The following is a 55,538-nucleotide window of genomic DNA, read 5'->3' on the forward strand; positions in this document are numbered from 1 at the left end:
GACGTTCACGCTGTTCCGCCTCCGCCGCCGCTTCATATGCCGTGCTTCTTGAGGATGGCCTCGATGTCGCTGAAGTCGTCGGAGCCGCCGGTGGCCCTGGGGGCGGCCGCGGGCCGGGACGCCGGGCGGTCGGCCGGACGGGAGGCCTGCCCCAGGGAGGGCGCCGAGGCGGCGGGGGCCACCGCGTCCGTCCGTGCGGCGCGGGCCGCTGCCCTGCGCTCCTTGCGGGTGCCGCCGCGGCGGCGCTCCACCGCCCGGGTGGAGGCGAAGAGGGCCCAGGCCCCGCCGAGCACCACGAAGCCCGCCCAGGCGGTGGGACTGAAGGCGGTGTCGACGACCCATCCGACGGCGCCGGTCATCACCAGACCGAGCGGCACGAGGGCGTAGGCCGCGATGCGGGCCGCGGCCAGGAAGCGTTTGCGATAGGCCGTGACGGCCGCGATGCCCAAGCCGGCCACGGCGACGGCGGAACAGACGGTCTCGGCAATCATCCGGTCTCCAGGCGTGGGCTCACTAGGGCTGGCTCTCGACCGACTCGGCAGCACGGCCCGCGAGGCGGTGCGCTGCTTCGTCGTCCCTTCCATCCTGCACCTGCGCGGGCCTCGCGGGCCATGTTCCGGCCGGACATCAGGGACATCTCCGGGTCGGCTCCTCCGCAGGTGCCGCGCCGGCTCGTCCCCGATCGGCGCGCCGGTTCGCGTGCGATCGCCGCGCGCCCGGTGCGGCAGGTCCGGATGGGGACGGCCGGGCGGGGGCTGGGAGACTGGCCCCATGAGCGACTCGTCCCCGACCTCCTCCGTCTCCTCCGTCTCCCCCGGCTCCCCCTCCCCCGCGTCGACGACGCCGGCCGCGCCCTCCCCGGGGCCGGACCGTGCCGTCGTCCTCGACGTCTGGTGCGAGCTGCAGTGCCCCGACTGCCGTGGCGCGCTCCACGACCTGAGCGCGCTGCGCGAGCGCTACGGCGACCGGCTGGAGCTGCGGCTGCGGCACTTCCCGCTGGAGAAGCACAAGCACGCCTTCGCCGCCGCGCAGGCGGCCGAGGAGGCGCTGGAGCAGGGACATGGGTGGCCCTACGTCGAGGCCGTGCTGGGCCGGGTCGAGGAGCTGGACCGTAGGGGTGAACCCTTCCTGGTCGAGGTCGCCGGCGAACTGGGGCTGGACGCCGAGGAGTTCGACACCGCTCTGATCGACGGCCGGCACATCCTGATCGTGGACGCCGACCAGGCCGAGGGCAAGGCGATCGGCGTGACCGGGACCCCGACGTACGTCATCGGCGGTGAGCGGCTGGACGGCGGCAAGAGCCAGGAGGGGCTGCGCGCCCGGATCCAGGAGATCGCCGACCGGCTGCTGGCCGAGCAGGCCTGAGACCCGACGGGGAGAGGCCGGACGGACAGCGCGGCGGACAGCTGGACGGCAGCCGGACGGACAGCCGGACGGCCCGGCCGACCGCTTGTCCCACCGCCCCCGCCAAAGCTCGAAGAGCAGGCTCAGAGCAGGTTCTTGTACATCGAGTAGCTCACCGGCACGTACCCGAGCGACTCGTACAGCCGCTCGGCCGGAGTGTTGCCGGCGAAGACGTTGAGGCCGAGGACCCGCTTGCCGTTCCCGATCGCCTGCGCCTCGGCCAGCAGCATCAGGGAGCGCCCGTGGCCGCGGCCCCGGTGGGCCTCGTCGGCCTCGACGTCGAACACGAACGCCTTGTCGTCCTTGAACGACACCCAGAGCGAGCCGACCGGTTCGCCTCGGTGCTCCAGGACGCTGATCAGCGTGTCCGACGTCGCCAGGCCCTGGGGCAGCAGCCGCTCGTGGTCCCGCCGCGACCTGGCCCACGCCGCCTCCTCGGGCACCCCGCGGTCGCGCCAGGCCCGGGCGTAGCCGGCGAGGGCGAGCTCCAGCCAGGGCCCGAACTCCTCTTCCGTCATGGCCCTGCCCAGGCTGCCGTCGGGGAGGGCGGGGGCGGCCGCGCCGAGGGTCTTCTCCATGCCGCGGTTGCGGTGGACGTAGCCGAGCGCGCTCGCCAGGCGCAGCGCGGCGTCCGCGTCGGCCGGCACCCTGAGCTCGACGCGCGTGCAGCCCCAGCCGCGGGCCACCTCCTCGGCGGCCAGCGCCGCCACGGTGCCCCGGCCCCGCCCGCGGTCCCGTTCCTCGATGCGCAGGTCGGCGATCCGGGCGACGCCGTCGGAACCGAAGGCGGGGGACGTGGAGAGACGGACCTCTCCGACGGGGCGGCTGTTGACGCACACCTGGTAGTGGCGCGAGAGCGCCCCGTCGGCGGCGCGTTGCAGCGGCTCGGTCGGCCGCAGGGTCGTGGTCATCAGGGGTGTTCTACCCCTCTGCGGACGGGATCGGCAGCCCGTTTTTCACGGCGGCCACGGAGCCGGCGCGGCCCTCACGGGTCGAGATCGTGCCCACTGCGCTCGGTGAAGATCCGCATCGCCTTGGCGGTCACCGGCCCGGGCGCGCCCGGCAGTTCGCGGTCGTCGACGCGGTGGACGGCCTGGACGTCGCGCAGGGTGGAGGTGAGGAAGACCTCGTCGGCCCGCTCCAGCACGTCCAGCGGCAGGTCGCTCTCCCGGGCGCCGGTCCACTCGACGGTCAGTTCGCGCGTGATGCCCGCGAGGCAGCCCGAGGCGAGGGGCGGGGTGTGGATCTCGCCGTCCAGGACGACGAAGACGTTGGACCCGGTGCCCTCGCAGAGCCGCCCGACCGTGTTGGCGAACAGGGCCTCGCTGGCGCCCTGTCGGTGGGCGCGGGCCAGGGCGACGACGTTCTCGCCGTACGAGGTGGTCTTGAGCCCGCTGAGCGCACCGCGTTCGTTGCGGGTCCAGGGGACCGTGACGACGGCCGTGGAGTCCGCGCGCCGGGTGGTCTCGCCGAGGGCGACGACGAGGGTGGGGCCGTGTTCGCCGCGCTCGGAGCCGAGGGGGGCCCGGCCGCCGGTGTAGGTGATGCGGAGCCGGCCGAGCGGCATCGGGTTGGCTTCGAGGACGGCGGCGCAGGCTCGGCGGACCTCGTCGTGGTCGGGGTCGGGCAGGCCGAGGCCGCGGGCGGAGCGGGTCAGCCGGTCGAGGTGGCGGGTGAGCGCGAAGGTCGTGCCGTTCACCGCCTTCACCGTCTCGAAGATGCCGTCGCCCACGGTCAGCCCGTGGTCGAAGACGGAGACGCGGGCGGCGCCGCTGTCCTGCAGCCCGCCGTCGAGCCAGATCTTCACGTCAGCGTCCCTTCACTCACCTCGTACGCACCCGACGCTACCGCGAGCAGCCGGGACGCCTTCAGCTCGGTCTCCTCCCACTCGGCCTCGGGGTCGGAGCCCCAGGTGATGCCCGCGCCGGTGCCGAAGCGCAGCACGGGGCCGCCGCCGGTGGACCGCTCGATCCAGAAGGTGCGGATCCCGACGGCCAGCTCGCCCGTGCCCCGGTCGGCGTCGACCCAGCCGATGCCGCCGCAGTACGGGCCGCGGGGCGCCGTCTCCAGGGCGTCGATGACGCGCAGGGCGCTGGACTTGGGGGCGCCGGTGACCGAGCCGGGCGGGAAGGCGGCGTCGAACAGTTCGGGCCAGCCGGCGTCCTCGCGCAGCTCGCCGCGGACCGTGGAGACGAGGTGGACCAGGCCCGGGTGCTTCTCGACGGCGCACAGGTCGGGGACGGTCACACTGCCGGTGGCGCAGACCCGGCCGACGTCGTTGCGGACGAGGTCCACGATCATCACGTTCTCGGCGTAGTCCTTGGCGAGGAGGTCCGCCTCGGTGCGCCCGGTCCCCTTGATGGGCCCGGACTCGACGACCCGGCCGTCGCGGCGCAGGAACAGCTCGGGGGACGCGGTGGCCGTCTCCACGCCGTGCACAGGGAGGCGAATCGTTCCTGCATACGGCGCCGGATTGCCCCGGGCCAACAGCGCGGTCAGCGCGTCCACATCGGCGTCGGGCGACATGGGCGCGGTCAGGACCCGGCACAGGTTGGCCTGGTACACCTCGCCGGCCGCGATCTGCTCGCGGATGCGCCGCACACCCGCGGTGTACGCGGCGCGGTCGAGCGACGACGTCCAGTCACCGGCGGCGGGCCCCCGCCAGGCCCCCGGCACGGGGGCGGGCGCGGGCTCCTCGCGCACGTCGGCGAAGCGGGCGCAGAGCAGACGGCCCTCGAAGTCGGCGCACACGGCCCAGAAACCCTCGGAGTCGAGGGCCGCGGGATCGCTGGTCACATCGAGGAGGCCGGTGGCGACGCGGCCGCCGAAACGGGCGAGAGGAGGGAGGTCGAGCACGCTGTCGAGTCTAGGACGGGCCGTCCGGAGGCGACCCGCGCATGTCCCCGGATGTCCCGGCCGGGGCCCCTGACCAGGCCCGCGTGCGGGCACAGCGCAGCACGCTGCACAAACGCGTTTTTGTACTGGCCCGGGAATCCGCTAGAGTTCAACTCGTCGCCGGGCCGTGAGAGCGGAACGAAACGACAAGCGGACGTAGCTCAGTTGGTAGAGCGCAACCTTGCCAAGGTTGAGGTCGCGAGTTCGAGCCTCGTCGTCCGCTCGAAGGAACAAGGGGTCTTCCCGGTCCCCTGCACTCCTGGTGGAGTGGCCGAGAGGCGAGGCAACGGCCTGCAAAGCCGTCTACACGGGTTCAAATCCCGTCTCCACCTCCAAGGACGATTAGCTCAGCGGGAGAGCGCTTCCCTGACACGGAAGAGGTCACTGGTTCAATCCCAGTATCGTCCACTGGATCTGCTCGAAGATCCGAACCCGCGCGATTAGCTCAGCGGGAGAGCGCTTCCCTGACACGGAAGAGGTCACTGGTTCAATCCCAGTATCGCGCACGCAGTGCACATGATCCCCGGATCGTGTTCCCGAGGACGATTAGCTCAGCGGGAGAGCGCTTCCCTGACACGGAAGAGGTCACTGGTTCAATCCCAGTATCGTCCACACGCCGAGAGCCCCCGGCCGCCGTAGCGGTCGGGGGCTTCTGCGTGCGCCGGTTCAGCTGGAGAACAGCATGTGGCCGAAGCTCTTGTGGCGGTGGTGGCCGCCGTAGTGACCGCCTCCGTGGTGACCGCCGCCGTGCGGGGCGGGAGCGCCCCAGGCGGGGGCGACCGGGGCGGCCGGGTACGCCTGCGGCGCGACCGGGGGCGGCGGCGCGGGCTGGGACCACTGGGACTCGACGCGGGTGAGCGCCTCCAGCTCGCCGTAGTCGAGGAAGATCCCCCGGCAGTTGCTGCACTGTTCGATCTGGACGCCGTTGCGGTTGTACGTGTGCATCTGAGCGTGACACTTCGGGCACTGCATGGTTCGGCTCAACTCCTCGCCGGTCGTGGCTCTTTCGCCTGCCGCCAGGACAGACACTGTCCGGCTGCGGTCGGTTGCACCCTACTTCGCCGAGTCCGCCGCCAACTGCGGCGGGACGGATCCCATTCGGGCACACGCGTCGACCAGGCACTGCTCGACCTCGTCCAACGACCTGCCCTGCGCCGCCGACTTGGTGACGGCGCGTGCCGCCGTCTGCACGGTGAGTGCGCGCGCCGCGACGTCGAGGGCGGCCCACGGGTCGCCGGACGCGGGGACGGCGGGGCCGCCTCCCGCGCGGTAGGCGTCGAGGAAGCGGGTCCACTCGTCGGGCGGGAGCAGACCGCAGGCGTACCAGGCGGCCGGGCGCGCGAGGTCCCAGGCCGGCAGGCCGACGCCGAGATCGTCGACGTCGATCAGCCGCCAGGGGCCGTCCGGAGCGGGATGACGCACGAGCTGGCCGAGGTGGAGGTCGCCGTGGCAGACGGCGCCCGGCTCGGGCATGGGGGCCTCGGCGCGCGCCCAGGCGGGCAGTGCCCGCCAGGCGCCCACAACGGCCGCGACCGCGGGATGCGGCCCCGCGGCGGTCAGGCGGGCCACGGCGTGGGCGGCCTTGGCGGGGCCGCGCATCGGCGGCAGACCGGCCGGGGCGGGGATGCGGTGCAGACGGGCGAGCAGGGCGCCGGCCGCCTCCCAGGGAGCGGCGTCCGGGTCGGCCGGGTCGACCGGGTCGCCGTACGGCCAGAAGGTCACCAGGCGGCCGTGCAGCTCGGCCGGGGTCGCCGCGAGCGGGGCGAGGAGGACGTCGGGGAGGCCGGCGGCCAGGGCGAGGCGCGGGGCGAGCGCGGCCGGGTCGGTGCCGGGAGCATGCGCCTTCGCGACGGTGTCGGCGTGGCGGACGACGGTGGCGTCCGGGCGGTCGGCGAGGGTGGCCGCACGGCAGGAGCAGGCCGTGACCGTCCGGTGAGCGCGGGCGCCGGCCCGCAGGGCGAGCTCGGCGAGCAGGGGATGGACGGTCACGTGACTCCCGGAACTGCGGCGTACGGGTCTTCCCGTGAGCGTACGCAGAGGCGACGACGACCGGTCGACCCGTGGGCCCCGGTGGGGGCCGTGGGGCCGTGGGCCCGCGGGAAAACAATGCAGGCGCAGCTCCCCAGCTGCGCCTGCATCTTTTGCCGTCCGCCGCACCCCCGTCCCCACGGGGTTTCATGGGTGGATGTCCCCGCCCGAACCGCTCTTCCGGGCCTGGGGTCGCCGCTCAGCGCCCCAGCATCACTCCCACGGACGACGCCTGTGTGGCCACTGTCTCCCAGCCGTCGAAGACGACGAGGAGCAGGACCGCCAGGGGAAGGGCCATCAGCGTCGCCACCAGGGGGTGGCGGCGGCCCGTGCGACGAGGACGCGTGGTGCGTCCCGGTGTGCGGATCATCGTCCGCGGTGCCGTATGGGCCATGGTCCCTCTCCTGACCTGTATCTCAGTTGTCGTTGGCAGCGGCGGGCGTCTGACCTCGGGGGACGAGTGCTGCACCCGCCGCTTGACCTCAAATCTAGGCGGACGGCGTTCGCCGCACGTCATGCCCTCGTACCGATTGCCGGGCCTCCCGGAGGATGAGCCGTGACCTGCGGAGTACTCCCCTGGGTGGAGACGGGGACCTAGGTCTCAGGGTCTTCCCGGAAGGGGCGCCCGCTGCGGGCCGGTATGTCCGAGCTCTCCTCCCGGGGGATCGGGTGCTCGACCAGGGCGAGCACCCTGTTCGCCATGAATCGGGCCGTACGCACCGAGGTGCCGTTTCGCGTGACTTCGCTCACTTCCACCACCCCTCGGCGTACCGCCGTCTCCACGCGGCGGCCCGCCCTGCTCGCCGTCACCTCGTATGTCCGGGTCGTGTCGCCGGCGTCGACGACTATCTCCACGCGGTCACCCTTCACGGGTTCAATCCCCCTTCTGTGGCAGGTGGGTTGAGATCACGGAGCCGCCAAGGCGCGGCTTTTCCCAGGCCCCCTGACCACCCTTCAATTCTCCCACCGGCCACTGACAATCGGTCGGGACCGGAGGGCGCGGCCTCTGCGCGCGAACGGCCGTGGAAACGTAAGCTGTGCCACGTCAAACGGACCGGGCAGCGGGGATGAACATGGCGATGATGCGCCTGAGGCGCGAGGACCCGCGTGTCGTCGGCTCGTTCAGGCTTCACCGACGGCTCGGCGCGGGCGGCATGGGCGTCGTCTACCTGGGGTCCGACAAGAAGGGCCAGCGGGTCGCGCTGAAGGTGATCAGGCCTGATCTGGCCGAGGACCAGGAGTTCCGGTCGCGGTTCGCACGCGAGGTGTCGGCCGCGCGCCGGATCCGGGGCGGGTGCACGGCTCGGCTGGTCGCGGCGGATCTGGACGCCGAACGGCCCTGGTTCGCCACCCAGTACGTCCCCGGGCCCTCCCTGCACGACAAGGTCAACGACGAGGGGCCGCTCGGCGCCGCCGAGCTCGCCTCGATCGGGGCCGCGCTGTCGGAGGGGCTCGTCGCCGTCCACGAAGCCGGGGTCGTGCACCGGGACCTGAAGCCGTCCAACATCCTGCTCTCCCCCAAGGGCCCCCGGATCATCGACTTCGGCATCGCCTGGGCGACGGGGGCCTCGACCCTGACGCATGTCGGCACGGCGGTCGGCTCGCCCGGGTTCCTGGCGCCGGAGCAGGTGCGAGGGGCGTTGGTCACGCCGGCCACCGACGTGTTCTCGCTCGGCGCCACGCTCGCGTACGCCTCGACGGCCGACTCGCCCTTCGGGCACGGCAGTTCCGAGGTCATGCTCTACCGCGTGGTGCACGAGGAGCCACAGCTGCACGGCGTGCCGGACGCGCTGGCGCCGCTGGTGCGGGCCTGCCTGGCGAAGGACCCCGAGGAACGGCCCAGCACCCTCGATCTCTCCCTGCGCCTGAAGGAGATCGCCACCCGTGAGGCGCAGGGCCTCGCGGAGGCGCGGCCTCCGGCGCCGCGGGCCGCCGAGGCGGACCGTCCCACCGGGCGGCTCTCGGACACCGGCCGCTCGGAGCGCACGGTTCGCCACCAGAGCGGGCCCGGCACTCCGCCGCCGCGGGGCGGGACGCCGTCCTCGCGTGGTCCGGTCCCCTCACGCGGCGGGGCGCCGGCTCGCGGCGCGAACCCCTCCCGGGGCGGTGGCGCGCCGGCCGCGCGCTCCGGGGCCCGCCCCGCTCCCGGATCCCGCAACACCCGTCCCGGCAACGGCGGCAGACCCGTGCCCCGCGGCGGGACCGGCCGTCCGGGGCCGAGGAACACGGGAACCGGACGGCGGCCCGCCAACCCGCGGCTGCTGCGTCAGCGGATCTTCGTGTTCATCGTGGTGACGCTGTTCGTGGCGCTCGGCATCGCCGTCGTCCAGGGCTGCGAGGGCCCCGCGCGCGGACTCGGCGTCAACGACGGCGTCGTCCGGCACCAGCAGGAGCACGAGCGGCCGGCACCCGACGGACCGGTCGGCGGAACCGGGTCCGAAGAACCGAACGGACCGACCGCGCCTGACGGACCGACCGGACCTGACGGACGGACCGGACCTGCCGGGGCGCACCCGGTCGAGGGCTGACCCGGGCGGGCGTCCCGCCGGGACCCGAGCGGCGGTCCTACGGTTGCGGCCGGCCCGTCGCCACCGCGTAGAAGGCGACCGCCGCCGCCGCGCCCACGTTGAGGGAGTCGACGCCGTGGGACATGGGGATGCGGACCCATTCGTCGGCGGCGACGAGTGCCTGGGTGGAGAGGCCGTCGCCCTCCGCGCCGAGCATCAGGGCCACCCGGTCCATCCGGTGCGGCGCCGCCTCGTCGAGACTGCGGGCCTTCTCGTCCGGGGTGAGGGCGAGGAGGGCGAAGCCGGCCTCGCGGACCGAGTCCAGGTCCTTGGGCCAGCTGTCGAGCCGGGCGTACGGCACGGAGAAGACCGCGCCCATCGACACCTTCACGCTGCGGCGGTACAGGGGGTCGGCGCAGTCCGGGGAGAGCAGCACGGCGTCCATGCCGAGGGCGGCCGCCGAGCGGAAGATCGCGCCGATGTTGGTGTGGTCGTTGACCGACTCCATGACGACGACCCGGCGGGCGGTCTGCAGGAGTTCGGCGGCCGCGGGCAGCGGCTTGCGCTGCATGGAGGCCAGCGCGCCGCGGTGGACGTGGTAGCCGGTGACCCGTTCGGCGAGCTCCGGGCTGACGGCGTAGACCGGCGCCGGGAGCTCGTCGATGACGTCGCGCATGACGTCGACCCACTTGGCGGAGAGCAGCATCGAGCGCATCTCGTACCCGGCGTCCTTGGCCCGGCGGATGACCTTCTCGCCCTCGGCGATGAACAGGCCCTCGGCGGGCTCGCGCCTGCGGCGCAGCTCGACGTCGGTCAGGCCGGTGTAGTCGCGCAGGCGCGGGTCGTCGGGATCGTCAACGGTGATGAGATCGGCCACAGGGTGATACTGCCTTGTCCTGGGTGTGGTGCCAACGGCTCGGAACGGTTGTGTTACCCGCGGTTACTCTGAGGTCGGCGGGCCGACGTTGACGACGGCGCCGATGACGATCACCGCCGGGGGCCTGACCTCCTCGGTGCGGACCGTCTCGGCGACGGTCGCGAGGGTCGCGTCCACGCGCCGCTGGGCGGCCGTCGTGCCCTCCTGGACGAGGGCGACCGGGGTGTCGGGCGACTTTCCGTGCGCGACGAGGGTCTCGGCGATCTTCCCGATCTTGTCGACGCCCATCAGCACCACCAGCGTGCCGGTGAGCTTCGCCAGGGACGGCCAGTCGACCAGGGAACGCTCGTCGTCGGGGGCGACATGCCCGCTGACCACGGTGAACTCATGGGCGACCCCGCGGTGCGTGACCGGGATGCCGGCGGCGCCGGGGACCGAGATCGAGCTGGAGATCCCCGGGACGACCGTGCAGGCGATGCCCGCCTCGGCGAGGGCCTGGAGCTCCTCCATCCCGCGGCCGAAGACGTACGGGTCGCCGCCCTTGAGGCGGACGACCGACTTGCCCTGCTTGGCGTGCTCGATCAGCGCGTTGTTGATGGCCTCCTGGGCCATGTAGCGGCCGTAGGGGATCTTCGCCGCGTCGATCACCTCGACGTGCGGCGGGAGTTCGGCGAGGAGGTCGCGCGGGCCGAGCCGGTCGGCGATGACGACGTCCGCCTCGGCGAGCAGACGGCGGCCGCGGACCGTGATCAGGTCCGGGTCGCCGGGGCCGCCGCCCACGAGGGCGACGCCCGGGGTCCGGGTGCGGTGGTGGGGAGCCACGAGGGTGCCGTCGCGCAGGCCCTCCACGACGGCGTCCCGGACGGCCGCCGTGTGGCGCGGGTCGCGGCCCCGGGCCTTCGTGGTGAGGACGGCGATGGTGACGCCCTCGCTGTGGCCGGTCGCCGGGGTCCAGGCGGTGGCGGCGTCGGCGTCGTCGGAGCGCACGCACCAGACACGGCGGGCCTCCGCCTCGGCGGACGCCTGCCGGTTGGCGGCCGGGTCGCTGGTGGCGATCAGGGCGTACCAGGCCGCCTCGAGGTCGCCCTCGGCGTACACGCGCCGCGACCAGACGAGCTCGCCCGCGTCCGCCATCGCCTCGACGGACGGAGTCGCCTCCGGGGACACGAGGCGCACGTCGGCCCCCGCCGCGATCAGGGCGGGCAGGCGGCGCTGGGCGACCTGGCCGCCGCCGAGGACGACGACCCTGCGGCCGGCGAGGCGGAGGCCTACGGGGTAGGCGGGGTGTTCGGCCATGAGGGTGCGGCTCCTCGTACGGGCAGAGAGCAGTGGGCGGGCGCTGCGGCTCTGGAGCGGCCCTGACGTGCGCATTTTAGAGGTGGCTTCAGCATGCGGCGGGGCCGGGGGCAGCACAAGCCGCATGCCGCCCGGCCCCGGAGCAGGTCCTACTTCTCGGTCACACCCGCAGAGTCGAACGTCGCGACCTCGTGCATGGCACGGGCCGTGCTCTGCACCAGCGGCAGGGCCAGCAGCGCGCCCGTGCCCTCGCCGAGGCGCAGGTCCAGGTCGACGAGGGGGCGCAGGCCCAGCTTGTTGAGGGCCGCCACATGGCCGGGCTCGGCGCTGCGGTGACCCGCGATGCACGCCGCGAGCACCTCGGGGGCGATCGCGCGGGCGACCAGGGCGGCCGCGCCGGCGCTGACGCCGTCCAGGATCACGGGCGTGCGCAGGGAGGCGCCGCCCAGCAGCAGGCCGACCATCGCCGCGTGTTCAAAGCCGCCGATCGCGGCGAGGACGCCGATCGGATCGGCCGGATCCGGCTGGTGGAAGTCCAGGGCGCGGCGGACGACCTCGGTCTTTCGGGCGAGGGTCTCGTCGTTGATCCCGGTGCCGCGGCCGGTGACCTCGGCCGGGTCGGCGCCGGTGAAGACCGAGATGAGAGCGGCGGACGCCGTGGTGTTCGCGATGCCCATCTCACCGGTGAGGAGCGCCTTGTTGCCGGCCGCCACCAGATCCCGGGCCGTCTCGATGCCGACCTCGATGGCCTGCTTGGCCTCCTCGCGGGTCATCGCGGGACCGGTGGTCATGTCGGACGTGCCCGCGCGGATCTTGCGGGGCAGCAGACCGGGAGTGCCGGGCAGGTCGGCGGCCACGCCGACGTCCACCACACAGACCTCGGCGCCGACCTGGGTCGCGAAGGCGTTGCAGACCGCTCCCCCGCCGAGGAAGTTGGCGACCATCTGGGCCGTCACCTCCTGCGGCCACGGGGTGACGCCCTGGGCGTGCACGCCGTGGTCACCGGCGAAGATCGCGACGGCCGCGGGCTCCGGGATCGGCGGCGGGCACTGCCGGGACAGACCGGACAGCTGAGCGGAGATGATCTCCAGCATGCCGAGCGCGCCGGCCGGCTTGGTCATCCGCTTCTGCCGCTCCCAGGCCTCGCCGAGCGCCTTGGCGTCCAGCGGGCGGACGCTGGCGACGGTCTCGGCCAGCAGGTCGTGCGGGTCCTCGCCGGGCAGCGCGCGACGGCCGTACGTCTCCTCGTGGACCACCCAGGACAGCGGGCGGCGCTTGGCCCAGCCCGCCTGCATCAGCTCGGGCTCGTCCGGGAACTCGTCGACGTAGCCGACGCAGAGGTAGGCGACCACTTCGAGGTGCTCGGGCAGCCCGAGCGCGCGGACCATCTCACGCTCGTCGAAGAAGCTGACCCAGCCGACGCCGAGGCCCTCGGCGCGCGCGGCGAGCCAGAGGTTCTCGACCGCGAGCGCGGAGGAGTACGGCGCCATCTGCGGCTGGGTGTGACGGCCCAGGGTGTGCCGGCCGCCCCGGGTCGGGTCGGCGGTGACGACGATGTTCACCGGGGTGTCGAGGATGGCCTCGATCTTCAGTTCCTTGAACTGCTTGGCCCGGCCCTTGGGCAGGGACTTCGCGTACGCGTCGCGCTGGCGCGTCGCCAGCTCGTGCATCGCGCGCCGGGTGTCGGCCGAGCGGATGACGACGAAGTCCCAGGGCTGCGAGTGGCCCACGGAGGGTGCCGTGTGGGCGGCCTCCAGGACGCGCAGCAGCACCTCGTGCGGGATCGGGTCGCTCCGGAAGCCGTTGCGGATGTCCCGGCGCTCGCGCATCACCTTCAGGACGGCCGCACGCTCGGCGTCGTCGTAGGCGGGCGCGGCCGGGCCGGTGGACTCTCGCGCTTCTTCCACTGCGGCGGCCGGGCTCTCTTCCTGGTCGGCGGCCCTGGTCTGCAGGTCCTCCGGGCTCTGTGCGACGTCGGGGTCGACGTCGTTCTCGTGCTCCGCGTCGGGGGTGGCCGGGGCCGGAACGGGATCGGCGGCGCGGGGGGCGGGGACGGCTGCCGCGGAGAGGACGGCGGCCTCGACGGCCCGCGCCTCCACGGGCTGTGCCTCGGCCTCGACGGACTGCCCGTCCACGGACTGCTCGTCCACGGACTGCTCGTCCGCCGCCTGCTCGGGGGCCGCCTGCTCGGAGGCCGGATGCTCGGAGGCCGGGGGCTCCGACGCGGGGGCGACCGCAGCGGGCGGCGGGGTCGGGGCCGGGGCCGGGTGCTCTGCCGCGGACACCGTGCCCTCGACCGGCACGGCCGGGCCGAGCGGCTGGTCAGGTCCGGGCTGCACCGACACGGGAGCCAGGGGGGCCTCTCCGTGCGGAAGCCCCGCGTCGGGCTCGTCGGCGGTCGGCGCGAGGTGGGCCACCGCGGGCTGGACGGCCTGCGGGTGCTCGGCGGGCGGCGCTTCGGCCGCGAGGGGCACGGAGGTCTCGGGGACGACGAGGGGCGCGGGGGCAGCCTCGACGGGCGACCCCGCGGGCTCGGACGCCTGCGGCAACTCCGCCATACCCGCCGTGTCCGACGTGTCCGACGTCTCCGCCGTGCCCGACGTCTCCGCCGACGGCTGAACGAGGGGCGCCGCGGGCTCCGGCTGGACGAGGCCCGGCATGGCCACGGGGGCGGCCTCGGGCTCCGGCGCGGGGGACGCGTCCGGGAGGGAGACGTCCGGGGCGGAGCCGTCGGCGTCCGGGGTGTGGGATGCGGCGTCCATCGTCTGGACGGTATGGGCGACGGGCACGGGCGCCTCGTCCGCGGCCTCCGCCGACGGCGCCGGCTCCGGCTCCGGCTCCGGCTCCAGTTCCGGCTCTCCGGCGGCCTGCTGGGCGGCGTGATCGGCGAGGCGTTCCGCCTGCGGCCCGGACTCGGCGGCGACGACGGTCGCAGCGTCCTCCGGCGTCACGGCGGGGGCGGGGGCGTCGGTCTCCGTCGTGGGGGCGGAGACCACGGGCTCCGGGGCGGACTCGGGCGCGGAAACCTCGAAGACCTGCTCGGCGGGCGTCTCCTCCGCGGACGCCGCCGGCTCCGGCGCTTCAGGGTTCACGGCCTGCGGCGGCTCGGGCGCCTGCACGGCCTCGGGCCCGGGGACGGGCTCGGGGGTCGGCTCAGGGGTGGTGGCGAGTCCGGGAGCGGGCGTCGCGGAGGGCGCGGGCTCCGACGGAACGTCGGCCACGGAGTCGGGTCCGGGGACGACGGCGGCGGTCGTGACCGCCTCGGTCTCCGGCGCCTCGGCCGCTTCGAAGGTCTGCGGACCCTGCGCCGACGGGTCGGCGAGGGCCGCGACAGGCTGAGGCTCCTGGGACTCCTGTGGCTCCTGCTGCTGGGACTCCTGGGACTCCTCGGCGGGGTTCGGCGCCGCCGTTCCACCCGCGTCGGCGACGGTCTGATCCGCGACGACCTGACCGGCCACGACGTCCTCAGCCACGGCAGGTTCGGCCACGACGTCCCCTGCCACCGCCGGGACGGGCACGGCGGCGGAGGTCTCCGCCGGGACGGGCACGGTGGTCTCCGCCGCTGCCCCCTCGACCGCCTCCGTGGCGTCAACGACGTCCGCGGGGACGGGCTCGGCAGCCTCAGCGGGCTGGGCGGGCTCGGCGGCTTCGTGGGCGGCGGCGGACTGTCGGGCCGGGGCGGCCTCGGGACCTTCCACGGTCTCCGGCGCCTGCGCCGCTTCCACCGGCGGCTCGACGGCGGCCGGCGGAGCGTCCGCCGTCTGTTCGTCGGCCGGGTCCTCCTGGGCCTCCGCCATCATCGCGGCGCCGAGCAGCTCACCGGTGTCGACGATGCCGTATCCCCGGGTGACCCGGGGCTCCTGCGCGGCCTCGGACTCGGGCTCGTGGGCCTCCTGCGGGGCCGTCGCGGCGATCGCCTCGGTCGCGACGCGGGCCACCACGGCCTGGGCCGCGCCCACCGGCTCGGCCTGCTGCGTCTGCGCGACCGCAGCCGGAACAACCGTTTCCCCGGCCGTGCCCCCGGAAGCGACCTGTGCCGGGGCCGACGCCTGGACCGTCGCCTGGGCCGTGGCCTGGGCGACGCCCCAGGGAGACGCGCCCTGCGGCGGCATGTCCCTCAGGTGCTGTACGTCGAGGTACTCGGGGCCGGTCGTCGGCGGGCCGGGCTGACGCACCGGCACACCGGCCGGGCCGCGATCGGCGAGCGAGCGGACCGGACTGGCGGAGGCGTCGGGAATCGGGGGGCCGAGGTGCAGGGGGCGGCGCGGGGTCGCCTGCGGCGCGGACGGGCCGGGCAGGCGGACACCGCTGAGGTCGACCGAACCGCTGTCGCGGCCGGCCGTCTCGTGCGGCCCCGGCTCGTGGACCGCTTCGACCACCGGTTCCGGCGCGGGCGGGGCCACCTCGTTGCCCCACGCGCTCTGGGCGCCCGGCAGCAGCAACAGGTCTTCGTCCTCGGCGGTGGTCTCGGAGAGGTAGGTGTACGCACCGTGCGCGGGGGCGCCCGGCTGCTCCACCATGCCTGCGCTCTCCGGCAGTCCCTCGCCCGGGACCTGGCCGGTGTCGGTCATGCGTACCCCTCGCCCATCGGTTAGTGCTTCTACGGCCGGCTCACCCGGAGCGGCGCACCGACCGCCCCGCAGTGAAGAACGAGCGTCCGTGCCCAGCGGCACGAACGACCCGCCCGAAAAAGCGACAAAGCCATTCAGTGGCATTGTCCCGGCCGCCGCCGCCTCGCGACAGCTTGATCGGCGAGGCTCCGCTGTGGACTGCGCCACGTTGCGCGTCCTCCGGTTCTGCCGTACCACACACAGCCCAAAAGGGATGGGTTTTCCGGACATTGACCGACGAAGCGCCGGGCGACCGGAAGCGGTACGACGATCGGCCAGCCTACCGCGCGCGGTACGACAACAGGATCACGGGGAGGGCCGACCCGGTCACGGCCGGCGGTCGGCGAGAACCCCGGTGAGCAGGAACGCGACGCTCCGCTCCGTCTCCGTCCAGGCCCGCGTGTCGAGTTCGACGGACTGGACGAGGGCGCACTCGACGCCGTAGCCGTGCTCGGAGAGGTCACGGCCCACGAGTTCGGCGGCGTCGCGGGTCGCCGCGTGGGTGACGATGCGCTGCGGACGGCGGTCGACGACCGCGGAGACCACCGGCGCGCCCCCGCCGCCGACCCGGACGACGTCCGGTTCGGGCAGGTTCTCCAGGACGTGCGGCGCGCCGCCGTGGACGATCTGGAGCTGGACGCCGTGCCGGCGCGCGGCGGCGTCCGTGCGGGCGCAGGCCTCCAGGTCCCGGTCGACGGCGATGACGGCGGCGCCCGCCCGGGCGGCCTCGGTCGCGAACGCTCCGCTGCCGCAGCCGATGTCCCAGACCAGGTCGCCCACGCGCGGGCCCAGCCGGGCCAGTTGGGCGGCACGCAGCAGCGGCGCCTCCCCCTCGCCGAGCCCGCCGCCGTACGCCTCGCCGGGCAGCGCCCAGCCACGCGGACCGGCGCCGGGGTCACGGCCCGCGATCCAGCCGCCCTCCCCGGAGACGACCGGACCGGTGGGGCCGCCGATGACGATGACGACGTTGGGGTCGCGCCAGATGTGGTCGGCGGCCTTGTCGGAGGTGACGACGCTGACCTGTTCGCGGTCGGTGCCGAGCTCCTCGCACACCACGAAGGTGCGGTGGACGCCCTCCATCAGCAGGCCGAGCTCGGCGGGACCGGCGCCCGGGGAGGTGAGGACGGCGACCTTGGTGTGGGCGCGGCACACGTTCACCGCGCGACGCAGGGTGCGCCGGTGTGCGACGACCACCTGGGCGTCGTCCCAGGGCATGCCGGCCCGGGCGAAGGCGGCGGCCACGGCGGAGACGGCGGGGACGACCTCGACCTCCAGGCCGAACTCGGGAGCGCGCAGGGCCCGTACGACGCCGAAGAAGCCGGGGTCGCCGTCGGCGACCACGACCGCGGTGCCGCGGTGGCCGGCGATGCGGGAGGCGGCGAGGGCGACGCTGCCGAGCCGGATGCGCTCCGCGGCGGGGGGCACCTCGGGGAGCGTCAGGTGGTGGGCGGCGCCGGCCACCAGGGTGGCGGCGCCCAGAGCGGAGCGGGCCGCGGCGGACAGCGGCGAACCGTCCCAGCCGATCACGGTGACGCGGTCGGCCATCGTCGTCAGTCTCCCCCGGGTTCACGCAGGCAGCGGGCTCCGTGAGGGTACCTGGTCGGAGTGTCCGGGGACGGCGGCGGTCCGGGGTCAGTTCCAGTCGGTGTACGAGGTGAAACCGCCGCTCTCCGCGAAGTGCTCCCCGCCGGCGTCCAGGTCCTCCGGGAGGAGGCTCCACACGATGTAGTCGGTGCGCACCTCGCTCCACCCGCCGCCCTCGGCGCGGACGCGCGCTATGCAGGCGCCGCGCAGCACGCCCTCGCTGATGCATCCGATCTTCTGGGCGACCTGCTGGGAGGCGGTGTTGTCGGCGGCCGTGCGCAGTTCGATGCGTTCGAACTTCTGATCGGTCAACAGCCACCGGGCGGTGGCCAGCGCCGCCTCGGAGGCGTAGCCCTCGCCGCGCGCCCAGGGGGCGATGATGTACGACAGCTCGGTGGAGCGGACGTGCCAGTTGGTCTTGGCGAGCTGGACGACGCCGACCAGGCGCTGGGTCAGGAACTCGGTGACGGCGAGGTCGAGGCCGCGGCCCGCGGCGCGTTCGGCGGGGGCGTACTCGGTGATCCAGCGGCGGGCGGCCGCCTCGTCGTAGGGCTGCGGCACGGAGGTCCAGGCCGCGACCTGCTCGTCGTTCATCATGTCTGCCAGGGCGGGCACGTCGTCCTCGTCGAGGGGACGCAAGCCCAACCGCTCCGTGCTGATGGAGATGGTGGGGAAGGTGCTCGTCATGCGCCGCTCCGTAACCTTCGGGACCTCGTGAACCTGCCGACCCGTCAGGGCCCGCTGAACTGCCCAGCATGCAGCATGCGGCACGGAACCACACCACGGGGTCCACGCCGGGTGAGGGCGCGGACCCCGGGTGCGGGCGTCATGGGTGAAGGTCAGAAGGCCGCGACGACGGCGCCGTCGTACTGGTCCGCGATGAACTTCTTGACCTCGGGCGAGGTGAGCAGCTTGGCGAGCTTCGTCACGCGCGGGTCGTCCTCGTGGCCCTTCTTCACGGCGAGGAAGTTGGCGTACGGGTTGCCCTTGGCGGACTCCGCGACCAGGGCGTCCCTGGCCGGGCTGAGCTTGGCCTCCAGCGCGTAGTTGCCGTTGATGACGGCCGCGTCGACGTCGCCGAGGGAGCGGGGCAGCTGGGCCGCCTCGAGCTCCTTGAACTTCAGGTTCCGGGGGTTGGACGCGACGTCCTTGGGGGTCGCGCCGTCACCGGCGGCGGGCTTGAGCCGGAGCAGGCCGTTGGCCTCCAGCAGCTTCAGCGCGCGGGCCTCGTTGGTGGTGTCGTTCGGCAGGGCGATCGTGGCGCCCCGCTTGAGGTCCGCGAGCTTCTTGACGCTCTTGGCATACAGGCCGAGCGGCTCCAGGTGCACCGTGGCGTTCGGCACGGCGACGATGTCGGTGCCGTTCTTCTTGTTGAAGTCGTCCAGGTACGGCTGGTGCTGGAAGTAGTTGGCGTCGACCTCGCCCTGCTGGACGGCCGTGTTGGGCGTCACGTAGTCCGTGAACTCCTTCACCTCAAGCTTGAGGCCGGCCTTCGCGGCGAGGTGGTCCTTGACGTAGGTGAGGATCTCGCCCTGCGGGGTGGGGGTGGCGGCGACGGTGAGCGTGGCGTTCGGGTCGGCGCTGCCGGAGTCCTTGTCCGAGCCGCAGGCGCTGAGTCCGAGGGTGAGGGCTCCGGCGGCGAGGACGGCGGTGGTGATCTTGGCGGTGTTACGCACGAAAAGTGCCTTTCCTGAAGGGTGATGCGCCCCGCTTCGGGTGGTGCGGGGAGTCTCGGGAGCGGTCCAGGCGGGGTCAGGCGACCTTGCCGACGTCGGGGGCCGCCGGGTCCTTCGCCCTGAGCAGGCGCAGCTTCGGCCCGGGACCGGAGCGGCCGCCTCGGCGGTGCAGGGAGCGGGCCGCGTAGTCGCCGGCGAACTGGATGAGCGCGATGACGACGGCGAGGATCGCCACCGTGATCCACATCAGCTCGGTCTCGAAGCGCTGGTAGCCGTAGCGGATGGCGATGTCGCCGAGGCCGCCGGCGCCGACCGTGCCGGCCATGGCGGAGTAGCCGATGAGCGCGACGACCGTGGTGGTCGTGCCGGCGATGAGGGAGGGCAGGGACTCCGGGACGAGGACCTTGCGCACGATGGTCCAGGTGTTGCCGCCCATGGCCTGCACGGCCTCCACGAGCCCGCCGTCCACTTCTCGGACGGCCGTCTCGACCAGGCGCGCGAAGAACGGGATGGCGCCGATCGCGAGCGGCACGATCGCGGCCTCGCGGCCGATGGTCGTCCCGGTGACGGTGCGCGTGAAGTTCATCAGCGCGACCATCAGGATGATGAAGGGCATCGAGCGGGCGATGTTCACGACCTGCCCGATCACCTTGTTGGCGACGGTGTTCTGCAGCAGGCCGCCCCGGTCGGTCAGGACCAGCAGGACGCCGAGCGGCAGACCGCCGACGACGGCCACGAGGGTGGACCAGCCGACCATGTAGAGCGTGTCCCAACAGGCCTGGGACAGCAGGGGCTGCATCTCGGACCAATCGGTTCCGCTCACTTGGCGCCCTCCTTCGGCAGCGCGGGCTGCGGGGCCGCGCGGTCCACGACGTCGATCTGCAGGCCCTGTTCGCGCAGGAAGCCGATGGGCACGACGTTGTCCTCGTAGCGGCCGGGCAGTTCGATGCGCATGCGGCCGATCTGGAGGCCGCCGACGGTGTCGATGGCGGCGCCGAGGATCGAGATGTCGATGTTGTAGGTGCGCGACAGCTGGGAGACGACGGGCTGGGTGGCGGCCTCGCCGTGGAAGGTGACGTCGACGACGGTGCGGTCGTCGCCCGTGGCCTCGCCGCCGACCGGGAAGAGCGCGGCGGCCAGTTCGGAGCCGGGGGTGGCGAGCAGCTCGCTGACCGTGCCGGACTCGACGACGCGGCCGCCGGCCATGAGCGCGGCGGAGTCGCAGACCGACTTCACCACGTCCATCTCGTGGGTGATCAGCAGGACCGTCAGCCCCAGTTGCCGGTTGAGGTCGCGCAGGAGCTGGAGGATGGAGCGGGTGGTCTCCGGGTCGAGTGCGCTGGTGGCCTCGTCGGAGAGGAGCACCTTCGGGTCGCCGGCCAGGGCGCGGGCGATGCCGACGCGCTGCTTCTGACCGCCGGAGAGCTGGGCGGGGTAGGACTTGGCCTTGTCGGCGAGGCCGACCAGGTCGAGCAGCGCCAACGCCTTGCGGGAACGTTCCTTCCCTGAGCTGCCGAGGATCTCCAGGGGCAGCTCCACGTTGTCCTGCACGGTCCGCGTGGACAGCAGGTTGAAGTGCTGGAAGACCATGCCGATCCGGCTGCGCGCCTGTCGCAGCTCCCGGCCGGCGCGCGGTCCGCGTCCGGCGAGCGCGGTGAGGTCCTGCCCGTCGACGGTGACCGTGCCGGCGGTGGGGCGCTCCAGGAGGTTGATGCAGCGGATGAGCGAGGACTTGCCGGCGCCGGACTGGCCGATGACGCCGTACACCTCGCCTTCGCGCACGTGCAGGTCGACGCCGTCGAGGGCGGTGACCGCACGGCCGCGCGAGCGGTAGACCTTGCTCAGGCCCGTGGTGGTGATCACGTGGGGATATCCGTCACTGTCGAGTGCGCGGGCGTGGGTGGGCCCGGGCGCACGGGTGCAGGCTGTCAGGACGCGACACGGTTCTCGCCGTGGCGGGAGACCGGGGAGGAACCTGTGCGCGGGGCGCGGCTCAGATCGCGTACGGCGGGGATGCGGCGTACGGACCTGCCACGGCGGCTCGCTTCGGGGCGCGAGCTCGGGGGTGGTGCGGGGGCCCTCTAGAAGGCGCGCATTCGACACATACAACGAGCACCGGGCGTCATGGTCGCCTCGGTCGCATGGGTGCGGCTGCTCGTCGTGGTCATGAGCATCAGTAAAGCAGACGTACGGTCCTGACCAAGACCTCGCTGTCCGGATGCTGGACAGCCGTGGACAGTGCTGCGGCGCGTGTCAGCCGCGGGCGGAGATCCGCCCTCCCTCGTCGTCGACCTGCGCCGACGGGGGCGGGCAGGCCCTTCACCACCAGGCCGGCGTCCACTTCGCGGACCTGGCGGGTGGTGGCCGACGCCACGGCCGCCAGGCCGGGCGAGGGGGCACCCGGGCGTCGTGGGCGTCGAAGAGCCGGACCTGCGCGCGGATCGTCCGGGTCGTCACGGCTCCGGCCGCGCGCCGGGCCGCGGGGCCGACGGCGAGGGGCTGATTACGGCGTAATAAGGTCGCTGCATGCTTGATGCCCTGACGCTGGCGACCGGCGTCGCCGCGTTGCTCCTCGCCGCCTGGTGCGGCTGGGCCGCCTACCGTGACCAGCCGACGAAGGACTGGCACTTCATCGGGATGGCCGTGGTCTCGCTGCTGGCCGTGGTCCAGCTGGTGGTCGGGATCGTGCAGCTGGCGAGGGGCGAGAAGCCGGAGCAGGGCACGACGATCTTCGTGGCCTATCTGCTGGGCGCGTTCGCGTGCGTGCCGACGGCGGGCTTCATGTCGCTGGCCGAGCGCACCCGCTGGGGCTCGGTGACGGTCGCCGCGGCCGGTGTGGTCCTCGCCGTGCTGGAAGTGCGGCTCTTCGACATCTGGGGAGGCTGAGATGACGGCGACGCAGGAGAAGCCGGCCCGGCTGATCGGCGGCCCCGGGCTGCTGCTGGTGTGGTTCTACGGCGTGATGGTGGTCGGGGCGGTGTCCCGGTCGGCGTACCAGATCGCGACCGGGTTCGACCGGGCGCCGCTGTCGTACTCACTGTCGGCGGTCGCGGGCGTGGTGTACGGATTCATCACGTACTCGCTGGTCCGGGGCGGGGAGACGGCCCGCAGGGCGGCGCAGGTCTGCTGCGCCGCCGAACTCGCGGGCGTGCTGATCGTGGGCACCTGGACGCTGATCGAACCGTCGGCCTTCCCCGACTCGACCGTGTGGTCGCAGTACGGGATGGGCTACGTGTTCATCCCGGTCCTGCTGCCGCTGTCGGCCCTGTACTGGCTGCGGCGGTCCCGGACCGCCGCTACGCGGTAGCCGCGTACTCCCCCGCCTGCTTCTCCAGGACGATCATCGGCACGCCGTCCGCGCCCTGGGAGGTGCCGACGGTCTGGTAGCCGACGCGGCGGTAGAGGCGGAGGTTGCCCTCGCTGCGGTGGCCGGTGAAGAGGCGGAACTTCTTGGCCCCGCGCTCCTCGGCGAGGGCCGACTCGGCGGCGCGCAGCAGCCGGGCGCCGATGCCGTGGCCCTGCAGACGCGGGTGGACGCAGAGCTTGCCGATGGCCGCGGCGCCGTCCTCGGTGAGATTGCCGCGTACGCAGCCGACCACCTCGTCGCCCAGCCGGGCCACGAAGACGCAGTCGGTGGCGAGTTCCTCGCGCACCGATGCGAGGGTCTGGACGAGGGGGGCGATGCGGTAGTTGCCGTACAGAGCGGCTTCGCTCTGGAAGCACAGGTACTGCAGCCTGAAGATCTGCTCGGTGTCCTGCTCGCTCGCCACCGAGATGGTCACGCTCATGCCCATGTGCGCACGCCTCCCGCTCACCTGATCGCCTGTGGTCCCTCACTCCTATCCCCGCACTTCGCGGGCCGCAACCTCCGGCGGAAGCAAACGCCGCAGACATCCCAGACATCGGGAACGTTCCGGTCCGAGACTGCCCTGTGAGATACCCAACTTCCCCGCGATCTCCCGGTAGGTGAGGTCCTCCGGCGACAGCAGGGCCTGCAGCAGACGGGAGCAGCGGCCGGGCAGCCGGTGCACGGCCTCACGCAGGGCGCGGTGGCGGGCGGCGGTGAGGGCGAGCTGCTCGGGACCGCGTTCGGCGTCGTCGGCCGGGTCGGCCGCGTAGGGCTGCTCACGGCGGACCGTGCGGCGGGTGCGGCGGACCTCGGCGCGCACGGCACGGCGCAGCCAGCCCTGCGGGTCGCGCGGCGGGCCGTCGGTGGCGAGGTGCTCCAGGAGACGGAGCCAGACCGCCTGTTCCAGGTCTCCGGGTTCGGCGCCGGCGGCGTGGGCCTCGGCGGAGGCCTCCGCGCTGAGCAGCGGGCGCAGGGCGGTGAGCAAGTCGTGCGTCATATGCCCCACGATGCGAGCGCCCGGGCGGTCGGTTGCCCGGGCGGCCCACTGTCACTCCAACGAGGACTCAGCCGTTGACGAAGTCGGCGCGGGCGAGCACTGCGGTGTCCGGGTTGTCCGTGAAGACCCCGTCGATGCCGGTCGCGAAGTAGGTGCGGAACGCGCCGAAGGAGTCGCCGTAGGCGTCCGCACCCGTGCCCTTGCGGAAGTTCGCGGGCAGGAAGGGGTTCTCGTTGCGCATGGTGTACGGGTGCAGGACCAGGCCGACCGCGTGGGCGTCCTTCACCAGGGTGGTCGGCCGGGTGAGGTTGCCGGCCGCGTCCTTCGGGATGACCAGGTCGAGGGTGGGCCCGATGCCCTGGGCGTAGCCCGCGATCTCGCGCAGGCCGGCCCGGGTGATCAGGTCGGCGACCGTGCGCGGGTCGCCGGTCTCGACGAAGTCCCAGGGACGGGAGTCCGCGGCGGACAGGAGCACGACGAGGGGGTTGTCCACCAGCTTGTTGAGCCGCTGGATGCTGGTGGGCTCGAAGGACTGCAGGATGACCGGCGAGTTCTTCCTGTCCTTGCCGTGCTTGTGCAGCAGCTTGGCGACCCGCTCCTCCAGGCCCAGGCCGAGCTTGCGGAAGTAGGTGGGGTGCTTGGTCTCGGGGTAGATCCACACCTGCTTGCCGCGCTTGCGGGTCTGCTCGTCCTGCCACTTCAGGACTTCCTCGAAGGTGGGGATCTCCCAGCGCCCGTTGTAGAGCGTGTTGTGCGGGCGGTTGGCCGGGATGCGCTCGATCGCGCGCAGGGTCTTCAGCTCGGCGAGCGTGAAGTCCTCGGTGAACCAGCCGGTGACGGAGACGCCGTCGAGCACCTTCGTCGTCCTGCGGGCGGCGAACTCGGGGTGGTCGGCGACGTTCGTCGTGCCGCCGATCTCCGGCTCGTGACGGCAGACCAGATGGCCGTCCCTGGTGGGGACCAGGTCGCCGGCCTCGACGACGTCGGCGCCCAGGTCGAGGGCCAGCTGGTAGGAGCCGAAGGTGTGCTCGGGGCGGTAGCCGCTGGCGCCGCGGTGACCTATGACCGTCGGCACGGGCAGGCTCTTCAGGCCGCCGCCGTGTCCGCCGCCCTGGCCGGCGCCGGTCCGCGCCTCGGCGGCTCTCGCGGTGCCCGACAGGCCGAGGACGCCTCCGGCGGCGCCGAGCACGGCCGCGCCGAGGAGCGCCCGCCGTCCCGTTCCGCCCACGCCCGCCTGCTGGTTCGACTCCTGCGTGTCCTGCGTGCCCATGGGGGCCTCCTGCCGTCGGCTCGTCCGTGCGGGCCGATCGTAGGGGCGTGGACATGACCGTCGGGAGACCTCGGCCCCAACGCGCGGGTGACGGTGCATGGCGTGTGCCGTACATCGGGTGCGGGGTGTCCCCTACGCCAGATGCGGAACACGGCGTACCGTGATGTGACGGATCGTCGGATCCGTCCGCCCGGACGGATTCGCCGCGGCCGTCCCGGGGACCCGGTTCGGTGCCGGCCACGGGCGGTCCCGGCCTCGGCGGTCGGTCCCGGCCTCGGCGGTCGGTCACAGCTTCGGAGTCGGTCACGGCCGCACAGGGCGCCGAGCGCTCCCAGGGCGGCGCGGGCAAGGGCGGGGGCGAGGGCGGCCAAGACTCCCCCGGTCTCACGACGGCCTCCCCCTCGTTCCGACCGGATGACGGACGCATGACGGACGGACGACGGGCGGGCGACCGACTCGGCCGTACAGGTACACGTACGTCAACAGTGCGTAAGACCCGGTGACCCGATGTGCGTCAGACCTGCGGCCGCGAGTATCGTCCTAGTCTTCACCTGCACATACTCATACCGTTTTCCCTTGACATCGGAGGGCTCGTTGTCCCGCTTCGCGCTCATCAAGGCAATGCTCGGACCGGTCATGCGCTTGATGTTCCGCCCACAGGTCGAGGGCGCGGAGCACATCCCGGGCGACGGCCCCGTCATCCTGGCGGGCAATCACCTCACCTTCATCGACTCGATGATCCTGCCGCTCGTGTGCGACCGGCAGGTGTACTTCATCGGCAAGGACGAGTACGTCACCGGCAAGAGCCTGAAGGGCCGTCTCATGGCCTGGTTCTTCACCGGGGTCGGCATGATCCCGGTCGACCGCGACGGCGGCCGCGGAGGCGTGGCCGCGCTGATGACCGGTCGCCGGGTGCTGGAGGAGGGCAAGGTCTTCGGCATCTACCCCGAGGGGACGCGCTCCCCCGACGGCCGCCTCTACCGGGGGCGCACCGGTATCGCCCGGCTGACGCTGATGACCGGCGCGCCGGTCGTCCCCTTCGCGATGATCGGCACGGACAAGCTGCAGCCGGGCGGCGCGGGGATGCCCCGGCCGGGGCGGGTCACCGTGCGGTTCGGCGAGGCGATGGAGTTCTCCCGCTACGAGGGCATGGACCGGGACCGCTATGTGCTGCGGGCCGTGACGGACTCGGTGATGACCGAGGTCATGCGGTTGTCCGGGCAGGAGTACGTGGACATGTACGCCACGAAGGCGAAAGCCGCGTAGGCCTCCAGCGGTCGGGCGGGCGTTCTTGTCGCCGTCGGTCGTCAGTCACCCGCGGACTGCGGCTGCGGCCGGGTCCGGCGGGGACACCCGGCTGCGGCGCGGCCGGGTCCGGCGGGGGCTCGGTCCGGCGGGGGCCGGGGCTGCGCCCGTGCGTCGGGTGCGGGTGCGTCGTGGCTGGTCGCGCACTTCCCCGCGCCCCTTAGGGGCGCGGCTGTCCTACCGCTCGTTCACCTCGCGGCCCCCGGCTCCGAGGGGCCGGGTGTCTCTCCGGTCGTTCGCTCAGCGGCCCGCGTCCCCGTGGGGCGTGGCTCTCATTGATCGGCCGCTTCGCTCCCGGGGTGGGTTTCCAGGCGTTCGTTGCGCAGCATGAGCCAGGCTGCTGCGGCTGTCGCCAGCAGAACCGCCGCGCCCACCGCGGACGCCATGCTCAGGCCGTCCACGAACGCCCCCCGAGCCGACGTGAGCATCTCCGCGGCCGGGGCCGCCGGCATGTGGCCCGCCGCCTCGACCGCTCCTCCGAGCGACTCGTGCGCCCCTTGCGGGGTGCCCGCCGGGGCCGAGAAGCCTCGGTAGACGCCGGTCACGATCGAGCCGAGCACGGCGATGCCCAGGGCAGCGCCGAGTTCGTACGCCGTCTCGGACACCGCGGACGCCGCTCCGGCCTGGTCCTTCGGCACGGAGCCCAGGATGACGTCGGCGGTCACCGTGAAGGAGAAGCCGGCGCCTACGCCGACCACCAGCAGCACGGCCCCCAGCACCGGGTAGCCGGTGGACGGTCCGATCGTCGTCAGGGCCGCCAGGGCGAGGCCGATCGCCGCGAGGCCTCCGCAGACAACGGCCCGCACCGAGAAGCGGCGAGCGACCCGGCCGGCTGCCAGGCCGGCCGCCACCGCGCCGATCGCGGCGGGCAGTTCGGCCAGTCCTGCCTCGAACGGGGCCCGGCCCTGGACGAGTTGCAGGTACTGGGAGAGGAAGAACACCAGGCCGGACAGGCCCAGGATGGTCAGCAGGTCGGCCAGGACCGCACCGCTGAAGCCGCGGTTGCGGAACAGTCGCATGTCCAGCAGCGGGATCGGGAGGGTCAGCTGGCGCCGGACGAAGCCGAACAGTGCCGCCGCGCCCAGCAGGCCCGTGCCGAGCGAGACCCAGGTGACGCCGTGGGTGGCGGCCTCCTTGACGGCGTACACGACGCCGATCATGCCGACCAGCGACAGGATCACGCTCAGCAGGTCCCACGGGCCCGGGTTCGGGGTGCGGGACTCGGGGAGCGTCCTGACGCCGACGAGGACCAGGACGACCATCACCGGCACGTTGATGAGGAAGACCGAGCCCCACCAGAAGTGTTCGAGCAGGAAGCCGCCCACGATGGGACCGATCGCGGTGCCGGCGGAGGCGGTCGCGCCCCAGATGCCGATCGCCAGGCTGCGTTCGCGCGGGTCGTGGAAGAGGTTGCGGATCAACGCGAGGGTGGCGGGCATCAGGGTCGCACCGGCCACGCCGAGCAGCGCCCGGGCGGCGATCATCGTCTCCGGGCTCGTCGCGTAGGCGTTGAGGACCGATATCAGCCCGAACGCGGTGGCACCGGCGAGCAGGATCCGCTTGCGGCCGATGCGGTCGCCGAGGCTGCCCATCGAGACGAGCAGGCCGGCGATGACGAACGAGTAGACGTCCCCGATCCACAGCAGCTGGGTGCCGGACGGCGCGAGGTCCTCGCTGATGTAGGGGGTCGCGAGACCGAGGACGGTCGCGTCGACGGCCACCAGCAGCACGGCGAGCACGAGGACGGAGAGCGCGAGCCAGCGGTCCGGGCGCCGCACCGCCTCGGTCGTGGCCGTCCGCTGCAGGGTGCTGGTCATGGTTCCTCTCTTCGTCATGCCGAGTCTTGTGCTGCGGGGTCTTGGGCTGCGGAGTCCCGGGCTGCGGGATCGCGTGGGGCGGGATCGTGCGGGGGTGCGGGATGCCTCAGTGCGCCGCCGAGCAGCAGGTCGACGACCATGCGCGGAAAGTCCTTCGGCGCGCCCTTGCCGCTCTGCACCATCCAGACTCCTGAGGCCAGCAGGCCGAACAGGGCCTCGGTGAGCCAGGCCGGCGTGAGGTCGATGCGGAACTCCCCGCTGAGCTGACCCCGCCGGAAGAGGGCGGAGATCCGGTCGTCGATCCGGGTCCAGCCCTCGTGCTGCTCCTCGCCCTCGAACAGCTGGTTCTCGGTGTAGAGGAAGGCGAGCAGACCGGCGGCGGACTCGGTCGCGGCGATCAGTCGGCGTACGGCGTCGCTCGCCGGACCGTCGTCGAGGCGGGCGGCCTCCAGGGCGGACTCGCACTCGGCGATCCCGAGGGCCTCCAGCGCGCGGACGAGCGCGTCACGTCCGGCGAAGTGCCGGTGCAGCGTGGCGCGGCTGATGCCGGCCCCCTTGGCCACCTCGTCCATCGTCGCGGTGGATTTACGGGTCAGCAGGGCGGCTGCGCTGCGCAGCACGTGGTCACGGTCGACGGCCATGAGACAACCATACCCCATATGAGACATCTTCGTCTCACAATGGGCGTGCGTGCGTCATGGCGCCTCACGGCCGAGGCGAGTGCACCACCGTCCGGCCGCGGCTGCTGAGCCGTCAGTGCCAGGGCAGGCGGCCGCGCTGCTCCCAGTACGCGCGCGGCTCCTCGGCGAGGGCGGTGAGCCGGTCCAGCTGGCCGTCGTCCAGATCCACTACGGCCGCGTGCAGGTTGGAGGCGAGCTGGGCGGCGGTCGCGGCGCCGGAGAGGACGACCCCGGCCCAGGGCCGGCGCAGGACCAGGGCGAGGGCGATGGCGTCGCACCCGAGGGAGGACTCGGCGGCGACCGCCCTCAGGGCCTCCGGCGCCTGGGGCCCGGCGAGACGGCCGTTGGCCAGGCCCTCCTTCACGATCACCGTGAGGCCGGCGTCGTGGGCCTCGGCGAGAGCCGGGCCGGCCGAGGTCTCCAGCGCGTTGTACGTCGACTGGACGGTGCGGAAGAGGGGCTCGCCGTCGACCGTCACGGTCAGGGCGGCGCGGATGGCGGCGGCCTGGGAGGGTCCGCTGGTCGAGAAGCCGACGGTGACTCCGCGGGCGGCGGCCTCGGCCAGCTTCGCGTGGAGTTCCTTGTCGGTCAGGGCCGGGCTGTCCGGGGTCACCGAGTGGATCTGGTACAGGTCGAGCCGGTCGCCGAGCAGCTCGGCCGTCTCGGCGCGCTGACGTTCGTACGTCGCGAGGCCGTGGTCCTTGACCTCGTGCTTCTCCGCGTCCGTGGTCCAGTCGGCGGTGTAGGTGTAGCCCCACTTGCTGCCGACGACGACGTCGTCGACGTCGGGCCTGGCCTTCAGCCAGTCGGCCAGGAACTCCTCGGAACGGCCGTAGGAGCGGGCCGCGTCGAAGTAGCGAACGCCCTGGGCGTAGGCCGCGTCGAGGAGTTCGTGGGTACGGGCGCGCAACGCCTCGACGCTGCGGTCCGCTCCGAGGTCCTCGTCACGGCCGAGGGTGATGTAGCCGGGGCGGCCGACGGCGGCGAGGCCGAAGCCGATGTGGCAGGTGGGGGTCGTTGCGGCGGCCAGGCGGGCGAAGGGCATCGCGGGCTCCGTAGGGTCGGCTCCGGTTCGGCTCCCGACCAACGTAACCCGCGACGACCTTGACCTCGGCTTCCGGCAGACGGCGCAGGGTCCGACGGCCGACGTCCGGCTCCCGGCTCCCGGCTCCCGGCTCCCGGCTCCCAGCAGACCGCGCCCGGCCGGTGTCCGTTCAGACGGAGCCCGGCCGGGCGTGCGGCCCGGCGTGCGGCCGGCGGAGTTCCGCCTACCGCTTCATTTTGGCCGTCGCCCACTCGTGCTGGGCCGCCACGTTCCGCTTCACCTCGGCGAGCTGGACGGCGACCGCGCTGGGCGCGGTGCCCCCGCGGCCGTCACGGGAGGCGAGGGCGCCGGGCACGTTGAGGACCGAGCGCACCTCGGGGGTGAGGCGGGCGGAGATCTTCCCGAACTGCTCGTCCGTCAGCTCGTCCAGCTCCTTGCCGTCGGCCTCGGCGACCTTGACGCACTCACCGGCGACCTCGTGCGCGACACGGAACGGCTCGCCCTGCTTGACCAGCCACTCGGCGATGTCGGTGGCCAGGGAGAAGCCGGCCGGAGCCAGTTCCTCCATGCGCTCGCGGTGCACGGTGAGAGTGGCGATCATGCCGGTGAACGCGGGGAGCAGGACCTCCAGCTGGTCGCAGGAGTCGAAGACCGGCTCCTTGTCCTCCTGCAGATCGCGGTTGTACGCCAGGGGCAGGGCCTTGAGGGTGGCCATCAGACCGGTGAGGTTGCCGATGAGGCGGCCGCTCTTGCCCCGGGCCAGCTCCGCGATGTCCGGGTTCTTCTTCTGCGGCATGATCGACGAGCCCGTCGAGAAGGCGTCGTGCAGGGTGACGAAGGAGAATTCCTTCGTGTTCCAGATGATGATCTCCTCGGCGACCCGGGAGAGGTTCACCCCGATCATCGCGGTGATGAAGGCGAACTCGGCGACGAAGTCGCGGGACGCCGTGCCGTCGATGGAGTTGCCGACGCTGCCGTGCTCGAAGCCGAGGTCCTCGGCGACCGCCTCCGGGTCGAGGCCGAGGGAGGAACCGGCCAGCGCGCCGGAGCCGTACGGGGAGACGGCCGTGCGCTCGTCCCACTGACGCAGCCGCTCCGCGTCCCGGGACAGCGACTGCACATGGGCGAGGACATGGTGGGCGAAGAGGACCGGCTGGGCGTGCTGGAGGTGGGTGCGGCCGGGCATGGCCACGTCCGGGTGGGCCTCCGCCAGGCCGATGAAGGCGTCCTGGAGCTCGGCGATCAGACCGCCGATGATCCGGGCGTGGTCGCGCAGGTACATCCGGAAGAGGGTGGCGACCTGGTCGTTGCGGGAACGGCCCGCACGCAGCTTGCCGCCCAGGTCGGGTCCGAGGCGCTCCAGAAGGCCGCGCTCCAGGGCGGTGTGGACGTCCTCGTCGGCGATCGTGCCCACGAAGGAGCCGTCGGCGACGTCCGCCTCGAGCCGGTCGAGCCCGCCGAGCATCCGGGTCAGCTCGTCCTCGGTGAGCAGGCCCGCCTTGTGCAGCACCCGCGCGTGGGCGCGGGATCCGGCGATGTCGTAGGGCGCGAGCCGCCAGTCGAAGTGGACGGACGCGGACAGCTTGGCCAGGGCCTCGGCGGGACCGTCGGCGAAACGGCCGCCCCAGAGCCTTACGTCACCGCTGTTGCTGCTCACTTGCGCTGCTCCTCACCGCTGCACCTCAACGTTGTGCATGAGTATGCAGAGCTCCGCATGATTCGTCAATCCGACCTCACCCGGAGGCGCGGCCCCGGACGCGACGCCGAACCGGACGGCCGGAACAAGGCGGCCGGAACGCGGCGGCTGGAAACCGGTCGTCCGCCGGGCCCCGAAGACTTTTCGAAGACGCCTTGAACAATGGCAACCGCTTACCCGTACTCACCCCTGAACGCTGGCGCCGCGTTGATCACAACCACCCCGACCCAAGTGAGGCACCCGCATGTCCAGGGCTCTTCCCAAGTACAACAAGCGTCGTGTGGCGATCATCGGCGGCGCCGTCGCCGTGGCTCTGACCGGTGCGGTCGTGGTGAACACCGCCCTGGCCGGGGAGTCCAAGAGCGGAGCGACCACCAACGCCCAGACGCTCGCCGCCGGCCCCGGCACCATCGTGTGCCCCGACGTCACGTCGAAGCTGCCGGCGATCCCGGCCTCCGCCAAGGCCGAGGTCGACCGCAACCTGGCCCTGCTGCAGACGCAGATCCAGGAAGCCAACACGCGCTTGCAGAACACCGTGGGCCAGGGCGGTCCCAACTTCGTGCAGAACGCGATCCTCGGCCCGCTGAAGGACAAGCGCATCTCGACCGTCAACCGCATCGCCACGGCCATCGGCCGTACGGCGGCGAAGCCGACGGGCCTGGACGCGCTGGCGCCCTGCGCCCTCAACGGCGGCGGCGCGGCCGCCCCGGCGGCGGGCAACAACGGCAACGCCGGAAACAACGCCAACAACGGCAATGCCGGAAACAACAACGCCGGGAACAACGGCAACAACAACGCCGGGAACGCGGGCAACGCCGGCGCGGTCGGCACGATCACGTGCCCGGACGTGGCCTCGCAGCTTCCCGCGGTCCCCGCCTCCGCCAAGGCCGAGGTCGACCGCAACCTCGCCCTGCTGCAGACGCAGATCAACGAGGCCAACACCCGCCTGAAGAACACGGTGGGCCAGGGCGGTCCCAACTTCGTGCAGAACGCGATCCTCGGCCCGCTGCAGGGCAAGCGCGAGTCCACCATCGACCGCATCGCCATCTCGATCGGCCGCAAGGGGACCAAGCCGCAGGGACTGAACGTCCTCGCCGCCTGCACGCTGAACAAGTGACGTGACAGGCGCGGTGGCCGCCCCGAGGAGACGCCGGCCGGGGCGGCCACCTGCGGTCCGCGCACGCGGGCACTCCCGGCCGAACTCGGCCGGGCACGGGTTCCGACAGGCGGATTCCGTAATCTCCTTAGACAGGCGAAAGGCTTTCCCGGATAATCGTTAGACATGGGAAAGACCTATGAGCGCATAGACGGCAGACTCCGGACGTTCATCGAGGAGCAGCCCCTCTTCTTCACCGCGACCGCGCCGCTGGCGGGCGACGGCACGGTCAACCTCTCCCCCAAGGGACTCAAGGGTTCGTTCGCGGTGCTCGACGAGCACACCGTGGCCTACCTCGACTTCGCCGGGTCCAACGCGGAGACCGTCGCGCACCTGCGCGAGAACGGCCGGATCACGCTGATGTGGTGCGCCTTCCAGGGGCCGCCGAACATCGTGCGCGTCCACGGCCGGGGCGAGCCGGTCTTCCGGGACGACCCCCGCTTCCAGGATCTCCTCGCCCGCTTCCCCGACATCGATCCGGCCCTGCACGGGCTGCGCGCGATCATCGTCGTGCACGCCGAAGCCGTCCGGGACAGCTGCGGGTACGCGGTGCCCTTCATGACGTACGACGAGGACCGCGACCTGCACGGCAAGCGGTTCGCACGGGAGGACGCCGACTCGCTCAGCGCGTACTTCGCGAAGAAGGAGCACATCGCCACGAGCATGGACGGACTGCCGGGACTGCCCTTGCCCCTGCGCCCGATCCGAGGCGCATAGGCCGACTGCACATCGACCGCGAGGTCGACGTGGAGCCGCTCACCCGGGCCGACTTCGCACCGGGCGGCAGGGCCGAGCTCTCCGCAGGACTCGTGGACGCGGTCGCCACGCACGCCCCGCTGCGGTTCCACGCGCCGCACGGTCGGCCCACTCCGGCCTGCCGTCGCCGCCGCCCCCCTCTAGCGTCTGGACCATGCGTCCTCGTGTCGTCGCCGTCACCGTCGTCTGTGCGTCCCTCCTGCTGCTCGGTGCGGCTCCGGGCGCCGGCGACCACCCGCCGCTGCCCGCGCGGATGGCGGGCACCGGCGGCGGCACGCAGCTGATCACCGCCGTGGCCCCGGAGGCCGGCGCGACGGCCGGCACGCTCACCTGGTGGGACCTGCGAGACGGGCGATGGACGCCGGCCGGCTCCACGCCCGCCCGGTTCGGCGCGAACGGCCTCGTCGAGGGAGCCTCACGGCGGCAGGGCACGAACACCACGCCCACCGGCCTGTACGGTCTGCCGTTCGCCTTCGGCGTCCGGGCGGCGCCGCGCGGGACGTCGTACCCGTACCGCCCTGTACGCCAGGACTCGTGGTGGTGTCAGGACAATGCCTCCCGTGCCTACAACCGGTGGACCGAGCCGCGGCCGGCCGACTGCCGCGCCACGGAGTCCGAGCGTCTGGTGGCCTACCGCACGCAGTACGCGCACGCGCTGGTCATCGGTTTCAACTACGACAAGCCCGTGCGCGGCCGGGGAGCGGGAATCTTCCTGCACGTCAACGGGCGTGGCGCGACGGCCGGTTGTGTATCGGCGCCGGTGGAGGCCATACGCCGGATGCTGGCCTGGGTCCGGCCGCAGCAGCGCCCCCACATCGCGATCGGCACAGCTGCCGGGCCGACGGCGATCACCCGGTACTGAGCCCCCGCGCCGCTCTCGACGTCTCGGCGCGCCGCTGAACGCTGCGCGCCCGCGGCCCGTATCTGAGGGCCTAGGGTCCGTACCCACGGAGGAACAGTGACCACGACGATCGCCGGCGGCCGTGCCGCCCGCCGCCAGACGATGCGCCGCATCCGTCCGCGCCGCTCCCCGGCCGTTCCGCTGCTGCTCGCCGTCTGGGCGGGCGCGGCGGGCGTGCTGTGGTTGTGGTGGAGCAACACGCCGAACATCGCCGACGACAACAGCAAGATCCTCAACGCGGGACGGATCACCGGCCTGCTCGCCGGGTACCTGATGGCGCTCGTCGTGCTGCAGATGGCGCGGGTGCCCGCGCTGGAGCGGCGGGTGGGCTCGGACCGGGTCGCCCGCTGGCACGCGATGAGCGGCCGGTACACGCTCTGCCTGGTCTTCGCGCACGTCTTCCTCATCATGTGGGGGTACGCGCTGCAGGCCGGAAAGACGCTGGGGGACATCGTCCAGCAGACGATCGACTCCGTCGAGCAGCTGCCGGACATGGGCAAGGCGGCCATCGGCACCGGCCTGTTCCTGCTGATCGGGGTGGTGTCGATCGCGCCGGTGCGCAGGCGGATGCCGTACGACACCTGGTACCACATCCACCTGATGACGTACGCGGCCGTGTTCCTGACCTTCTGGCACCAGATCACCACCGGCAACGACTTCGCCGTCGAGCCGACCGCGAAGACCGCCTGGTACGCGCTGTACGGGTCGGTCACCGCGCTGGTCGTCTGGTACCGCATCATCACCCCGCTCCGGCTGAACCTGCGCCACCGGATGTACGTCGAGGCCGTCATCGAGGAGACGCCGGGTATCGTGTCCGTGCTGATCGGCGGGCGCAAGCTGCACCGGATGGGCGCGGAGGCCGGGCAGTTCTTCCGCTGGCGGTTCATGGCGCCCGGCATGCGCCTGAGCTCCCACCCGTACTCGCTGTCGGCGGCCCCGCGGCCGGAGCTGCTGCGGATCACGGTCAAGGCGATCGGCGACCACAGCGCCGCGCTGCGCGAGCTGCAGCCCGGCACGAAGGTGTGGGCCGAGGGACCGTACGGCGCGATGACGGCGTCCCGGCGCAGCCGCGGCAAGGTGCTGCTGGTGGCCGGCGGGGTCGGCATCACGCCGATGCGGGCGCTGTTCGAGACGCTGCCGGGCGGGGCCGGTGACATCACCCTGCTCTACCGGGCCAACAGCACTCAGGACCTGGCCCTGTGGGACGAGCTGGCGAAGATCGCCGACGAGCGCGGGGCGCGCCTGATGTACGCCGTCAACAGCCCCGACGGGGAGCGCCCCGACATCTCGGCGGAGTCGCTCCAGCGCAAGATCCCCGACATCGACAGCCACGACGTCTTCATGTGCGGGCCGAACGGCTTCGCCCAGGGTGTGTACGAGGCACTGCGCGGCGCCGGGGTTCCCGCCCGCCGCATCCACCACGAGTCGTTCGAGATGTGAGCGACCCGTACGCACGGGAACCTCGCCACCAACGGAAACCAGGAGCTCAGGAAGCGATGAGGAAGAGCCACCCTCTTCGGCGGGTCGTGCTGGCCACTGCCGCCACCGTGTCAGGGATCGTGCTGCTGCTGTCGCTCAAGCCGGCGTCCGACCCCGGTTCCGCGCAGGCCGCGGGCTCGGGCACGGGCGCGGCGGCGGCGCAGGAAGCGGCGCAGGGCGGAGCCGGCGCGCCGGTCACCGGCACGATGACCGGCGACGCCGTCCAGACGCAGTACGGGGCCGTGCAGGTCCGGATCACCGTGGTCGCGAACAAGATCACCAAGGCGGAGGCCGTCCAGGCTCCCAAGGGCGGCACCAGCGACCAGAAGACCGCGCTGGCCGTGCCCAAGCTCAACGCCGACGTCGTCGCCAAGCAGAGCCCGGACATCGACACGGTGTCGGGCGCCACGTACACCAGCGAGGGCTACAAGAAGTCGCTGCAGTCGGCGATCGACAAGGCGAACGCGAGCGCCGGGTCCGGGTCCTCCCAGGGTTCGGGCAGCGCGCAGGCAGCGGGCGCCTTCACCGGGGCAGCGGTCCAGACGCAGTACGGGACCGTGCAGGTCCGGATCACCGTCGCCGGCGGGAAGATCACCAAGGCGGAGGCCGTCCAGGCCCCCAAGGGCGGCACCAGCGACCAGAAGACCCAGCTGTCCGTCCCCAAGCTCAACCAGGAAGCCGTCGCCAAGGGCAGCGCCGACATCGACTCCGTCTCCGGCGCGACCTACACCAGCGAGGGCTACAAGAAGTCGCTCCAGTCGGCGCTCGACCAGGCGAAGGCGAAGGGCGGCTCGGCGTCGGGCTCCGGGAACGCGGGATCCGCCCCGGGGGCCGCACAGGCCAGGACCGTCACCGGCGCCGTCCAGCAGACGCAGTACGGGCCGGTCCAGGTCCGGATCACCGTCGCCGGCGGGAAGATCACCAAGGCGGACGCGGTCCAGGCCCCCAAGGGCGGCACCAGCGACCAGAAGACCCAGCTGTCCGTCCCCAAGCTCAACCAGGAAGCCGTCGCCAAGGGCAGCGCCGACATCGACTCCGTCTCCGGCGCGACCTACACCAGCGAGGGCTACAAGAAGTCGCTGCAGTCGGCGCTCGACCAGGCCGGTGGCTGACACGGTGGCCGAGCCGGTGCAGTCCCCCGCCGTGGTGCGGCATGCCGAAGAGGTCATGGGAACCGTCTTCTCCTTCGACGTCCGCGGCGGCGAGGCCGAGGCGGTGCGGGCGGCGCTGGAGGAGGCGATCGCCTCGCTGCACCGGGTGAACGAGGTCTTCACCACCTACCGCGAGGACAGCCAGGTGTCGCGGCTGGCGCGCGGTGAGCTGACCGTCGGGGAGTGCGATCCCGAGGTCGCCGAGGTGCTGGCGCTGGGCGAGGAGGCGGAGCGGGTCAGCCAGGGCTGGTTCAGCATGCGCTACCAGGGCCGGCTGGACCCGACCGGCGTCGTCAAGGGCTGGGCCGCCGAGCGCGCCGCCCGGCTGATCTCGGCGGCGGGCGTCAGCGGGGTCAGCGTCAACGGCGGCGGGGACGTGCAGCTGCTGGGCGTTCCCGGGCCCGAGCGGCCGTGGCGGGTGGGGGTGTCCGATCCCCTGCGGCCGGGCGGCCTCGCGGCCGTGGTCTCGGCGGCGGGCGCGGACGAGCTGGCGGTCGCCACGTCGGGCACGACGGAGCGGGGCGCGCACATCGTCGATCCCCGTACGGGCCGCTCCGCGGTGACGGACCTGGTGGCCGTGACCGTGGTCGCGCCCCGGCTGACCTGGGCGGACTGCTGGGCCACGGCGGCGTTCGCGATGGGGTCGCGGGAGGCGCTCGCGTGGCTGGAGGCGCTCCCGGACGTGGAGGCGCTCCTGATCACGGCGGGCGACGAGGTGCGCTGCACGGGCGGCCTGGCCCGACGCCTGGGCTGAACCATCCCGACCACGGCCGCCGGACATCCCCCTCGGCGGCCCACCCGGTCGCCGGACCGGGTCGAGATCACCCACCCCGGGGGCGCGGGGAACTGCGCGACCAGCCCCCACGCCCCGGCACCCGGCGGAGACGGCCGGCATGCACGACCCCGCCGGGGGCGCCGCAGGAGGGGGCCCGCACATCACGCCCCGGACATCACGCCCCGGACATCACACCCCGCACCGACCACCGTCACAGCGCCGCAACGGCACTAGTGACCGTTCTGGGCCAGCCGCAGCAAGTGGTCCGCCAGCGCCTGCCCGCCCGTCGGCTCCCGGCTGATCAGCAGCAGCGTGTCGTCGCCCGCGATGGTGCCGAGGATGTCGTGCAGCTCGGCCTGGTCGATCGCCGAGGCGAGGAACTGGGCGGCCCCCGGAGGGGTCCGCAGGACCACGAGGTTGGCGGACGCCTCCGCGGAGATCAGCAGCTCCTGCGAGAGCCGCCTCATCCGCTCCTCCTTCGCCGACTCCCCGAGCGGCGCCCGGGGGGTCCGGAAACCCCCCTCGCTGGGCACCGCGTAGATGAGGTCGCCGTCGTTGTTGCGGATCTTGACCGCGTTCAGCTCGTCCAGATCCCGCGAGAGCGTCGCCTGGGTGACGCTCAGCCCGTCGTCGGCCAGCAGTTTCGCCAGCTGGCTCTGCGAGCGCACGGGCTGCCGGTTGAGGATGTCCACGATCCGGCGGTGACGCGCGGTGCGGGTCTGCGGCACGGCGGCCCCGCCCGCACCGGCCTGCTCATGGTCCTGCGCCTGGCTCATCGTCGTCTCATTCCCCGGATCCGTCCCCGTCGGCTGCGTCGAGGATGCCGGGCAGGGCCCCGAGGAACGCCTCCACCTCGTCGTCGCCGAGGTTCAGCGGCGGCATCAGCCGGACGACGTCCGGGGCGGGCGCGTTCACCAGGAACCCGGCATCCTGAGCCGCCTGGCGCACCTGGGGCGCGAGGGGCTCGGTGAGCACGATACCCAGGAGGAGACCCGCACCCCGGACATAATCGATCAACGGATGGCCCGCAGCCGTGATTCCGTCCCGCAACTTCTCGCTCTGCCGCTTGACGTTCTGCAGCAACCCCTCGTTCTCGATGGTGTCGAGGACGGCGAGACCGGCGGCGCAGGCGACGGGGTTGCCGCCGAACGTCGTCCCGTGCTGACCGGGCTGCAGCAGCTCCGCCGCCCGGCCGAAGGCGACGGTCGCGCCCAGCGGCAGCCCGCCGCCGAGACCCTTCGCCAGCGTCACGACGTCCGGCAGGACGCCCTCGTGGGCCTGGTACTCGAACCAGTGGCCGGTCCGGCCGATGCCGGTCTGCACCTCGTCGAGGACCAGCAGCGCCCCGGTGGCGGCGGTGATCGCGCGGGCCGCCTTGAGGTAGCCGGCGGGCGGCACGACGACGCCGAGCTCGCCCTGGACGGGCTCCAGGACGACGAGCGCGGTCTCCTCGGTGACCGCGGCGGCCAGTGCCTGCGCGTCGCCGAACGGCACATGGGTGACGTCGCCGGGCAACGGCAGGAACGGCTCGCGCTTGCCCTGCTGGCCGGTGAGCGCCAGGGCGCCCATGGTGCGGCCGTGGAAGGCGCCCTCGGTGGCGACGACGTGCGTGCGCCCGGTCAGCCGGCCGATCTTGAAGGCGGCCTCGTTGGCCTCGGCGCCGGAGTTGCAGAAGAAGACCCTGCCGTCCCGGCCGAAGTGCTGCAGCAGCCGTTCGGCGAGGGCGACGGTGGGCTCGGCCATGAAGAAGTTGGAGATGTGGCCGAGGGAGGCGATCTGGCGGCTCACCGCGTCCACGACGGCCGGGTGGGCGTGGCCGAGCGCGTTGACCGCGATGCCGCCGACGAAGTCGAGGTACTCCGCGCCGTCGGCGTCCCAGACCCGGCTGCCCGCGCCGCGCACCAGGGGCAGCAGCGGGGTGCCGTAGTTGTTCATGAACGCGCCCTGCCACCGCGCGGTCAGCTCCTGGTTGGCGTCGCTCACGGCTCCCCCTGTCCGTCCGGCACGACCATCGTGCCGATCCCTTCGTCGGTGAAGATCTCCAGCAGGATCGAGTGCTGGACCCGCCCGTCGATCACGCGGGCGGTGTTCACGCCGTTGCGCACGGCGTGCAGGCAGCCCTCCATCTTCGGGACCATGCCGGAGCTCAGGTCCGGCAGCAGCTTCTCCAGCTGCGCGGCCGTGAGGCGGCTGATCACCTCGTCGCTGTTCGGCCAGTCCTCGTAGAGGCCCTCGACGTCCGTGAGGACCATGAGGGTCTCGGCGCCCAGAGCAGCAGCGAGTGCCGCAGCCGCCGTATCAGCATTGACGTTGTAGACATGTCCGTCGTCCTGTGAGCGGGCGATCGACGAGACGACCGGGATGCGGCCGTCGGCGAGCAGCGCCTCGATGGCGCCCGTGTCGATCGCGGTGATCTCGCCGACCCGCCCGATGTCGACCGACTCGCCGTCGATCTCGGGCAGGTGCTTGGTGGCGGTGATGGTGTGGGCGTCCTCGCCGGTCAGTCCGACGGCGAGCGGCCCGTGCTGGTTGAGCAGGCCGACCAGCTCGCGCTGGACCTGTCCGGCGAGCACCATCCGTACGACGTCCATGGCGTCCTCGGTGGTGACGCGCAGGCCGGCCTTGAACTCGCTGACGATGCCGTGCCTGTCGAGGGCGGCGCTGATCTGCGGGCCGCCCCCGTGCACGACGACCGGCTTGAGGCCGGCGTGGTGCAGGAAGACGACGTCCTGGGCGAAGGCGGCCTTCAGGTCCTCGTCGATCATGGCGTTGCCGCCGAACTTGATGACGACGGTCCTGCCGTTGTGGCGGACCAGCCAGGGCAGCGCCTCGATGAGGATCTGGGCCTTGGGAAGCGCGGTGTGCTTGCGGGTCACGTTGCTCATGAGGAGTAGGCGCTGTTCTCGTGGACGTAGTCGGCGGTGAGGTCGTTGGTCCAGATCGTGGCCGTCTCCGCGCCGGCGGCGAGGTCGGCGACGATGTGCACCTCGCGGTAGCGCATGTCGACCTTGTCGCGGTCCTCGCCGACGCCGCCGTTCTTGCAGACCCAGACGCCGTTGATGGCGACGTTCAGCCGGTCCGGCTCGAAGGCGGCCTTCGTCGTGCCGATCGCGGAGAGCACGCGTCCCCAGTTGGGGTCCTCGCCGTGGATCGCGCACTTGAGGAGGTTGTTGCGGGCGATGGAACGGCCCACCTCGACGGCGTCGTCCTCGCTGGCCGCGCCCACCACCTCGACCTTGATGTCCTTGCTGGCGCCCTCGGCGTCGCGGATGAGCTGCTGGCCGAGGTCGTCGCAGACGGCGCGCACGGCGGCGGCGAACTCCTCGTATCCGGGCGTGACTTCGGTGGCGCCGGAGGCGAGCAGCAGCACGGTGTCGTTGGTGGACATGCAGCCGTCGGAGTCGACCCGGTCGAAGGTGACCGCGGTGGCGGCGCGCAGCGCCCTGTCCAGGGTCTCGCTGTCGACGTCGGCGTCGGTGGTGAGGACGACGAGCATGGTGGCGAGGCCGGGGGCGAGCATGCCCGCGCCCTTGGCCATGCCGCCGACGGTCCAGCCGTCGCCCTGGGCCACGGCCGTCTTGTGGACGGTGTCGGTGGTCTTGATGGCGATGGCGGCCTTCTCGCCGCCGTGCTCGGACAGCTGTCCGGCGGCGGTCTCGACGCCCGGCAGCAGCTTGTCCATCGGCAGCAGGACGCCGATGAGGCCGGTCGAGGCGACGGCGACCTCGGCCGCGTTGTGCCCGAGCACGTCCGCGGCCTTCTCGGCGGTCGCGTGCGTGTCCTGGAAGCCCTTCGGTCCGGTACAGGCGTTGGCGCCGCCGGAGTTGAGGACCACCGCGGTCACCCGGCCGCCCTTGAGGACCTGCTCGGACCACAGGACGGGCGCGGCCTTGACGCGGTTGGAGGTGAAGACGCCCGCGGCCGCGCGGCGGGGCCCGGTGTTGACCACGAGGGCCAGGTCCGGGTTGCCGTTCTGCTTGATCCCGGCGGCGATGCCCGCCGCCGTGAATCCCTTGGCTGCCGTGACGCTCACGGTGCGACTCCGATCGTGGAAAGCCCGGTGCTCTCGTCGAGCCCGAGGGCGATGTTCATGCTCTGCAGGGCGCCGCCCGCGGTGCCCTTGGTCAGGTTGTCGATGGCGCTCACGGCGATGATGCGGCCCGCGGCCTCGTCGTACGCGACCTGTACCTGAACGGCGTTGGAACCGTAGACGGACGCAGTGGCGGGCCACTGCCCCTCGGGGAGGAGGTGGACGAACGGCTCGTCGGCGAAGGCCTTGGCGTAGGCGGCGCGGACGGCGTCGGCGCCGACGCCCGGCCGGGCCTTGGCGCTGCAGGTGGCGAGGATGCCGCGGGACATCGGCGCGAGGGTCGGCGTGAAGGAGACGGTGACCGGCTCGCCCGCCGCCACGCTGAGGTTCTGGACCATCTCGGGGGTGTGCCGGTGGACGCCGCCGACGCCGTACGGCGACATGGAGCCCATGACCTCGGAGCCCAGCAGGTGCGTCCTGGCCGCCTTGCCCGCGCCGGAGGTGCCGGAGGCGGCGACGATCACGGCCTCGTTCTCGGCGATCGCGGCGGCGTACGCGGGGAACAGGGCCAGCGAGACGGCCGTGGGGTAGCAGCCGGGGACCGCGATGCGCCTGGACCCCTCCAGCGCGGCGCGGCCGCCCGGCAGTTCGGGGAGACCGTACGGCCAGGTCCCGGCGTGCTCGGAGCCGTAGAAACGCTCCCAGTCGGCCGGGTCCTTCAGCCGGAAGTCGGCGCCCATGTCGACGACGAGGACGTCCGGACCGAGCTGCTCGGCCACGGCGGCGGACTGACCGTGCGGGAGGGCGAGGAAGACGACGTCGTGTCCGGCGAGCGCCTCGGGGACGGTCTCCTGGAGCACCCGGTCGGCCAGCGGCAGCAGGTGCGGCTGAAGGCCGCCCAGTTTCTGACCGGCGTGGGAATGGCCGGTCAGGGCGCCGATCTCGATCTCGGGGTGCGCCAGGAGCAGGCGCAGCAGCTCTCCGCCCGCATACCCGCTCGCTCCGGCCACCGCCGCACGTACCACCATGACTCCTCCTCCTGGATGGCATGACTATACGTATCGATGTACGTTTATGCAATCCATGCGCGCCCCTGGACCGCCCGGAGCACCCGGAGCACCCGGAGTACCCGGAGCACCCGGAGCACTCGGACCTCTCCCGTTTCACCGCGCCGCACGCCCGGCGGGCGTGGGCAGCGGCCGCCCCCGCCCGCCGGCGCGGCCGGCTACCTCTGCCTGATCCGCAGGAAGGTGATCGAGTTCGCCGGGAAGGTGTACGTGAACTTCCCGGCGACCGCGGTGAACGTGGAGGTCGCCGGCGCGACCGTGGTCGCCGTCTCCGAGTTGACCGCGTCCGGCGCGGCCGCCAGCGTGGTCACCCGGGCCCTGGACGCGACCTTCGCCCCGCCCAGGTCGATCGCCGTGCGGGCGTCGGCGGACTGGGCGTTGACGACCTTGACGATCAGGTCGCCGGTCCTGTCGTCCCTGGTGACGACCTGGCGGAACGGCTCGGCGGGCTTGTCGTCGGTGAAGCCGCCCCATTCCTGGCCGTCGAGGTAGAGGGTGACCTGGCGGCCCCGGACCTTGACGTGGACGTCGTAGGCGCGGCCCGTCTCGACGGACCCGGCCTTGGAGATCAGGGTGGACTTACCGCCGTCCACGGCCTGCTCGACGGCGGACTGGGTGTTGTTCCAGCCGCCCAGGTTCCACCAGTAGTAGTTGCCCGTGTCCTTGACGCCGAAGGCGACGAGGAAGCCCTCCTTGCCGGACTTCTTGGTGGCCTTCAGCCGCAGGTCGTAGTCGTGCCAGGCGGGGTCACCGGCCGCGACCATGGTGTTCTCGGCGGCGGTGTCGCTCTGCACGTACTGCCCGTCCTGGAGCGACCAGCTGCCGCCGCCGGTGTGCGTCCACTTCGCCGCGTCGCCGGAGAAGTCGTCGCTCAGCAGCGTGGCGCCGTCCGCGCCGGTCACCTGTACGTCGTCGTAGGCCGCGCTGGTCGCCCAGGTGGAGAGGCCGACGGCGCCGGCGATCGGGCCCTGGAGGGCCGGGGTGCCGGTGGCCGTCGACGGGACCACGCGGTCGCCCACGTTGGTCATGAACAGCTTCTGCACCTCGTAGTTGGCCGAGTTCCAGGAGGCGTGGTTGTTGAACCACACCAGGTCCGGCCGCCACTGCACGTAGTCCTCGTTGGCGAAGAGCGGGGCGTAGGAGGCGAGCTTGACGACGTCGGCGTTGCGTTCCAGACCGGTCATGTAGGCGGCTTCGGCCAGCCCGTTCTTGAAGGCGTTGCCCTGGGAGGCGTACTCGCCGAGGAACACCTTGGGGCCGACGCGGTCGTAGGAGTCGTAGCGGTCGTTGTTCTGCAGGAACCACTGCGGGCTGTTGTAGTAGTGCTCGTCGACCATGTCGACCTTGGCGTCCCGGTTGAGCTGACAGGCCGTGTCGAAGGTCGAACCGGAGTCGTCCGGGCCGGAGTTGGAGATGACGGTGACGTCCGGGTACTTCGCCTCGACGGCGGCTCGGAACTCCTTGAAGCGGGCGAGGAACTCGACGGGGAGGTTCTCCTCGTTGCCGACCTCGATGTGCGTGAGGTGGAAGGGCCGGGGGTGGCCCATCCGGGCGCGCTTCGCGCCCCAGGTCGAGGTCACGGGCCCGTTGGCGAACTCGATCAGGTCGAGGGTGTCCTGGACGTGCCGCTTGAGCAGTGCCTCGTCCACGACGGCCCGGTTCTGGCCGCAGCCGGTCACCAGGGCGGGCACGACGGGCAGCGGCATCGCGCCGACATCCTCGGCGAGGCGGAAGTACTCGTAGTAGCCCAGGCCGTAACTCTGGTTGTAGCCCCAGAAGTTGGAGTTGGTCGCCCGCTGCTCGACCGGGCCGACGGTGTCCTTCCACTGGTAGGAGCGGGCGCGCTGCCAGCCGGAGGCCTCGCTGTAGTCCTGCATCGAGCCGGTGTTGACCAGGCAGCCACCGGGGAAGCGGACGAAGCCGGGCTTCAGGGCGGCGATCTTCTCGGCGAGGTCCTTGCGCAGGCCGTTGGGCTCGTGCTTGTAGGTGTCACGGGGGAACAGGGACACCATGTCGAGGGCGGCCGCTCCGGAGGAGGCGACGGTCAGCCGGCCTTCGCTGCTGGTGCGGGCGGCCGTGAGGGTCGCCCTGTACCGGGCCCAGCCGCCCGCGCGCACGGCCACCCTGCGCGCCGTGGCGAGCGCGCCGCCGGCGTCCTGGAGGCTCACGGTGAGGGTGCTGCCGCGCTCGGCGCGGGCCCAGACCGAGAAGTCGTACCGCTTGCCCTGCTCGACCCGGACGCCGGTGTTGTAGCCGGAGTTGGTGACGGACGAACCGGCGTCCAGGAAGAGGTACGAGCGGTTGCGGTCGTTGAGGCGCCCGGCGTCGTCGAGCACCCGGGCGGCGCCGTCGACCGTCCAGGAGGTGAGCGGGGTGTACGACCGGTTGTCGACCGTCGCGTACTCGAAGGACCTGTTCTGCACGAGTTCGGCGTACAGACCGCCGTCGGCCGCCCGGTTGATGTCCTCGAAGAAGACGCCGTACATCGTGTCGTCGATCTTCGCGCCCTTGGCGGCGGGGTCGACGGTGAGCGTGTAGTCGGTGGGGCCGGCGGCTTGCGCGGGGGCCGGGACCAGCCCCGCGGCCAGCAGGAAGGCGCTCGCCCCGAGACCGAGTCTCAGTCGGGTGGTGCTGCGTGACATGGATGCTCCGAGGCTCTGTGTTCACAAATGTTCGACATGCCGGACGCTGATCAGCACTTCGAACGGCAAGATAGGGAGGGGACCGGAGAGCGTCAATGGGCCGCGCGGCAGCGGAAGTTTCGGAGGTGAACGGTGATGGGCGAGTTCTGGCCGGTCTCCGACGTGCTGGCCTATCTGGCCGGGAGCTGGCGGACGGAGCGGTCCGTGCGGGACCTCGCGAGCGGGGACACGGGCTCGTTCACGGGCACGACCGTCTTCCGGACAGGCGACGAGGCCGGACTGCTGCAGCTGGAGACGGGCACGTTCGTCTGGCGGGGCGTGGCCCGGCCCGCCGAGCGCACGCTGCGCTTCGCGCCGGGGCCGACGCCCGGCACGGCCGACGTCCGGTTCGCCGACGGCCGCCCCTTCCACGACCTGGACCTGACGACCGGACGGCACACCGCCGACCATCCCTGCGCGGCCGACCTCTACCGGGGCGAGTACACCGTCTCGGACGCGGACCACTGGCGGACGGTGTGGCGGGTGGGCGGCCCGGCCAAGGACCTGCTGCTGACGACGGACTACGCGCGTGCCGGCTGAACCGGCACCCCTTCGAACCGCAGGTTCCAACGCCCGCCCCGGCCGGTGACGGTGGTCGCCGACAGGGGGCGCACGTCGATGTTCCAGTACGTCGCCGGGGGCGCCTTGAGCGCATAGACCACCGCGGCACGGATCACGCTGGGCTCGGCGACCGCGACGATCTTGTCGCCGTCGCCGACGGGCCGGGTGTCCAGCCAGTCGCCCAGCCGCGTGATGAAGTCGAGCAGGGACTCGCCGCCGTGCGGGGTCGCCAGCGGGTCGGCCAGCCAGGCGTCCACCGCCTGCGGCTCGCGGGCCATCGCCTCACCGAGGGTGAGGCCCCGCCAGCGGCCCATGTCGCAGTCCCGCAGGGCGAGCTGCACCAGCGGCGCGTACCCGAGGGCGTCGCCGGTCGCACGGCTGCGCGGGGTGGGCGAGCAGTAGCGCAGTCCGGCGGCGGCCAGCGGCAGGAGGTCGGGGACCGCCCGCTGCACCTCGTCCCAGCCCGGCTGGTCCAGCGGGCGGTCGTCCTCGAAGCGTTCCGCGAGCAGCGAGGAGCTGCGAGCGGCGGCGACGAACGTGACCCGAAGTGGCATGCGGTGATGGTGAGCCGAGGAAGTGCGCAGGTCAAGAGGCGTTACCTGCTGGTTGTCACGAATGCGCCAAACCTTGGCGGAAGGCCTGGACACGACAGGGCAAGTCACTCGAAAACGAGCGCCATCCACCGGTCGGGCGCGGCGAGCGGCCGAAAACCGGCCTTCTCGTACACGCCGTGCGCGTCGTGCGTGGCGAGCAGGATGCGGCGCAGCCCGTACGGCGTGAGGTGATCCCGCACCGCCTCGGCCATCGCCGTGCCGATCCCCTTGCCGCGCACGGCCGGATCCACGTACACGTCGCACAGCCAGGCGAAGGTGGCCTGGTCGGTCACCACCCGGGCGTAGGCGACCTGCTCCCCGGACGCCGTGTCGTACACCCCGAAGTTGAGCGAGCCCGCGATCGCCCGCTCCTGCTTGTCCAGGGTGCGCCCGGTCGCCCAGTACGCGTCGGTCGACAGCCATCGGTGCACGCGCCCGACGTCGACGCGGTCGGGGTCGGCGGAGATCTCGTAGCCCTCGGGGAGGCCGGAAAGGTCGGTCATGGCGGGATCCTCACAGCGGCGGGACGTCATGTCGAACGGTTTGCGGCAGCGCCTCCTCGCACGCGGCCTCCAGCCGCCGCACCCCCTCCGCGATCTCCGCCGTTCCGGCGACGGCGGCGAAGCTCAGCCGGACGTGGGCGGCCGGGGGCTCGGCGCTGAAGTAGGGGCGGCCGGGGGCGAGGGCGACGCCGGCCCGCAGAGCGGCGGCGGCGAACGCCGTCTCGTCCGTGCCGTCGGGCAGCCGCAGCCACAGGTGGTAGCCGCCGGACGGGATGTGCGGCAGGGCCAGCCGGGGCAGACGCAGCCGCAGCGCGGCGGTCATCGCGTCCCGCCGGGCCCTCAGCTCCGCCGCCACGGACCGCAGATGGCGCGGCCAGGCCGGCGAGCCGACGAGTTCGAGGGCCGCCTCCTGCAGCGGACGGGGCACGAAGAAGCTGTCGACGACCTGGATGGCGCGCAGCCGTTCCAGCACCGGGCCGCGGGCGACCAGGGCGCTGACCCGGAAGCTCGGGGAGGTCGCCTTGGTCAGCGACCCGACGTGGACGACGACGCCGTCGGGGTCCTCGGCGGCGAGCGGACGCGGCAGGGGGCCCGCGTCCTCGTGCGCGAGCCGGCGCACGAAGTCGTCCTCCACGACGAACGCCCCCGCCTCCCGGGCGATACCCAGCACCTCGGCCCGCCGGTCGGCGGCGAGGACGGCCCCGGTCGGGTTCTGGAACAGGGGCTGGCAGACGAAGACCCGGGCGCCGCTCGCCCGGAACGCGTCGGCGAGCAGCTCCGGGCGGACGCCGTCCGCGTCGACCGGGACGGGGACGGGCCGCAGTCCCGCCGACCGGGCGATCGCGAGCATGCCGGGGTAGGTCGGCGACTCCACCAGCACCGGCGCGCCGGGCGGGGCCAGGGCGCGCAGGGCGGTGGTCAGCGAGGCCTGGCCGCCACCGCTGACCAGCACCTCGGCCGCGGTGGCCGGGCCGCCGACGGTGCGCGCGAACCATTCGCGCAGCTCCGGCAGCCCGTCCAGCGGCGGCCGTCCCCAGGCGCCGGGCCGGCGCCCCGCGCGGGCCAGGGCCGCGGCCATGGCCCGTTCCGGCTGGAGCGAGGGGTGGAGGTAGCCGCCGTTGAACTCGATCACTCCGGGCGGCGGGGCGGAGAGGGAGGCGGTGACGCCCGAGGCGTCCACCGAGCGCGGGACCAGTTCGCCCGCGCCGTCGGCGCTGAGCGAGACCTCCTGCCACGAGGTGTCGCCGACGGGAGCGGCGGCGCGCGGCGGCCGGGCCCGGAAGGCTCCGGCGCCGGGGCGGGTGACCACGAGCCCCTCGGCGGACAGCTGCGCCAGTGCCCGCGAGACGGTCACGGGGCTCACCCGGAACCTCTCGACCAGGGCCCGGCTCGACGGCAGCTTTCCACCTGGTGAGTAGCGGCCGAACTCTCGGCGCAACTGTTCCACCAGTTCAATCACACTGCTACGCTCGTGCATGAAGATACAGAGTAGCGCTACCGCACCGTCCGCGATAGCGGTCAGCACTCCGGACCTCGGCGCCCAGCGGAGCGGCCCCGGCATCCTCCAGGCCGCCCTCGGTGTCGTCGCCTTCTCGCTGACCTTCCCCGCCACCGCCTGGGGCCTGGAGGGCTTCGGTCCCTGGGCGCTGGTCGCGGTGCGCAGCGTCCTGGCCGCGCTGCTCGCCGGCGCGTGTCTGCTCGCCCTGCGGATCCCGCCGCCCGCCCGGCGGCACTGGGCGGGGCTGGCCGTCGTCGCCGGCGGGGTCGTCGTCGGCTTCCCCCTGCTGACCACGCTCGCGCTGCAGACGTCCACGACCGCGCACGCGGCCGTGGTGGTCGGCCTGCTGCCGCTGACGACCGCGCTGCTGTCCGTCCTGCGCACGGGCGCCCGCCCCTCCCGCGCCTTCTGGGCGGCGGCCCTCGCCGGCGCCGGCGCGGTGGCGGCCTTCACCGTGCAGCAGAGCGGCGGCGCCCTGACCACGGCCGACCTCTACCTGTTCGGGGCGCTGCTGGTGTGCGCGGCCGGCTACACCGAGGGCGGCCGGCTGGCCCGGGTCATGCCGGGCTGGCATGTCATCGGCTGGGCGCTGGTGCTCTGTCTGCCCCTGACCCTGCCCGCCGCCGCGCTCGCCGTCGCCCTGCAGCCCGTCCACCTCACCGGGCACAGCGTGGCCGGACTGCTGTGGATCACCGCGGGCTCGCAGTTCCTCGGGCTGGTCGTCTGGTACCGGGGCATGGCGGCCATCGGCATCCCCCGGGCCAGCCAGTTGCAGTTGGCCCAACCGCTGCTCACACTGGTGTGGTCGGTGCTGCTGCTGGGCGAACACCTCACGCCCGCCGCGCCGCTGACGGCCGCGGCCGTCGTCGTCTGCATCGCCGTCACGCAGCGGGCGCGCGGCTGACCGCGAGCCGGCTGCCGCCCGCGACGGACGCGAGGATCGGGGACTCGACGGCACGGACCGCCGCTCGGCACAGTGAGGAGGCCCAGATGCGCGCAACCACGGGCGACCAGCTTGTCCAGCACGGCAGGGTGGTCGGGCAACACGACAAGGTCGGCGAGATCGTCGAGGTACTGGGCCAGGGAGGCGACCCCCCGTACCGCGTCCGTTTCGAGGACGGGCACGTGGGCGTGTGCTCGCCCGGCCCCGACACCGAGATCCGCCACCGCACGGCCGGGGAACGGCGCCCCTAGTCCGGCGCGACCCGGCGTGAACCGACGCGAGCCGACGTGACCCGGCCCGGCCTGTCGGGCCTCGGCGCGGCTCAGCGCGGAGGCTCGGCGCGGCTCAGCGCGGAGGCTCGGCCGGCTGCTGGTAGTGCTCGGCGACGACCCGGGCCATCGCCCCGATCCGGTCCGTCTTCACGTCCCCCGCGGCGAAGTACACGTGCCCGCGCACCTGTGGGTGCGCGGCGGCCAGGTCGAGGTGGGCCGAGAGTTCGGCCGGGTCCTGCCAGGCCGCCGGCTGCGTCGGGTCGCCCGCCCGGTACAGGGCCTCGCCGATGTACAGCCGGGTGCGGCTGCCCTTGGCCACCTCCGCCCACCAAGGCACCAGCTTGGCGTAGTCGGCGGCCGACAGCCCGATGTTCCAGTACAACTGGGGCACCACGTAGTCGATCCAGCCCTCCTTCACCCACTTGCGCGTGTCGGCGTGGATGTCGTCGTACGACTGCAGGGCCCGGGTGTCGGAGCCGCGCGAGTCGGTGGAGGCGTTGCGCCACACACCGAACGGGCTGATCCCGAACTGGGTGCCGGGCCGGGTGGCCTTGATGCGGGCGGCCGTCTCCAGCACCAGCCGGTCGACGTTGTCGCGCCGCCAGGCGGCCCGGGTGGCGAAGGCGCCGCCGTGGGCGTCGTAGGCGTCCCCGTCGTCGAAGGTCTGGCCGGCCACCGGGTACGGATAGAAGTAGTCGTCGAAGTGCACGGCGTCCACGGGGTACTTCGCGACCGCGTCGAGGATCGCGTCCTGCACGAAAGCGCGGACCTCGGGCAGGCCGGGGTTGTAGTAGAGCCTCCCGCCGAACGGCACCACCCAGTCCGGATGCCTGCGCGCCGGGTGGGCGGCGACCAGCCGGGAGGGGTCGTCGTGGGTCGCGACCCGGTAGGGGTTGAACCAGGCGTGCAGCTGAAGGCCGCGGGCGTGGGCCTCGGCGACGGCCGTGCCCAGCGGATCCCATCCCGGCGCCCTGCCCTGCACGCCCGTGAGCACCTCGGACCACGGCTCGTACGGCGAGGGCCACAGCGCGTCGGCCGTGGGCCGCACCTGGAGGATCACCGTGTTGAGCCGCCTGCGCACCGCCACGTCCAGCAGCGCGATCAGTTCGGCGCGCTGGGCGGTGGCGGTCAGGCCCGCCCGGGAGGGCCAGTCGCGGTTGGAGACGGTCGCCAGCCACATCCCCCGCATCTCGGTCGTCGCCCGCCGCTCCCGCCCGGGAGCGGCCGCCGCGCCCGTCGTGGTGAACGCCGACAGCGCTGCCAGCGCGAACGCCCGCCGGGTCAGTCGCCCCATCGCACACATCCCCACATACTCTGCGGATCCGTTCGGTCACGGATCGTTTCCGGGCCCCAGCATGCCCCCACCCAGACGATCGATCATCGATACTTGCTAGTAACGTGCACGATCGGAGCAGGCCGACCGGGACCCGGCAGACCTGCCCCTGCCAACAGAGTCAGCCAGAGACAGCGCGGCGAAAGGTGCGATGTGACCGACATCGAACGGGTCGGAGTGGTGGGCTGCGGCCAGATGGGGGCGGGCATCGCCGAGGTCTGCGCCCGCGCCGGCCTCGACGTCAAGGTCGCCGAGACCAACGGCGAAGCCCTGGAGATCGGCCGGACCCGGCTGCTCAACTCCCTGACCAAGGCCGCCGAGCGCGGCAAGATCTCCGAGGAGGAGCGGGACGCCGCGCTAGCGCGCCTGAGCTTCACCACGGACCTGGGCGAGTTCGCCGACCGTGACCTCGTCGTCGAGGCCGTGGTCGAGAACGAGCAGGTCAAGACCGAGATCTTCCAGGTCCTCGACCAGGTGGTGACCCGCCCGGACGCGATCCTGGCCTCCAACACCTCCTCCATCCCGCTGGTGAAGCTGGCGGTCGCCACCTCGCGGCCCGACCAGGTCGTCGGCATCCACTTCTTCAACCCGGCCCCGGTGCAGCAGCTCGTCGAGCTGATCCCGGCGCTGACCACCTCGGAGGGCACGCTCGGCCGGGCGCAGCTGTTCGCGGAGAAGGTGCTGGGCAAGCACGCGATCCGCGCCCAGGACCGCTCCGGCTTCGTGGTCAACGCGCTGCTGATCCCCTACCTCCTGTCCGCGATCCGGATGTTCGAGACGGGCATCGCCAGCCGCGAGGACATCGACAACGGCATGGAGATGGGCTGCGCCCACCCGATGGGCCCGCTGAAGCTGTCCGACCTGATCGGTCTGGACACGGTCGCCTCGGTCGCGTTCTCCATGTACGAGGAGTACAAGGAGCCGCTCTACGCCGCTCCCCCGCTGCTCCAGCGCATGGTGGACGCGGGCCGGCTGGGCCGCAAGACCGGTTCGGGCTTCTACACGTACTGACCTTCCACACGTACTGACCCACGTCTGACCCACGTCACGCGGGGTCCCCTCGCCGGCCGGTCACGGGCCCGGCGCTCCGCGGAGCGCCGGGCCCGTTCTTTTCACACGCCGTGTGCGGACCGGGCCCGCATATGCCGCGCGCACACTCTCCCCCCGGGCCCACCCGGCGGGTTCACTCATCATGCGCACGTAAGGGATGTGAGACGAGCACGGAAAGGAGCGGACACGTGACCACCGATTCCGAGCATCCCGTCGTCCATGGAGAACTCGCGGAGTTACGGCGCCGCCTCGACGTGGCGTACGCCCGCGTCGAGGGCGGACTGGCCCTGCTGACGCACCGCACCGAGGAGACGGCCAAGGAGCTCGACGAACTGAGCACGCGCATCGTGGCGTTGGAGCACTCACGCTGGCCGTTGCCGGCCGTGGCCGCGCTCACCGCCGTCGGCGCACTGGTCGTGACGGTCTGGCAGGCCTTCGGACGCTAGTGCCCGCGGGACGTCGGCAGGTTCGTCCTCAGCCGAGCCTGATGTGATGCAGCAGCATCAACGCGGCCGCCATGTTGGCGGCCGGGACCTCCCCTCGGGCGACCAGTTCGGGGACGAGCGCGAGGGAGACCCATTCCCGGCGGTCCGACTCGAAGTCGTCCACCGGGTGACCCGTGTACTCGGCCTCGTCCGACCAGTAGATGTGGTGGACGGCGTCGGTGAGCCCGTTGGACGGCTCCACGCTCATCAGGTGGTGCAGGAGTCCCGGCCGCCAGCCGGTCTCCTCCTCCAGCTCCCGGGCGGCCGCCCGGGCGACGTCCTCGCCGTCCTCGACCACGCCCGCGGCGAGTTCCCAGCCCCAGCTGTCGGTGATGAAGCGGTGCCGCCACAGCAGCAGCACCTCGTTGGCCTCGTTGACGACGGTCGCCACGGCGACGGGCCTCAGCCGTATGAGGAAGTGGTCGAGGTGCCGGCCGTCGGGCAGCTCCACATCTGCCAGGTTGACGCGGAACCAGCGGTTTTCATACACAGTTTGCTCGTTCTGTTTCGTCCACTGCACGGTTCTGCCACCTTCCGTCGAGTAAGTGGCAATATCGCAGCAGGAACCATGCAGCGTCGGCGCGGATGCCGTGCCTGCGTTCTCCAGGTGCCGCCCTCCAGGTGTCGTGGTCGGATACCCCGTGACGCCCCCGCCTACAGCGGTACGCGCAGGGCCCCGTCGATGAGTTCGGCCGCCTCGGCCGTTCCCGCGCAGCCGCTGCGCACCAGGTGCTCGCGCACCGACCGGAGTCTGTCGCGCAGCCGCTGGGACTCCATCCCCCGGGTCTGCTCGGCCATCCGCACCGCGGTGACCACCGCTTTGTCGGCGTTGCCCTGACGCAGCTCGATCGTGCTGAGCATGGCGAGCCGGTGCACCCGGCCACGGTCGTGCGCCGGAGTGTCCACGGCGGCCGCCGCGTGCTCGGCGGCCGCGGTGAGATCGCCCAGACTGAGCAGGGCCTCCGCCACCTGGACGTTGACCAGGCCGGGCTGCACATAGCCGGTCTCGTCGGGCTCGTGCCCGCGCCGGATGCGATCGGCGGCCGTCTCGGCCCGCCGGATGCACGACAGGGCGCCCGTGCCGTCTCCGAGGTGCGCGTACGCCTTGGCCTGCATCGCGTACAGATCGGAGGCGAGAGCGGGCGTGATGTGCTTGCCCGCGGCCCGCAGCGCCGCCTCCGCGAAGGCGACGGCCTGCCGGTACTCCCGCATGAACAGCGACTGGTTCACCAGCAGGGCGATGACGTACGCCCCCAGCCCACGGTCACCGCTGGCCTTGGCCAGTCTGAGCGCCTGGTGGAAGTAGCGCTGGGCGAGGCCGTGCGCGTCGGAGTCGTAGGCGCAGATGCCCGCCACCGCCACCAACCCGCCGGTGGCACGGTGCAGTTGACGGCCCGCCTCGTCCGTGTAGCTGCCGCGCAGCAGAGGCGCGGTCTCGGCGTTGAGGAAGCCGACGACCCGGCTGCGGGTCGCGATGCCGCCCGCCTTGCGGTACATCTGCTCGTAGTGGGCGCGGGCGGCGCGCAGCATCTCGATGTCGGCGGAGGTGACGCGGTGCCGGCCGCCACGGGAGACGTCCACGTCCTCCGGCGGGTTCTCCCACTCCCACACCGGCATCACCGCCGGCGTGCCGGTGACGGCGGGCGCGCCCAGGATGTGCGGGCGCTGCTGCTCGTCGGAGCGCCACAGGGCGGTGGCCCGCTCGACGAAGCCGGAGAGCGAGGCGCCGTGCGGGGCGGACGGCTCGCCCGGGACGCCGAGACCGATGTCGTCGAGGGTGACCGGCCGGTGCAGCCGCACCGCGAGCACCTCGCAGATGAGGTCGGGTACCTGGCCGCGCGGCCGTTGGCCCTTCAGCCAGCGGGCCACCGCCGTGTGCTCGTACCGCAGGGCGAGCCCGCGGGCCCGTCCGGCCTGGTTGACGTGGGCGGCGAGGCCCGCGTGCGAGATGCCCGCCTCGTCGAGGATCGCGTCGAGCAGAGTGTTGGGATGCATGGGTGCCCCCCGGTGCCGTGCCTCGGTGCCCGTCAGACTAGTGGGTCCGCCTTCACACGGGGTGTGAACGCAAAGCCCGCGTTCGCGGGGTGTGCGCGCTGTCGTGACGTCCTCACGGCCCGGTTGACTGGAACGCCTCGCAAGAGGTTCGCCGGGCCGTCGGCTCCCCCTCGAAAAGCGACGGCCCGGCGCAGCGCTCCGCGGGTCCGGCGGAGAGCGCCGTCTTGGGTACGTGGACGGGTGCGGGTCCGTCGTGGCCGGTCGCGCAGTTCCCCGCGCCCCTAGGAGGTTGCACCCAGACCTCCCCGAAAACGACCCAGCCTGCCGGGTCCAGGAGCGCAGCCCCGCACCCCGGGGGCGCGGGGAACTGCGCGACCAGCCGCCACGGACCCGCGGCCGACACGCAACCCGAACTGGGCGCAGGGGCGCAGCCCCAGTCTTCAGGGGCGCGGGGAACTGCGCGACCGGCCACCACCGGCCCGCGGCCGGCGTACGTCCCCCGACTCGGGATGCAAGGGCGCAGCCCCCCGCACCCCTCAGGGGCGCGGGGAACTGCGCGACCTCGGCGATCAGCCCCGCAGGGCCGCTCCCGTCCGCTCCCCCGCCAGGGCGACCGCCGCGTCACGGGCGGCCGACGCCTCGTCGACGGTCAGCGTCCGGTCCTCCGCGCGGAAGCGCAGCGCGTACGCCAGCGACTTCTTGCCCTCGCCGAGCTGCTCCGCGTTCTCGTAGACGTCGAACAGCCGGATGTCCTCCAGCAGTTCACCCGCGCCCTCCCGCAGCGCGGCCTCGACGTCGGCGTGCGGCACGGGCCGGTCGACGACGAGGGCCACGTCCTGGGTGGCCACCGGGAACGTGGAGATCCTCGGCGCCTGGGGCGTGTCGTCGCCGACCTGCTCCAGGACGTCCAGGTCCAGCTCCATGGCGCAGGTGCGCGCGGGCAGGCCCAGGGCCTTCAGCACCCGGGGGTGCAGCTCGCCCGCGTGACCGACGACCCGCTCGGCGCCGTCGACGGCCACGACGAACTCGGCGCAGCGCCCGGGGTGCCACGGCCCGTAACGGCCGTTGCGGACGGCCAGCTCGGCGCCGGCCTCCCGGGCGACCGTGCGGCCCGCCTCGACCGCGTCGGCCCAGTCCGCCGGACGGCCCTTGCCCCACCAGCCGGCCTGCTCGCGGGCGCCCGCGAGGACGACGGCGACATGGCGCGGCTGCTCGGGCAGCACGGCGTCCAGCGACGCCAGCTCCTCGTCGGTGGGACGGCGGTCGGCGGGCA

The 55,538-nt window shown here is 72.8% G+C and carries 52 protein-coding genes and 5 tRNA genes (1 of these 57 running past the window's edge); 21 read left to right on the plus strand and 36 right to left on the minus strand.

Annotation, left to right across the window (positions count from 1 at the left end):
• Window positions 1-32: 32 nt before the first annotated feature.
• Complete coding sequence (locus Sri02f_RS15040) at window positions 33-491, minus strand: hypothetical protein (protein WP_109001690.1); 459 nt, start codon at window positions 489-491, stop codon at window positions 33-35.
• 280 nt (window positions 492-771) lie between these two features.
• Here Sri02f_RS15040 and Sri02f_RS15045 point away from each other — a divergent pair, with 280 nt between their 5' ends.
• Window positions 772-1,365: a DsbA family protein gene (locus Sri02f_RS15045; protein ID WP_245970639.1), complete on the plus strand. Its 594-nt coding sequence runs from the start codon at window positions 772-774 to the stop codon at window positions 1,363-1,365.
• Between the two features lie 122 nt (window positions 1,366-1,487).
• Here the strand turns inward: Sri02f_RS15045 and Sri02f_RS15050 are convergent, their stop codons facing one another.
• From Sri02f_RS15050 to Sri02f_RS15060, 3 genes are all read right to left on the minus strand, one after another.
• Complete coding sequence (locus Sri02f_RS15050; protein WP_174855653.1) at window positions 1,488-2,315, minus strand: GNAT family N-acetyltransferase; 828 nt, start codon at window positions 2,313-2,315, stop codon at window positions 1,488-1,490.
• A 74-nt stretch (window positions 2,316-2,389) separates the two neighbouring features.
• A complete protein-coding gene (locus tag Sri02f_RS15055; RefSeq protein WP_109001696.1) occupies window positions 2,390-3,211 on the minus strand; it encodes an aminotransferase class IV in 822 nt (273 codons plus the stop codon).
• Window positions 3,208-4,260, minus strand: a complete 1,053-nt coding sequence (locus Sri02f_RS15060; protein ID WP_109001698.1) for a chorismate-binding protein — start codon at window positions 4,258-4,260, stop codon at window positions 3,208-3,210. The genes Sri02f_RS15055 and Sri02f_RS15060 overlap by 4 nt, the downstream gene beginning before the upstream one ends.
• 189 nt (window positions 4,261-4,449) lie before the next feature.
• Here Sri02f_RS15060 and Sri02f_RS15065 point away from each other — a divergent pair.
• The 5 genes from Sri02f_RS15065 (at window position 4,450) to Sri02f_RS15085 (ending at window position 4,911) form a co-directional block, all read left to right on the plus strand.
• Window positions 4,450-4,522: transfer RNA gene (locus tag Sri02f_RS15065), tRNA-Gly, on the plus strand.
• 38 nt (window positions 4,523-4,560) lie between these two features.
• Window positions 4,561-4,634, plus strand: a tRNA-Cys gene (locus Sri02f_RS15070).
• A 1-nt stretch (window position 4,635) separates the two neighbouring features.
• Window positions 4,636-4,707: transfer RNA gene (locus Sri02f_RS15075), tRNA-Val, on the plus strand.
• A 26-nt stretch (window positions 4,708-4,733) separates the two neighbouring features.
• Window positions 4,734-4,805 (plus strand) — tRNA-Val (locus Sri02f_RS15080).
• Window positions 4,806-4,839: 34 nt separating this feature from the next.
• Window positions 4,840-4,911 (plus strand) — tRNA-Val (locus Sri02f_RS15085).
• 54 nt (window positions 4,912-4,965) lie between these two features.
• Here Sri02f_RS15085 and Sri02f_RS15090 read toward each other — a convergent pair.
• The 4 genes from Sri02f_RS15090 to Sri02f_RS15105 form a co-directional block, all read right to left on the minus strand.
• Window positions 4,966-5,271: a TFIIB-type zinc ribbon-containing protein gene (locus Sri02f_RS15090; RefSeq protein WP_109001700.1), complete on the minus strand. Its 306-nt coding sequence runs from the start codon at window positions 5,269-5,271 to the stop codon at window positions 4,966-4,968.
• An 81-nt stretch (window positions 5,272-5,352) separates the two neighbouring features.
• The gene (locus Sri02f_RS15095) at window positions 5,353-6,288 is read right to left on the minus strand and encodes an aminoglycoside phosphotransferase family protein (RefSeq protein WP_109001701.1); all 936 of its coding nucleotides are present in this window, start codon (window positions 6,286-6,288) and stop codon (window positions 5,353-5,355) included.
• Window positions 6,289-6,526: 238 nt separating this feature from the next.
• Window positions 6,527-6,721 carry a hypothetical protein gene (locus Sri02f_RS15100; protein WP_109001702.1) on the minus strand — a complete coding sequence of 65 codons (195 nt, stop codon included), beginning with the start codon at window positions 6,719-6,721 and terminating at the stop codon, window positions 6,527-6,529.
• Window positions 6,722-6,921: 200 nt separating this feature from the next.
• Window positions 6,922-7,197, minus strand: coding sequence for a DUF8836 family protein (locus Sri02f_RS15105; RefSeq protein ID WP_069771855.1), 276 nt, complete (start codon window positions 7,195-7,197; stop codon window positions 6,922-6,924).
• Between the two features lie 197 nt (window positions 7,198-7,394).
• On the opposite strand from Sri02f_RS15105, the gene Sri02f_RS15110 reads away from it, so the two are divergent.
• A complete protein-coding gene (locus tag Sri02f_RS15110) occupies window positions 7,395-8,855 on the plus strand; it encodes a protein kinase domain-containing protein (protein ID WP_245970640.1) in 1,461 nt (486 codons plus the stop codon).
• Between the two features lie 37 nt (window positions 8,856-8,892).
• On the opposite strand, the gene Sri02f_RS15115 is transcribed toward Sri02f_RS15110, so the two are convergent.
• The 8 genes from Sri02f_RS15115 to Sri02f_RS15150 form a co-directional block, all read right to left on the minus strand.
• Entirely contained in the window at window positions 8,893-9,711 is an 819-nt protein-coding gene (locus tag Sri02f_RS15115) for a TrmH family RNA methyltransferase (RefSeq protein WP_109001704.1), read from the minus strand.
• Between the two features lie 63 nt (window positions 9,712-9,774).
• The gene (gene cobA / locus Sri02f_RS15120; RefSeq protein ID WP_109001705.1) at window positions 9,775-11,007 is read right to left on the minus strand and encodes a uroporphyrinogen-III C-methyltransferase; all 1,233 of its coding nucleotides are present in this window, start codon (window positions 11,005-11,007) and stop codon (window positions 9,775-9,777) included.
• A gap of 149 nt (window positions 11,008-11,156) precedes the next feature.
• The gene (cobT, locus tag Sri02f_RS15125; protein WP_109001707.1) at window positions 11,157-15,578 is read right to left on the minus strand and encodes a nicotinate-nucleotide--dimethylbenzimidazole phosphoribosyltransferase; all 4,422 of its coding nucleotides are present in this window, start codon (window positions 15,576-15,578) and stop codon (window positions 11,157-11,159) included.
• Window positions 15,579-15,944: 366 nt separating this feature from the next.
• Window positions 15,945-17,162: a precorrin-6y C5,15-methyltransferase (decarboxylating) subunit CbiE gene (gene cbiE, locus Sri02f_RS15130; RefSeq protein WP_109001709.1), complete on the minus strand. Its 1,218-nt coding sequence runs from the start codon at window positions 17,160-17,162 to the stop codon at window positions 15,945-15,947.
• Between the two features lie 87 nt (window positions 17,163-17,249).
• Window positions 17,250-17,888 carry a GNAT family N-acetyltransferase gene (locus Sri02f_RS15135; protein ID WP_109001711.1) on the minus strand — a complete coding sequence of 213 codons (639 nt, stop codon included), beginning with the start codon at window positions 17,886-17,888 and terminating at the stop codon, window positions 17,250-17,252.
• Window positions 17,889-18,040: 152 nt separating this feature from the next.
• Window positions 18,041-18,877, minus strand: a complete 837-nt coding sequence (locus Sri02f_RS15140) for a MetQ/NlpA family ABC transporter substrate-binding protein (protein WP_109001713.1) — start codon at window positions 18,875-18,877, stop codon at window positions 18,041-18,043.
• A gap of 76 nt (window positions 18,878-18,953) precedes the next feature.
• Window positions 18,954-19,676 carry a methionine ABC transporter permease gene (locus tag Sri02f_RS15145; RefSeq protein ID WP_109001714.1) on the minus strand — a complete coding sequence of 241 codons (723 nt, stop codon included), beginning with the start codon at window positions 19,674-19,676 and terminating at the stop codon, window positions 18,954-18,956.
• A gap of 20 nt (window positions 19,677-19,696) precedes the next feature.
• Complete coding sequence (locus tag Sri02f_RS15150; protein ID WP_109001715.1) at window positions 19,697-20,740, minus strand: methionine ABC transporter ATP-binding protein; 1,044 nt, start codon at window positions 20,738-20,740, stop codon at window positions 19,697-19,699.
• Between the two features lie 663 nt (window positions 20,741-21,403).
• On the opposite strand from Sri02f_RS15150, the gene Sri02f_RS15155 reads away from it, so the two are divergent.
• Both Sri02f_RS15155 and Sri02f_RS15160 read left to right on the plus strand, forming a co-directional pair.
• Window positions 21,404-21,763 carry a hypothetical protein gene (locus Sri02f_RS15155; RefSeq protein WP_109001717.1) on the plus strand — a complete coding sequence of 120 codons (360 nt, stop codon included), beginning with the start codon at window positions 21,404-21,406 and terminating at the stop codon, window positions 21,761-21,763.
• Window position 21,764: 1 nt separating this feature from the next.
• A complete protein-coding gene (locus tag Sri02f_RS15160; protein WP_109001719.1) occupies window positions 21,765-22,184 on the plus strand; it encodes a hypothetical protein in 420 nt (139 codons plus the stop codon).
• On the opposite strand, the gene Sri02f_RS15165 is transcribed toward Sri02f_RS15160, so the two are convergent.
• From Sri02f_RS15165 to Sri02f_RS15175, 3 genes are all read right to left on the minus strand, one after another.
• Window positions 22,174-22,671 (minus strand): GNAT family N-acetyltransferase, encoded by a 498-nt coding sequence (locus tag Sri02f_RS15165; protein WP_069772823.1) that lies wholly within the window; start codon window positions 22,669-22,671, stop codon window positions 22,174-22,176. The two genes, Sri02f_RS15160 and Sri02f_RS15165, sit on opposite strands and share 11 nt — an antisense overlap.
• A 45-nt stretch (window positions 22,672-22,716) precedes the next feature.
• Window positions 22,717-23,223 carry an RNA polymerase sigma factor gene (locus Sri02f_RS15170; RefSeq protein WP_109001721.1) on the minus strand — a complete coding sequence of 169 codons (507 nt, stop codon included), beginning with the start codon at window positions 23,221-23,223 and terminating at the stop codon, window positions 22,717-22,719.
• 67 nt (window positions 23,224-23,290) lie between these two features.
• A complete protein-coding gene (locus Sri02f_RS15175) occupies window positions 23,291-24,493 on the minus strand; it encodes a glycerophosphodiester phosphodiesterase (RefSeq protein WP_109001723.1) in 1,203 nt (400 codons plus the stop codon).
• Between the two features lie 594 nt (window positions 24,494-25,087).
• Here Sri02f_RS15175 and Sri02f_RS15180 point away from each other — a divergent pair.
• Complete coding sequence (locus tag Sri02f_RS15180; protein ID WP_109001725.1) at window positions 25,088-25,759, plus strand: lysophospholipid acyltransferase family protein; 672 nt, start codon at window positions 25,088-25,090, stop codon at window positions 25,757-25,759.
• 311 nt (window positions 25,760-26,070) lie between these two features.
• On the opposite strand, the gene Sri02f_RS15185 is transcribed toward Sri02f_RS15180, so the two are convergent.
• From Sri02f_RS15185 to argH, 4 genes are all read right to left on the minus strand, one after another.
• Window positions 26,071-27,615, minus strand: coding sequence for an MFS transporter (locus Sri02f_RS15185; protein ID WP_109001727.1), 1,545 nt, complete (start codon window positions 27,613-27,615; stop codon window positions 26,071-26,073).
• Between the two features lie 14 nt (window positions 27,616-27,629).
• Window positions 27,630-28,256: a TetR/AcrR family transcriptional regulator gene (locus Sri02f_RS15190; protein WP_245970641.1), complete on the minus strand. Its 627-nt coding sequence runs from the start codon at window positions 28,254-28,256 to the stop codon at window positions 27,630-27,632.
• Window positions 28,257-28,368: 112 nt separating this feature from the next.
• Entirely contained in the window at window positions 28,369-29,340 is a 972-nt protein-coding gene (locus Sri02f_RS15195) for an aldo/keto reductase (RefSeq protein WP_109001731.1), read from the minus strand.
• Between the two features lie 223 nt (window positions 29,341-29,563).
• Window positions 29,564-30,997, minus strand: a complete 1,434-nt coding sequence (argH, locus tag Sri02f_RS15200; RefSeq protein WP_109001733.1) for an argininosuccinate lyase — start codon at window positions 30,995-30,997, stop codon at window positions 29,564-29,566.
• A gap of 283 nt (window positions 30,998-31,280) precedes the next feature.
• Here argH and Sri02f_RS15205 point away from each other — a divergent pair, with 283 nt between their 5' ends.
• The 6 genes from Sri02f_RS15205 (at window position 31,281) to Sri02f_RS15230 (ending at window position 37,233) form a co-directional block, all read left to right on the plus strand.
• A complete protein-coding gene (locus tag Sri02f_RS15205; RefSeq protein ID WP_109001735.1) occupies window positions 31,281-32,153 on the plus strand; it encodes a hypothetical protein in 873 nt (290 codons plus the stop codon).
• Window positions 32,154-32,318: 165 nt separating this feature from the next.
• Window positions 32,319-32,909, plus strand: coding sequence for a pyridoxamine 5'-phosphate oxidase family protein (locus Sri02f_RS15210; RefSeq protein ID WP_109001736.1), 591 nt, complete (start codon window positions 32,319-32,321; stop codon window positions 32,907-32,909).
• 193 nt (window positions 32,910-33,102) lie between these two features.
• Entirely contained in the window at window positions 33,103-33,810 is a 708-nt protein-coding gene (locus Sri02f_RS15215) for a L,D-transpeptidase family protein (RefSeq protein ID WP_109001738.1), read from the plus strand.
• A 96-nt stretch (window positions 33,811-33,906) separates the two neighbouring features.
• Window positions 33,907-35,289: a ferredoxin reductase family protein gene (locus Sri02f_RS15220; protein WP_167467551.1), complete on the plus strand. Its 1,383-nt coding sequence runs from the start codon at window positions 33,907-33,909 to the stop codon at window positions 35,287-35,289.
• A gap of 56 nt (window positions 35,290-35,345) precedes the next feature.
• Window positions 35,346-36,440 (plus strand): FMN-binding protein, encoded by a 1,095-nt coding sequence (locus tag Sri02f_RS15225; RefSeq protein WP_167467552.1) that lies wholly within the window; start codon window positions 35,346-35,348, stop codon window positions 36,438-36,440.
• A gap of 55 nt (window positions 36,441-36,495) precedes the next feature.
• On the plus strand, window positions 36,496-37,233 hold the full coding sequence (locus Sri02f_RS15230; RefSeq protein ID WP_109001985.1) for an FAD:protein FMN transferase: 738 nt from the start codon (window positions 36,496-36,498) through the stop codon (window positions 37,231-37,233).
• Between the two features lie 251 nt (window positions 37,234-37,484).
• Here Sri02f_RS15230 and Sri02f_RS15235 read toward each other — a convergent pair whose 3' ends face one another.
• From Sri02f_RS15235 to Sri02f_RS15260, 6 genes are all read right to left on the minus strand, one after another.
• Complete coding sequence (locus Sri02f_RS15235; protein WP_109001742.1) at window positions 37,485-38,030, minus strand: arginine repressor; 546 nt, start codon at window positions 38,028-38,030, stop codon at window positions 37,485-37,487.
• 7 nt (window positions 38,031-38,037) lie between these two features.
• Window positions 38,038-39,237, minus strand: coding sequence for an acetylornithine transaminase (locus Sri02f_RS15240; RefSeq protein ID WP_109001743.1), 1,200 nt, complete (start codon window positions 39,235-39,237; stop codon window positions 38,038-38,040).
• Window positions 39,234-40,139: an acetylglutamate kinase gene (gene argB, locus Sri02f_RS15245; RefSeq protein ID WP_109001745.1), complete on the minus strand. Its 906-nt coding sequence runs from the start codon at window positions 40,137-40,139 to the stop codon at window positions 39,234-39,236. The genes Sri02f_RS15240 and argB overlap by 4 nt, the downstream gene beginning before the upstream one ends.
• A complete protein-coding gene (argJ, locus tag Sri02f_RS15250; RefSeq protein WP_109001747.1) occupies window positions 40,136-41,287 on the minus strand; it encodes a bifunctional glutamate N-acetyltransferase/amino-acid acetyltransferase ArgJ in 1,152 nt (383 codons plus the stop codon). The genes argB and argJ overlap by 4 nt, the downstream gene beginning before the upstream one ends.
• Window positions 41,284-42,312 carry an N-acetyl-gamma-glutamyl-phosphate reductase gene (gene argC / locus Sri02f_RS15255; RefSeq protein WP_109001749.1) on the minus strand — a complete coding sequence of 343 codons (1,029 nt, stop codon included), beginning with the start codon at window positions 42,310-42,312 and terminating at the stop codon, window positions 41,284-41,286. The genes argJ and argC overlap by 4 nt, the downstream gene beginning before the upstream one ends.
• Window positions 42,313-42,509: 197 nt before the next feature.
• Window positions 42,510-44,993, minus strand: coding sequence for an alpha-L-arabinofuranosidase family protein (locus Sri02f_RS15260; RefSeq protein WP_109001750.1), 2,484 nt, complete (start codon window positions 44,991-44,993; stop codon window positions 42,510-42,512).
• Window positions 44,994-45,128: 135 nt separating this feature from the next.
• Between Sri02f_RS15260 and Sri02f_RS15265 the strand changes: the two genes are divergently transcribed.
• Complete coding sequence (locus Sri02f_RS15265) at window positions 45,129-45,572, plus strand: DUF6314 family protein (RefSeq protein ID WP_109001752.1); 444 nt, start codon at window positions 45,129-45,131, stop codon at window positions 45,570-45,572.
• On the opposite strand, the gene Sri02f_RS15270 is transcribed toward Sri02f_RS15265, so the two are convergent.
• From Sri02f_RS15270 to Sri02f_RS15280, 3 genes are all read right to left on the minus strand, one after another.
• On the minus strand, window positions 45,554-46,147 hold the full coding sequence (locus Sri02f_RS15270) for a histidine phosphatase family protein (RefSeq protein WP_109001753.1): 594 nt from the start codon (window positions 46,145-46,147) through the stop codon (window positions 45,554-45,556). The genes Sri02f_RS15265 and Sri02f_RS15270 overlap by 19 nt on opposite strands.
• A 104-nt stretch (window positions 46,148-46,251) precedes the next feature.
• Entirely contained in the window at window positions 46,252-46,689 is a 438-nt protein-coding gene (locus Sri02f_RS15275) for a GNAT family N-acetyltransferase (protein WP_109001986.1), read from the minus strand.
• A gap of 10 nt (window positions 46,690-46,699) precedes the next feature.
• The gene (locus Sri02f_RS15280) at window positions 46,700-48,166 is read right to left on the minus strand and encodes an aminotransferase-like domain-containing protein (RefSeq protein WP_109001754.1); all 1,467 of its coding nucleotides are present in this window, start codon (window positions 48,164-48,166) and stop codon (window positions 46,700-46,702) included.
• On the opposite strand from Sri02f_RS15280, the gene Sri02f_RS15285 reads away from it, so the two are divergent.
• Both Sri02f_RS15285 and Sri02f_RS15290 read left to right on the plus strand, forming a co-directional pair.
• Window positions 48,165-49,091 (plus strand): DMT family transporter, encoded by a 927-nt coding sequence (locus Sri02f_RS15285; RefSeq protein ID WP_109001756.1) that lies wholly within the window; start codon window positions 48,165-48,167, stop codon window positions 49,089-49,091. The genes Sri02f_RS15280 and Sri02f_RS15285 overlap by 2 nt on opposite strands.
• Window positions 49,092-49,177: 86 nt before the next feature.
• Window positions 49,178-49,381 (plus strand): DUF1918 domain-containing protein, encoded by a 204-nt coding sequence (locus Sri02f_RS15290; RefSeq protein ID WP_109001758.1) that lies wholly within the window; start codon window positions 49,178-49,180, stop codon window positions 49,379-49,381.
• A gap of 94 nt (window positions 49,382-49,475) precedes the next feature.
• Here the strand turns inward: Sri02f_RS15290 and Sri02f_RS15295 are convergent, their stop codons facing one another.
• A complete protein-coding gene (locus Sri02f_RS15295) occupies window positions 49,476-50,696 on the minus strand; it encodes a glycoside hydrolase family 10-like protein (RefSeq protein ID WP_109001760.1) in 1,221 nt (406 codons plus the stop codon).
• Window positions 50,697-50,888: 192 nt separating this feature from the next.
• Between Sri02f_RS15295 and Sri02f_RS15300 the strand changes: the two genes are divergently transcribed.
• Window positions 50,889-51,746, plus strand: coding sequence for a 3-hydroxybutyryl-CoA dehydrogenase (locus tag Sri02f_RS15300; RefSeq protein WP_109001761.1), 858 nt, complete (start codon window positions 50,889-50,891; stop codon window positions 51,744-51,746).
• A 227-nt stretch (window positions 51,747-51,973) separates the two neighbouring features.
• On the plus strand, window positions 51,974-52,231 hold the full coding sequence (locus tag Sri02f_RS15305) for a hypothetical protein (protein ID WP_109001763.1): 258 nt from the start codon (window positions 51,974-51,976) through the stop codon (window positions 52,229-52,231).
• A gap of 28 nt (window positions 52,232-52,259) precedes the next feature.
• Here Sri02f_RS15305 and Sri02f_RS15310 read toward each other — a convergent pair whose 3' ends face one another.
• From Sri02f_RS15310 to pheT, 3 genes are all read right to left on the minus strand, one after another.
• Window positions 52,260-52,790 (minus strand): NUDIX hydrolase, encoded by a 531-nt coding sequence (locus Sri02f_RS15310; RefSeq protein WP_109001765.1) that lies wholly within the window; start codon window positions 52,788-52,790, stop codon window positions 52,260-52,262.
• Between the two features lie 134 nt (window positions 52,791-52,924).
• Window positions 52,925-54,265 carry an NsdA family TPR-like regulatory protein gene (locus tag Sri02f_RS15315; RefSeq protein ID WP_109001767.1) on the minus strand — a complete coding sequence of 447 codons (1,341 nt, stop codon included), beginning with the start codon at window positions 54,263-54,265 and terminating at the stop codon, window positions 52,925-52,927.
• Between the two features lie 569 nt (window positions 54,266-54,834).
• Window positions 54,835-55,538 carry the end of a phenylalanine--tRNA ligase subunit beta gene (pheT, locus tag Sri02f_RS15320; protein WP_109001769.1) on the minus strand. It continues 1,810 nt past the right edge of the window, so only the last 704 of its 2,514 coding nucleotides appear in the window; the start codon falls outside the window, past its right edge; the stop codon is at window positions 54,835-54,837.

Origin of the sequence: Streptomyces rishiriensis (assembly GCF_003112535.1) — a bacterium.
Taxonomy (GTDB): Bacteria; Actinomycetota; Actinomycetes; order Streptomycetales; family Streptomycetaceae; genus Streptomyces; species Streptomyces rishiriensis.

Bases quoted from the DNA above. Each gene is read 5' to 3' on its own strand.
- Sri02f_RS15040 (WP_109001690.1), bottom strand. From the start codon at position 491: ATGATTGCCGAGACCGTCTGTTCCGCCGTCGCCGTGGCCGGCTTGGGC.
- Sri02f_RS15045 (WP_245970639.1), top strand. From the start codon at position 772: ATGAGCGACTCGTCCCCGACCTCCTCCGTCTCCTCCGTCTCCCCCGGC.
- Sri02f_RS15050 (WP_174855653.1), bottom strand. From the start codon at position 2,315: ATGACCACGACCCTGCGGCCGACCGAGCCGCTGCAACGCGCCGCCGAC.
- Sri02f_RS15090 (WP_109001700.1), bottom strand. From the start codon at position 5,271: ATGCAGTGCCCGAAGTGTCACGCTCAGATGCACACGTACAACCGCAAC.
- Sri02f_RS15100 (WP_109001702.1), bottom strand. From the start codon at position 6,721: ATGGCCCATACGGCACCGCGGACGATGATCCGCACACCGGGACGCACC.
- Sri02f_RS15110 (WP_245970640.1), top strand. From the start codon at position 7,395: ATGAACATGGCGATGATGCGCCTGAGGCGCGAGGACCCGCGTGTCGTC.
- cobA (WP_109001705.1), bottom strand. From the start codon at position 11,007: ATGGCCGAACACCCCGCCTACCCCGTAGGCCTCCGCCTCGCCGGCCGC.
- cobT (WP_109001707.1), bottom strand. From the start codon at position 15,578: ATGACCGACACCGGCCAGGTCCCGGGCGAGGGACTGCCGGAGAGCGCA.
- cbiE (WP_109001709.1), bottom strand. From the start codon at position 17,162: ATGGCCGACCGCGTCACCGTGATCGGCTGGGACGGTTCGCCGCTGTCC.
- Sri02f_RS15135 (WP_109001711.1), bottom strand. From the start codon at position 17,888: ATGACGAGCACCTTCCCCACCATCTCCATCAGCACGGAGCGGTTGGGC.
- Sri02f_RS15145 (WP_109001714.1), bottom strand. From the start codon at position 19,676: ATGCAGCCCCTGCTGTCCCAGGCCTGTTGGGACACGCTCTACATGGTC.
- Sri02f_RS15155 (WP_109001717.1), top strand. From the start codon at position 21,404: ATGCTTGATGCCCTGACGCTGGCGACCGGCGTCGCCGCGTTGCTCCTC.
- Sri02f_RS15160 (WP_109001719.1), top strand. From the start codon at position 21,765: ATGACGGCGACGCAGGAGAAGCCGGCCCGGCTGATCGGCGGCCCCGGG.
- Sri02f_RS15165 (WP_069772823.1), bottom strand. From the start codon at position 22,671: ATGGGCATGAGCGTGACCATCTCGGTGGCGAGCGAGCAGGACACCGAG.
- Sri02f_RS15170 (WP_109001721.1), bottom strand. From the start codon at position 23,223: ATGACGCACGACTTGCTCACCGCCCTGCGCCCGCTGCTCAGCGCGGAG.
- Sri02f_RS15175 (WP_109001723.1), bottom strand. From the start codon at position 24,493: ATGGGCACGCAGGACACGCAGGAGTCGAACCAGCAGGCGGGCGTGGGC.
- Sri02f_RS15185 (WP_109001727.1), bottom strand. From the start codon at position 27,615: ATGACCAGCACCCTGCAGCGGACGGCCACGACCGAGGCGGTGCGGCGC.
- Sri02f_RS15190 (WP_245970641.1), bottom strand. From the start codon at position 28,256: ATGGCCGTCGACCGTGACCACGTGCTGCGCAGCGCAGCCGCCCTGCTG.
- Sri02f_RS15195 (WP_109001731.1), bottom strand. From the start codon at position 29,340: ATGCCCTTCGCCCGCCTGGCCGCCGCAACGACCCCCACCTGCCACATC.
- Sri02f_RS15205 (WP_109001735.1), top strand. From the start codon at position 31,281: ATGTCCAGGGCTCTTCCCAAGTACAACAAGCGTCGTGTGGCGATCATC.
- Sri02f_RS15210 (WP_109001736.1), top strand. From the start codon at position 32,319: ATGGGAAAGACCTATGAGCGCATAGACGGCAGACTCCGGACGTTCATC.
- Sri02f_RS15215 (WP_109001738.1), top strand. From the start codon at position 33,103: ATGCGTCCTCGTGTCGTCGCCGTCACCGTCGTCTGTGCGTCCCTCCTG.
- Sri02f_RS15225 (WP_167467552.1), top strand. From the start codon at position 35,346: ATGAGGAAGAGCCACCCTCTTCGGCGGGTCGTGCTGGCCACTGCCGCC.
- Sri02f_RS15230 (WP_109001985.1), top strand. From the start codon at position 36,496: ATGGGAACCGTCTTCTCCTTCGACGTCCGCGGCGGCGAGGCCGAGGCG.
- Sri02f_RS15235 (WP_109001742.1), bottom strand. From the start codon at position 38,030: ATGAGCCAGGCGCAGGACCATGAGCAGGCCGGTGCGGGCGGGGCCGCC.
- argB (WP_109001745.1), bottom strand. From the start codon at position 40,139: ATGAGCAACGTGACCCGCAAGCACACCGCGCTTCCCAAGGCCCAGATC.
- argC (WP_109001749.1), bottom strand. From the start codon at position 42,312: ATGGTGGTACGTGCGGCGGTGGCCGGAGCGAGCGGGTATGCGGGCGGA.
- Sri02f_RS15260 (WP_109001750.1), bottom strand. From the start codon at position 44,993: ATGTCACGCAGCACCACCCGACTGAGACTCGGTCTCGGGGCGAGCGCC.
- Sri02f_RS15265 (WP_109001752.1), top strand. From the start codon at position 45,129: ATGGGCGAGTTCTGGCCGGTCTCCGACGTGCTGGCCTATCTGGCCGGG.
- Sri02f_RS15270 (WP_109001753.1), bottom strand. From the start codon at position 46,147: ATGCCACTTCGGGTCACGTTCGTCGCCGCCGCTCGCAGCTCCTCGCTG.
- Sri02f_RS15275 (WP_109001986.1), bottom strand. From the start codon at position 46,689: ATGACCGACCTTTCCGGCCTCCCCGAGGGCTACGAGATCTCCGCCGAC.
- Sri02f_RS15285 (WP_109001756.1), top strand. From the start codon at position 48,165: ATGAAGATACAGAGTAGCGCTACCGCACCGTCCGCGATAGCGGTCAGC.
- Sri02f_RS15280 (WP_109001754.1), bottom strand. From the start codon at position 48,166: ATGCACGAGCGTAGCAGTGTGATTGAACTGGTGGAACAGTTGCGCCGA.
- Sri02f_RS15290 (WP_109001758.1), top strand. From the start codon at position 49,178: ATGCGCGCAACCACGGGCGACCAGCTTGTCCAGCACGGCAGGGTGGTC.
- Sri02f_RS15295 (WP_109001760.1), bottom strand. From the start codon at position 50,696: ATGGGGCGACTGACCCGGCGGGCGTTCGCGCTGGCAGCGCTGTCGGCG.
- Sri02f_RS15315 (WP_109001767.1), bottom strand. From the start codon at position 54,265: ATGCATCCCAACACTCTGCTCGACGCGATCCTCGACGAGGCGGGCATC.